Source organism: Micromonospora sp. CPCC 206061, from assembly GCF_036906915.1.
In the GTDB taxonomy this organism is placed as follows: domain Bacteria; phylum Actinomycetota; class Actinomycetes; order Mycobacteriales; family Micromonosporaceae; genus Phytohabitans.
Window position 1 is genome coordinate 1 of record NZ_JBAKHX010000069.1, and the last position, 43,820, is coordinate 43,820.

The 43,820-nt window shown below is 67.5% G+C and carries 34 protein-coding genes and 2 pseudogenes; 19 read left to right on the plus strand and 17 right to left on the minus strand.

The genetic code is table 11. From position 1 onward, the window contains the following. Positions 1-268: 268 nt before the first annotated feature. From V6V89_RS31800 to V6V89_RS31820, 5 genes and pseudogenes are all read left to right on the plus strand, one after another. Positions 269-643: pseudogene (locus tag V6V89_RS31800) on the plus strand (hypothetical protein); the annotation flags it as partial. A gap of 29 nt (positions 644-672) precedes the next feature. After that, entirely contained in the window at positions 673-2,793 is a 2,121-nt protein-coding gene (locus V6V89_RS31805; protein ID WP_334623241.1) for a family 43 glycosylhydrolase, read from the plus strand. A 32-nt stretch (positions 2,794-2,825) separates the two neighbouring features. Then, complete coding sequence (locus tag V6V89_RS31810; protein WP_334623242.1) at positions 2,826-4,112, plus strand: cellulose binding domain-containing protein; 1,287 nt, start codon at positions 2,826-2,828, stop codon at positions 4,110-4,112. A 383-nt stretch (positions 4,113-4,495) separates the two neighbouring features. Next, positions 4,496-6,310: an RICIN domain-containing protein gene (locus V6V89_RS31815; RefSeq protein WP_442935258.1), complete on the plus strand. Its 1,815-nt coding sequence runs from the start codon at positions 4,496-4,498 to the stop codon at positions 6,308-6,310. A 302-nt stretch (positions 6,311-6,612) separates the two neighbouring features. Beyond that, positions 6,613-6,864: pseudogene (locus tag V6V89_RS31820) on the plus strand (RICIN domain-containing protein); the annotation flags it as partial. A gap of 27 nt (positions 6,865-6,891) precedes the next feature. Here V6V89_RS31820 and V6V89_RS31825 read toward each other — a convergent pair. From V6V89_RS31825 to V6V89_RS31835, 3 genes are read right to left on the minus strand one after another with little or no spacing between them, the layout of a single operon-like run. Continuing rightward, a complete protein-coding gene (locus V6V89_RS31825; RefSeq protein WP_334623243.1) occupies positions 6,892-7,653 on the minus strand; it encodes an SDR family oxidoreductase in 762 nt (253 codons plus the stop codon). Then, the gene (locus V6V89_RS31830; protein ID WP_334623244.1) at positions 7,650-8,675 is read right to left on the minus strand and encodes a zinc-dependent alcohol dehydrogenase; all 1,026 of its coding nucleotides are present in this window, start codon (positions 8,673-8,675) and stop codon (positions 7,650-7,652) included. Before V6V89_RS31830 ends, V6V89_RS31825 begins: the two co-directional genes overlap by 4 nt. Positions 8,676-8,721: 46 nt before the next feature. Then, positions 8,722-9,426, minus strand: a complete 705-nt coding sequence (locus V6V89_RS31835; RefSeq protein WP_334623245.1) for a FadR/GntR family transcriptional regulator — start codon at positions 9,424-9,426, stop codon at positions 8,722-8,724. A gap of 271 nt (positions 9,427-9,697) precedes the next feature. Here V6V89_RS31835 and V6V89_RS31840 point away from each other — a divergent pair, with 271 nt between their 5' ends. From V6V89_RS31840 to V6V89_RS31855, 4 genes are all read left to right on the plus strand, one after another. Beyond that, the gene (locus V6V89_RS31840) at positions 9,698-10,999 is read left to right on the plus strand and encodes an enolase C-terminal domain-like protein (RefSeq protein WP_334623246.1); all 1,302 of its coding nucleotides are present in this window, start codon (positions 9,698-9,700) and stop codon (positions 10,997-10,999) included. A gap of 36 nt (positions 11,000-11,035) precedes the next feature. After that, positions 11,036-12,103, plus strand: a complete 1,068-nt coding sequence (locus V6V89_RS31845) for a sugar ABC transporter substrate-binding protein (protein ID WP_334623247.1) — start codon at positions 11,036-11,038, stop codon at positions 12,101-12,103. Positions 12,104-12,249: 146 nt separating this feature from the next. Next, positions 12,250-13,698 (plus strand): sugar ABC transporter ATP-binding protein, encoded by a 1,449-nt coding sequence (locus V6V89_RS31850; protein ID WP_442935260.1) that lies wholly within the window; start codon positions 12,250-12,252, stop codon positions 13,696-13,698. 4 nt (positions 13,699-13,702) lie between these two features. Beyond that, positions 13,703-14,737, plus strand: coding sequence for an ABC transporter permease (locus tag V6V89_RS31855; protein WP_334623249.1), 1,035 nt, complete (start codon positions 13,703-13,705; stop codon positions 14,735-14,737). A 114-nt stretch (positions 14,738-14,851) separates the two neighbouring features. On the opposite strand, the gene V6V89_RS31860 is transcribed toward V6V89_RS31855, so the two are convergent. From V6V89_RS31860 to V6V89_RS31880, 5 genes are all read right to left on the minus strand, one after another. Further along, positions 14,852-17,548: a ricin-type beta-trefoil lectin domain protein gene (locus V6V89_RS31860; RefSeq protein ID WP_334623250.1), complete on the minus strand. Its 2,697-nt coding sequence runs from the start codon at positions 17,546-17,548 to the stop codon at positions 14,852-14,854. A 365-nt stretch (positions 17,549-17,913) separates the two neighbouring features. Then, positions 17,914-19,020, minus strand: coding sequence for a glycoside hydrolase family 11 protein (locus V6V89_RS31865; protein ID WP_334623251.1), 1,107 nt, complete (start codon positions 19,018-19,020; stop codon positions 17,914-17,916). Between the two features lie 167 nt (positions 19,021-19,187). Beyond that, positions 19,188-20,057: a carbohydrate ABC transporter permease gene (locus V6V89_RS31870; RefSeq protein ID WP_334623252.1), complete on the minus strand. Its 870-nt coding sequence runs from the start codon at positions 20,055-20,057 to the stop codon at positions 19,188-19,190. Next, positions 20,054-21,025, minus strand: coding sequence for a carbohydrate ABC transporter permease (locus tag V6V89_RS31875; protein WP_442935259.1), 972 nt, complete (start codon positions 21,023-21,025; stop codon positions 20,054-20,056). Before V6V89_RS31875 ends, V6V89_RS31870 begins: the two co-directional genes overlap by 4 nt. A 54-nt stretch (positions 21,026-21,079) precedes the next feature. Then, positions 21,080-22,351 carry an ABC transporter substrate-binding protein gene (locus V6V89_RS31880; protein ID WP_334623254.1) on the minus strand — a complete coding sequence of 424 codons (1,272 nt, stop codon included), beginning with the start codon at positions 22,349-22,351 and terminating at the stop codon, positions 21,080-21,082. An 852-nt stretch (positions 22,352-23,203) separates the two neighbouring features. Here V6V89_RS31880 and V6V89_RS31885 point away from each other — a divergent pair. The 3 genes from V6V89_RS31885 to V6V89_RS31895 all read left to right on the plus strand — a co-directional run bounded on the left by V6V89_RS31885 (position 23,204) and on the right by V6V89_RS31895 (position 26,037). After that, positions 23,204-24,148, plus strand: a complete 945-nt coding sequence (locus V6V89_RS31885; RefSeq protein WP_334623255.1) for a glycoside hydrolase family 5 protein — start codon at positions 23,204-23,206, stop codon at positions 24,146-24,148. Positions 24,149-24,154: 6 nt separating this feature from the next. After that, positions 24,155-24,646, plus strand: a complete 492-nt coding sequence (locus V6V89_RS31890) for an RICIN domain-containing protein (protein ID WP_334623256.1) — start codon at positions 24,155-24,157, stop codon at positions 24,644-24,646. Positions 24,647-24,891: 245 nt separating this feature from the next. Continuing rightward, on the plus strand, positions 24,892-26,037 hold the full coding sequence (locus V6V89_RS31895) for an epoxide hydrolase family protein (RefSeq protein ID WP_334623257.1): 1,146 nt from the start codon (positions 24,892-24,894) through the stop codon (positions 26,035-26,037). Positions 26,038-26,158: 121 nt separating this feature from the next. Here V6V89_RS31895 and V6V89_RS31900 read toward each other — a convergent pair whose 3' ends face one another. Then, complete coding sequence (locus V6V89_RS31900; protein WP_334623258.1) at positions 26,159-26,866, minus strand: Pr6Pr family membrane protein; 708 nt, start codon at positions 26,864-26,866, stop codon at positions 26,159-26,161. A gap of 279 nt (positions 26,867-27,145) precedes the next feature. Here V6V89_RS31900 and V6V89_RS31905 point away from each other — a divergent pair, with 279 nt between their 5' ends. From V6V89_RS31905 to V6V89_RS31930, 6 genes are all read left to right on the plus strand, one after another. After that, positions 27,146-28,621, plus strand: a complete 1,476-nt coding sequence (locus tag V6V89_RS31905) for a hypothetical protein (protein WP_334623259.1) — start codon at positions 27,146-27,148, stop codon at positions 28,619-28,621. A gap of 82 nt (positions 28,622-28,703) precedes the next feature. Beyond that, entirely contained in the window at positions 28,704-29,621 is a 918-nt protein-coding gene (locus V6V89_RS31910) for an ornithine cyclodeaminase family protein (protein WP_334623260.1), read from the plus strand. A gap of 216 nt (positions 29,622-29,837) precedes the next feature. Next, entirely contained in the window at positions 29,838-30,650 is an 813-nt protein-coding gene (locus V6V89_RS31915) for a helix-turn-helix transcriptional regulator (RefSeq protein WP_334623261.1), read from the plus strand. Positions 30,651-30,731: 81 nt separating this feature from the next. Beyond that, entirely contained in the window at positions 30,732-32,162 is a 1,431-nt protein-coding gene (locus V6V89_RS31920) for an alpha/beta fold hydrolase (protein WP_334623262.1), read from the plus strand. Between the two features lie 158 nt (positions 32,163-32,320). Beyond that, positions 32,321-33,214 (plus strand): LysR family transcriptional regulator, encoded by an 894-nt coding sequence (locus tag V6V89_RS31925; protein WP_334623263.1) that lies wholly within the window; start codon positions 32,321-32,323, stop codon positions 33,212-33,214. 125 nt (positions 33,215-33,339) lie between these two features. After that, positions 33,340-34,863, plus strand: coding sequence for an alpha/beta fold hydrolase (locus tag V6V89_RS31930; RefSeq protein WP_334623264.1), 1,524 nt, complete (start codon positions 33,340-33,342; stop codon positions 34,861-34,863). A gap of 40 nt (positions 34,864-34,903) precedes the next feature. Here V6V89_RS31930 and V6V89_RS31935 read toward each other — a convergent pair whose 3' ends face one another. The 7 genes from V6V89_RS31935 to V6V89_RS31965 form a co-directional block, all read right to left on the minus strand. After that, positions 34,904-35,632: a response regulator transcription factor gene (locus tag V6V89_RS31935; RefSeq protein WP_334623265.1), complete on the minus strand. Its 729-nt coding sequence runs from the start codon at positions 35,630-35,632 to the stop codon at positions 34,904-34,906. Further along, entirely contained in the window at positions 35,613-36,809 is a 1,197-nt protein-coding gene (locus tag V6V89_RS31940; RefSeq protein WP_334623266.1) for a sensor histidine kinase, read from the minus strand. The genes V6V89_RS31935 and V6V89_RS31940 overlap by 20 nt, the downstream gene beginning before the upstream one ends. Before the next feature lie 67 nt (positions 36,810-36,876). After that, positions 36,877-37,221 carry an antibiotic biosynthesis monooxygenase family protein gene (locus V6V89_RS31945; protein WP_334623267.1) on the minus strand — a complete coding sequence of 115 codons (345 nt, stop codon included), beginning with the start codon at positions 37,219-37,221 and terminating at the stop codon, positions 36,877-36,879. A gap of 52 nt (positions 37,222-37,273) precedes the next feature. After that, the gene (locus V6V89_RS31950) at positions 37,274-38,032 is read right to left on the minus strand and encodes a hypothetical protein (RefSeq protein WP_334623268.1); all 759 of its coding nucleotides are present in this window, start codon (positions 38,030-38,032) and stop codon (positions 37,274-37,276) included. A gap of 146 nt (positions 38,033-38,178) precedes the next feature. Then, on the minus strand, positions 38,179-38,403 hold the full coding sequence (locus tag V6V89_RS31955; protein ID WP_334623269.1) for a hypothetical protein: 225 nt from the start codon (positions 38,401-38,403) through the stop codon (positions 38,179-38,181). Positions 38,404-38,740: 337 nt separating this feature from the next. After that, a complete protein-coding gene (locus V6V89_RS31960) occupies positions 38,741-39,238 on the minus strand; it encodes a GNAT family N-acetyltransferase (RefSeq protein ID WP_334623270.1) in 498 nt (165 codons plus the stop codon). Between the two features lie 65 nt (positions 39,239-39,303). Next, positions 39,304-40,254 (minus strand): helix-turn-helix transcriptional regulator, encoded by a 951-nt coding sequence (locus V6V89_RS31965; RefSeq protein ID WP_334623271.1) that lies wholly within the window; start codon positions 40,252-40,254, stop codon positions 39,304-39,306. 63 nt (positions 40,255-40,317) lie between these two features. Between V6V89_RS31965 and V6V89_RS31970 the strand changes: the two genes are divergently transcribed. Continuing rightward, positions 40,318-41,460, plus strand: a complete 1,143-nt coding sequence (locus V6V89_RS31970; protein WP_334623272.1) for an epoxide hydrolase family protein — start codon at positions 40,318-40,320, stop codon at positions 41,458-41,460. 344 nt (positions 41,461-41,804) lie between these two features. Here the strand turns inward: V6V89_RS31970 and V6V89_RS31975 are convergent, their stop codons facing one another. Beyond that, positions 41,805-43,370: a carboxylesterase/lipase family protein gene (locus V6V89_RS31975; RefSeq protein ID WP_334623273.1), complete on the minus strand. Its 1,566-nt coding sequence runs from the start codon at positions 43,368-43,370 to the stop codon at positions 41,805-41,807. Positions 43,371-43,820 lie beyond the last annotated feature (450 nt).

The following is a 43,820-nucleotide window of genomic DNA, read 5'->3' on the forward strand; positions in this document are numbered from 1 at the left end:
CACCGCCAACGGCTCCACGGTCATCGTGTGGAACTGCCACGGCGGCACCAACCAGCGCTGGGCCAGGGCCTGACAGCGAAGTTCGGCTTCCAGGTCACTTGGAACGGCAGCCTCATGACGCCGACGTGTACGGCTGCCCGGCGTGACCCTGGAGGGGCCGGTGCGGAGAAGGCACCTCCGCGCCGGCCCGGGTCGGCGACCGCGCTCAAGGCGGTCGCGAATCTTGGGAGGTAACGTGAAGTACGCAGTGTTCGGCGGCGCCGCGGGGATGTGGTCTTCGGCCGACATGGTGACCTGGACCGACCACGGCTCGCCGATGAGTCTGGCGACGTTCAGTTGGGCAAGTGCCGACGCGTGGGCGGGCCAAGCCATCCACCGCAACGAGTTCATCGCATACTCGACGGCGCCGGGGCCAACCGGTCCCTGGACCTACCGCGGCACGCTCATGCCGCGGCCGGGCAGTAGCTTCACGAACCATCCGGGCATCGTCGACTTCAACGGCGGCTCGTACTTCTTCTACCACAGCGGCGCCCTGCCGGGCGGTGGCGGCTACACGCGGTCCGTCGCGGTGGAGAAGTTCACGTACAACGGCAACGGGACCATCCCGACGATCAACATGACCACGACGGGCGCGCCGCAGATGGTGGCAGTTCAACAGAGCGGCGGGCTGACATGACCACAGCGATCCAGATCAATTGGCGTCGACGTTGGCGGGCGGGGCTCGCGGCCGCGGCGACGGCGGTCGTCGCCGGCGGCGGGCTGGTCGCGGTGGCCGCCACGTCAGCGTCGGCGGCCACCGTGGACTCCAGCGCCTCGTACGTGCTGGTGAACCGGAACAGCGGCAAGGCGCTGGACGTGTACAACCGGGCCACGAACGACGGAGCCAGGATCACCCAGTGGACGCGCAACGACGGCGCCTGGCAGCAGTGGCAGTTCGTGGATTCCGGTGGCGGCTATTACCGGCTGAAGTCCCGGCACTCGGGCAAGGTGCTGGACGTCTCCGGCCAGTCCACCGCGGACGGTGCCGCAGTCGTGCAATGGAGCGACCACAACGGTGCCAATCAACAGTTCCAGCTCTCGGACTCGGCGGGCGGCTACGTTCGGCTGATCAACCGGAACAGCGGCAAGGCGGTGGAGGTGCAGAACGCCTCGACCGCCGACGGGGCGAACGTGGTGCAGTACTCGGACTGGGGCGGAAACAACCAGCAATGGCAGCTCGTCCGCGTCGGCGACACCGCGACGCCATCGGCGACGCCAACCCCCACACCGACCGGTAACGGCTGGCCACCGTCGTCGACGTTCAACAACCCTGTGCTGTGGCAGGACTTCGCGGACATCGACATCATCCGGGTTGGCGACGCGTACTACTACTCGGCCTCCACCATGCACTACTCGCCGGGGGCGCCGATCCTGCGCTCCTACGACCTGGTGAACTGGGAGTTCGCCGGCCACTCCGTGCCCAGTCTGGACTTCGAGTCCAACAACTACAACCTGTCCGGTGGTCGGGCGTACGTGAAGGGCATCTGGGCGTCCACATTGAACTATCGCCCGAGCAACCAGACGTTCTACTGGATCGGGTGCGTGGAGTTCAACCGCACCTACGTGTACACCGCCACGTCGGTCGAGGGGCCGTGGCAGAAGCGGGCCCGAATCAACAACTGCTACTACGACGCCGGACTGTTGATCGACGATAACGACACCATGTACGTCGCCTACGGCAACGGCACGATCAGCGTCGCCCAACTCTCCAGCGACGGGCTGTCGCAGGTGCGGGCGCAGCAGGTGTTCCAGACCCCGTCGAGCGTGGGGACACTGGAGGGGGCCCGGTTCTACAAACGTAATGGCAGCTACTACATCTGGCTGACCCGTCCCGCGAACGGCCAGTATGTGCTGAAGGCGAACAACCCGTTCGGGCCGTACGAGATGCGGCAGGTGCTGCTCGACCTGCCCGGACCGATCTCCGGGGGCGGCGTCCCGCACCAGGGCGGCCTGGTCCAGACACAGAACGGCGACTGGTACTACCTGTCGTTCGTGGACGCCTATCCGGGCGGCAGGGTTCCCGCGCTGGCCCCGATCACCTGGACCGCCGACGGGTGGCCGGTGCTGCAGACCGTAAACGGCCGCTGGGGAGCCTCCTACCCGTACCCGAACGTCCCCCGCCCACCCCGGCAGGTCAAACCGATGGTCGGCACCGACACGTTCACCGGTACGACGCTGGGACCGCAGTGGGAGTGGAACCACAACCCCGACAACACCCGCTGGTCGGTCAATGACGGCCTGCGGTTGCAGACCGCGACCGTGACCAACGACCTCTACGCGGCGCGGAACACGCTGACCCACCGCGTTCAAGGGCCGACCTCCACGGCCACCATCGAACTGGACTACAGCGGCATGGCGGGCGGTGACCGAGCCGGGCTGGCGATGCTTCGGCAGTCCTCGGCGTGGATCGGGGTCAAACGCGACAACAACGCGACCCGCGTCGTGATGACCAGCGGGCTGACGATGGACGGCAACTGGAACACCACCGGCACCGGTAGCGAGCAGGCTTCCGCCGCCATCTCCGGCGGCCGGATCTGGCTACGGGTCAACGCCGACATCAGGCCGGGCAGCGGGCGGCAGGCCCGCTTCTCCTACAGCACCGACGGCACAACCTTCGTCTCGCTCGGACCCGCGTTCACCCTCAACAACGCCTGGCAGTTCTTCATGGGCTACCGATACGCCATCTTCAACCACGCCACCGGAAGCCTCGGGGGCGCGGTCACCGTCCGGCGTTTCGACCTCACCACGCCCTGAGCCCACCGCACCCTTCGATTTGGAGTCGCTTGATGGCAAGACACCGATCCCTCGTCGCGGTCACCTCGGTCGCGGCGCTGCTCGTCCTGGCCGCGGCCGGCACGACGCTGGCCAGCGGTCTGGCTGGGACCGCGTCGGCCGCGGATGTCGCCGTCACCGCGGCGACCGCTGGATGCGGCAAGGCACCGACCCTGCGAAGCGGCACGCACACGATCCAGAGCAATGGCAAGAGTCGTACCTTCATCCTGCGGATCCCCGCCAACTACAACAACAGCAACCCGTACCGGCTGATCTTCGCGTTCCACTGGCGGGGCGGCACCGCCAACGAGATCGACTCGGGTGGGACCAGCGGGCGTCCCTGGTCCTACTACGGCCAACTGGAGCAGTCGAACAACACCGCCATCCTCGTGGCGCCCCAGGGCCTCGGCAACGGCTGGGGCAACTCCGGCGGTGAGGACGTCACCTTCGTCGACGACATGATCCGTCTGATCGACGCGGACCTCTGCGTCGACACGACGCAGCGCTTCGCCACCGGCTTCAGCTGGGGCGGCGGCATGAGCTACGCGCTCGCCTGCGCCCGGGCGAACGTCTTCCGGGCCGTCGCCGTCATCGCTGGCGCGCAGATCAGCGGGTGCAGCGGTGGCAGCCAGCCCATCGCCTACTTCGGACTGCACGGCATCAGCGACAACGTGCTGAACATCTCGCAGGGGCGGTCGTTGCGCGACACGTTCGTCCGAAACAATGGCTGCGCCGCTCAGAGCCCACGCGAGCCGGCGGCGGGCAGCCGCACGCATATCACGACGACCTACTCCGGGTGCCGGACCGGGTATCCGGTGCAGTGGGCCGCGTTCGACAACGGTCACATGCCCGGCCCTGTCGACGGGACCTATGCCGAAAGCGGCGTCACGACCTGGACCAAGGGGGAGATTTGGAGGTTCTTCGCGCAGTTCCAGACCACCACGCCGCCGACCTCGCCTCCGCCTTCGACGCCTCCGCCTTCGACGCCTCCGCCTTCGACGCCTCCGCCGGGCGGCTGCTCGGCGTCGGTGTCGCTGAACTCGTGGACCGGTGGTTTCGTGGCCACAGTGCGCGTGACCGCTGGGTCCGCCGGCACGAATGGCTGGACCGTTAGCATGGCCCTTCCGGGCGGTGCGAGCGTGACCAACACCTGGAGTGCGACGGCCAGCGGCAGCACCGGCACCGTCCTGTTCACCAATGTCAGCTACAACGGCCGGCTGAATCCGGGCCAGGTCACGGAATTCGGGTTCCAGGGCAGCGGCAGCGGATCGGGGATGACTCCCACCTGCACCGCCAGTTGATCCGCGTGGCCCGGCCCGGAAGCAGGCCGGGCCGGGCCACGCCTTCCCTGCCGGTGGTTCAGCGGCCGGCCAGCGTCCTGGTGTGGCGGCAGCCGACCAAGAGCCAGCCCGATCACCGCGCCCAGGAGCACGTACGCATGGCGCCGGCCCGCCACGGCCGGTGCCTTTTGCATGACCCGACGGCCCGGCGGTGGGCGTGAGGCTGGCCCTGGCCTGGCGACGGCGGCTCGCGGTTGCGAGTGTTCCCAGGGCAGCGAATCGGTTCGCCCTGGCGGTCACCTGATCGGTAGCGCCCAGATCGGGCCTGTCCTGCGTTCCAAGCTGATAGACATACTCAAATCAATGACTGACTGGTAATCTCATCGAAACGATTCGCTCACCAAATGGCGTGCAGATCGACCCGAAGGGAGAAACAGTTGTCAATAGTGGACATAGCGCCACGTCGCGGCCCAAGGGGTCGCGGCCGGGTCGCCATCCTCGCGGCCGCCGTGCTGACCGTCGGGGCCATGGTCGGCGTGGCCCCGCCGGCGTACGCCGCCGACGAGTCCATCAGCGTCAACTTCTCGGTGGCTTCCGGGACGCCCACGTACCGCGCCTCCGGCTGGATCTACGGCATGACCGAGAACGCGTCCGGGCCGCCGGACAGCTACTTCCGCGACGTGAAGTTCCGTTACATGCGTGCCGGGGGCGCCCAGCTGGACAGTCCGGGCGGCTGGGTGTCGGGGCGGTACGACCGCCGGTGGAACGCCACCCGGGCGCAGTTGCTGCGCACCCGGTCGCTGGGCGGCGAGTTCATCATCCTGCCGCACGACCTGTGGGGCGCGGACGGCTACCCGATCTCCCGGTTCCCGGGCGACAACGGCAACTGGGCGGACTACGACGCCTTCCTGACCCGGCTCATCGACGACGTGCGGGCGACCGGCGCGTCCGTGCAGTGGGACATCTGGAACGAGCCGAACATCACCCTGTTCTGGAACCGGCCGCAGGCGCAGTACTTCGACCTGTGGCGGCGCACGTACCAGCGCATCCGGGCCGCGTTTCCAAGTCACCTGATCGTCGGTCCGAGTTGTGCGTGTGTGCCGTCGACCGGGGGCTGGTGGGTTCAGTATCTCGATTTCGTCCGTGCCAACAACGTCGTGCCAGACATCATCAGCTGGCACAGCCTGCCCGGCGATCCGGTGGCGAATGTGGCGGTGGCGAACTCCACATTGGATTCCAGAGGTATCCTGCATCCGCGCCCGTATCAGATCAACGAGTACGGCGCCTCCAACGAGCAGAATCCTGGCGATGGCTCGTGGTATATCGCGCGGTTGGAGCGTGCCGGGGCTGACGGGCTGCGCGCCAACTGGGCAGGTGGCGGAAATCTGCACAACGATCTGGGGAACCTGCTCACTCGCAACTCGGCCGGTCAACACCAGCCGAAGGGGGAGTGGTGGGTCTACCGCTTCTATGGCTCGCAGACCGGTCAGATCGCCTCGGTGACGCCTAGCGCCAACTATGACGGCTTCGCCACCAGGGACACCGGTGTGGCGAAGGTGCTCGTCGGTGGTGGCCGCACGACCGGCAACGTGGCGGTGAACCTGCAGCGACTCGACGCCACCACCGGTATCGTCCGCGACAGCCGGGTGCGGGTGGTTGTCGAGCGGATCCCGTACAACGGCGGCGGCGCGGTGGCTGGCCCGGTCACCGTGCAGGACTCCGTGGTGACGCTGTCGAACAACGGCACCACCGTCAACGTGCCGCACACCAACATCGACGAGACCTTCACCATCACGGTCCTGCCGCCGGGGGATGGGCCGCCGCCGGCAGGGCAGCAGATAGTGGGAGGTCAGTCCACACGTTGCGTGGATGTGCCGAACTCGACCACCACCAACGGCACGCAGGTGCAGCTATGGGACTGTGGCACCGCCACCGGCCAGCGCTGGACGTACACCGCCGGCCGGCAGTTGACCGCGTACGGCGGCGCCAAGTGCCTGGATGCCAGCGGTGCCGGCGCGAGCAACGGCACTCAGGTCATCATCTGGGACTGCAACGGTCAGCCCAACCAACAGTGGAACGTCAACTCCAACGGCACCATCACGGGCCAGCAGTCCGGGCTGTGCCTGGACGCCACCGGCGCCGGCACCAGCAACGGTACGAAGATCATTTTGTGGGCCTGCAACGGCCAAGCCAATCAGCGCTGGAGCCTGCGTAGTTGATGGCGGGCCCGGCGCGCCGGGAGCTAGGAACGGCAGGGCGGCTCATGGGGTGAGTGATGGCCCCCGGGCCGCCCTGCCTGGCGATAGCGACATCCCATGTCTAGGGTCGATCGCACACGACGCGGATCCCGAAGGGGCACCAAGAGCTCTTACCGCTAGCCTATTTTCCTGGCACTTCACGTCGCCCCTGGACAGGAGCAGTAGGGCAACGCTATAAATCCATCCCATGACAGGCGGTCGGGCATCTATGTGGCGCTCGCGATTCGTGCCGGTTGACCGCCGGTCAACAGGCGCGGGTCACCGTGGAGCTGCCCAACCGGGAGCTGCCCGCTGGCTACTACCGCCTGGTGAACCGCCGCAGCGGAAAGGCACTCGACATCTCCGGCGCCTCGACCGCCGACGGCGCCAAGGCCATCCAGTGGTCGTGGACCGGCGGCGCCAACCAGCAATGGCAGTTGGAGCCCAACCCCGACCAGTCGTTCAAACTGGTCAGCCGCGGCAGTGGCAAGGTGCTCGAAAGCCCGGGCGGCTCCACCGCGCAGGGCACCCAGCTCGACCAGTGGTCCGACACAGCCAGCGCCCTACCGCCCCAGCCAGCCGCCGTCGACGGCAATGGCGGCTCCGTGGACGTAGTCGGCCGCCGACGAGGCCAGGAACACCGCGGCGCCGGCGAGGTCTTCTGGCCGCCCCCAACGGCCGGCGGGGATGCGGTCGAGGATGGCGGTGTTGCGGCTCTGGTCGTCGCGGAGAGCCTGGGTGTTGTCGGTGCTGATGTAGCCGGGCACGATGGCGTTGACGTTGACGCCGCGGGGCGCCCATTCGTTGGCGAGCGCGCGAGTGAGCCCGATCAGGCCCGATTTCGCCGCGGTGTAGCCGGGCACGTTCACTCCACCTTGGAAGCTCAGCAGAGAGGCCGTGAAGATGATCTTCCCGTGGCCGCGGGCCACCATGGCCCGGCCGAGCTCCCGGCTCAGGACGAACTGGGCGGACAGGTTGACCGCTAGCACCTCGTCCCACATCTCGTCGGTGTGCTGGGCCGCTGGCGCGCGTTTGATCGTGCCCGCGTTGTTGACCAGGATGTCAACGCCCCGCTCGCCGTCTTCCAGCCGAGCGGCGAGGTTCGCGACGGCGGCGCGGTCGGTGAAGTCCACCCGGTGGCCGGAGAAGACGCGGCCATGGCCGCGGACGCGTTTCTCGACCTCGCTGCCGGTGGCTTCGAGCTGCGCGCTGACAGCGACGATGTCCGCGCCGGCGGCCGCCAGCGCGTCGGCGATGGCCAGGCCAATGCCCCGGCGCGCCCCGGTGACGACGGCGAGCTGGCCGGACAGGTCGAATGGGTTCACGACGTCTCCTGGCAGTTGATCAGTACCTTCATCACGTTGCCGCCGGCGCGTAGCAGGTCGAACGCCCCGGCCGCGTTGGTCAGTGGCTCCACGTGTGTGATCAGCCTTTCCGCGCCGACCCTGCCGGCGCGCAGCAGGTCGATGGCGGTGTCGTAGTCGTCGCGCTGGTAGACGCGGGCGCCGACCATGGTGAGCTCCCGCCAGAAGAAGCGGAAGACGTCGATCTGGCGTGGCTGGCTGTGGATGCCGACGACGACGAGACGGCCTCGCACCGCGAGCAGCTCGACGGCGGTGGTTAGGCCGGCGGCGGAGCCGGAGACCTCGAAGGCCACGGCTGCGCCGGCGCCGCCGGTCCACGCCGCTACGTCGCCGGCGAGGTCGTCGTGCGTGGCGTCGAGGGTCCGGATGCCGAGTTCGCTGGCGATCGCCCGCCGGTGCGGGTCGACCTCGGCGAGCAAGACGTCCGCGTCGACCGAGCGCGCTACCAAAGCGATCAGCACGCCGACGGGTCCGCCGCCGATCACGACCGCCTTGTCGCCCGCGCGCAGACCGGCGCGGCGAACGTCGTGCACGGCGACCGCGGTCGGCTCGACCAGGGCTGCGTGGGTAAGCGGGAGATCGGCGGGCAGCGGGACGACGACACTGGCTGGGACCGTCCAGCGCTGTTGCATGGCGCCGACCGAGTCGATGCCGATGAAGTCGAGCCGATGGCAGATGTGGTGGTGACCGGCCAGGCAAGCGGGACAGGTACCGCACCACCGCAGCGGCATGACGGTGACCGGTGTACCGATCGCGAGCCCGGTGACGTCTGTGCCAACGGCGGCGATACGACCGGACATCTCGTGGCCGATCGCCTGGGGGACGCGCACGCGATGGTCCATGCTGCCGTGCAGGATGTGTAGATCCGTGCCGCAGATGCCCGTGTAGGCGACATCGATCTGCACCTCGCCGGGGGCCGGCGGGACGGTGGGGCGATCCTCCACCACGATGGTCGAGTTCCCGGTGTACAACGCTGAACGCATCGGAACCTTCGGTTGGTTGGCAGGGGGGTCGAGGCCGGTCGAACGGTCAGGAGCGGGTCAGGCCGTCGGGGTTCTCGCGCAGGTGGGCGCGTAACCAGGTTTCGGTGGTGGTGATGTGCATCAGAGCGGCGGCCTGCGCCCGGATGGCGTCGCCCGCGGCAAGCGCCATGTAGATCGCCTCGTGTTCGCGCAGGGTCCGGTCGGCGGCGTCGGCGTCGACGAGACCTCGCCACACCCGTGCGCGCACGGTTCGGCTGGAGATTCCTTCCAGGACCGTCAGCAGCGTCTCGTTGCCGGTCGCGGCCACCACCGCGCGATGGAAGGCGGCGTCGTGCTGGTTGAGTAGCTCCACGTCGTCGGCCGCGGCGCGCATCGCCTCGAGGTGACCCCGGACCACGGACAGCTGCTGGCGCGATATGCGGGTCGCGGCCAAACCCGTGGCCGCGCTCTCGAACAGGCGGCGCACCTCCGTGAGCTCGAGCATGGTGTCGCCGCGTAGCAGCTCCACCGCGCCGCTGATGCCTTCCAACAGGATGCGTGGCTCAAGGCTGGTGACGAATGTGCCGTTTCCACGGCGGATCTCCAGGACCCTGGCCGCCACCAACGCACGCACGGCCTCGCGCATGATGTTTCGCCCAACGCCCAGGTCCGCGGCGAGCTGCTGCTCAGGGGGCAGCTTGGAACCCGGAGGAAGATCGCCGGACTGGATCATCTCGCGTAGGCGTGTCATCGCCTTGTCGGTCAGCGACATTCGTGGGTCCTTTGGGACTCGCCCCGCAGGTGCGCGGCCAGCGGGGTGGGGTGTGTTGCGCGGACCTTACCCTAGCAGGTGATCCCATGTCTCGGAACCTTCGGGCGCGCGTTGCCTATCGACCGACGAGGGCGATGAGCGTGAAAATGCGGCTAGACCGCCATATCTCCAAACCTGTGTCTAGACGGACGTCGGTCCGGCGGCTATAAAGACATCCCATGGCACAGGCCATATCGGCACGACCTGACAACAAGGCTCCGGAGAGGTCGAGATGTCCGAGGTGATCGCCGCGGTGGACGCGATCGACGTCCGCTTCCCCACCTCCCGCGAACTGGACGGGTCAGATGCGATGAACCCGGAGCCGGACTACTCGGCGGCGTACGTGACGATCCGCACCAGCGGTGGCGCGGAAGGCTTCGGGCTCGCCTTTACCGTCGGGCGCGGCAACGACGTCCAGGTCACCGCGATTCGTGCGCTGGCGCCGTTGGTGGTGGGGATGCCTGTCGCCGAGGTGCTGGGCGACCTGCGAGCGTTCTCCGAGCGACTGACCGGCGACAGCCAGTTGCGCTGGCTCGGCCCGCACAAGGGGGCCATCCACATGGCCGCTGGTGCGATCGTCAACGCGGCCTGGGACCTGTACGCACGCCGGGAGGGCAAGCCGTTGTGGCGGCTGCTGGCCGAGATGTCCCCGAAGCAACTGGTCAGCCTCGTCGACTTCCGGTACCTGCGCGACGCGCTCACCCCGGAGGAGGCGCTGGACATCCTGCGGCGGGCGCAACCCGGGCGGGAGCGGCGGCAGAAGGACCTGCTGGCGCGCGGCTACCCGGCATACACCACCACACCCGGCTGGTTGGGCTACACCGACGAGAAACTCGTCCGGCTGGCCAAGGAAGCGGTCGCCGACGGATTTGGCCTGATAAAGCTGAAAGTCGGCGCCGACAACAGCGCTGACGTGCGGCGAGTGGCCCTGGCCCGCGAGGCGGTGGGTGCCGATACCCGGATCGCGATCGACGCCAACCAGGCATGGGGCGTCGAGCAGGCGATCACCTGGCTGAAGTGGCTGGCACCGTACGACCCTTACTGGATCGAGGAACCGACCTCGCCCGACGACGTGCTCGGTCACGCCGCCATCCGCCAAGCCGTCACGCCGATCAAAGTCGCCACCGGCGAACACTGCCACAACCAGGTCATGTTCAAACAACTGCTACAGGCGAGGGCGATCGACGTACTGCAACTGGACGCCACCCGCGTGGCCGGGGTGAACGAGAACATCGCCATCCTGCTCTTGGCCGCCAAGTTCGGCGTACCGGTCTGCCCGCACGCGGGTGGCGTCGGGCTCTGCGAGATGGTGCAGCACCTGGCGATGTTCGATTACGTGGCGGTCAGCGGCAGCACCGAGGGGCGGGTCATCGAGTACGTCGACCACCTGCATCAGCACTTCGTCGATCCGGTGGCCATTCGAGACGGATGCTACGTCGCGCCCGAGAGACCGGGAATTGGCGCCCGTATGCACCCGGGATCGGTGGCCGCGTACACGTACCCAGACGGTCCACAGTGGAATCTTGAGAGCTGACCTTCACGTTCGGGCACCTTCCACACAGGAGTCGTGATGAACCTGAGAAGCATCGCCGCGACAGCGGCAGTCCTGATGTCCGCCGCCGCACTGCTGAGCGCGTGCGGCGGCGACGACTCAGCCTCCGGAACCGGCGGCACCAAGGCCCCGGTGGTCGGCGTCGACTACCCGCGGTCGGATACCGACTTCTGGAACTCCTACATCAAGTACACGCCCCAGTTCGCCAACGAGCTCGGGTTGGACCTGAAGACCACCAACTCCCAAAACGACGTGGCGAAGCTGACCTCGAACGTGCAGTCGTTCATCAGCCAAGGGGTCAAGGGCATCGCCATGGCACCGCAGGACACCGCCGCCATCGCCCCCACGCTGCAGACCCTGGCTACCAAGAAAATCCCGGTGGTAACGATCGACACGCGCCCCGATCAAGGCGAGGTGTTCATGGTCGTGCGCGCCGACAACCGCGCCTACGGCGAGAAGGCGTGCCAGTTCCTCGGCACCAAGCTCAAGGGAGCCGGCAAGGTGGTCATGCTGCAGGGTGACCTGGCCTCCATCAACGGCCGTGACCGCACTGAGGCGTTCAACGACTGCATGAAGAAGAACTACCCCGGCATCACGGTCTTCGGCGAGGCCACGAACTGGGACGGCGCGATCGCCTCGCAGAAACTACAGATCCGGCTGACCGAGCACCCGGACATCAAGGGCGTCTACATGCAGTCCAGCTTCGCGCTGGCCGGCACCCTGCAACTGCTGAAGCAGCGTGGCCTGCTCACCGCGCCGGATGATCCGAAGCATGTCTTCGTCGTCTCCAACGACGGCATCCCCAAGGAGTTGCAGGACATCGCGGCCGGCAACATCGACGCCACGGTGTCCCAGCCTGCGGATCTGTACGCCAAGTACGCGCTCTACTACGTCAAGGCCGCGATCGAAGGCAAGACGTTCCAGCCCGGACCGACCGACCACGACAGCACGATCATCCAGGTACGCGACGGAGTGCTCGAGGACCAGCTCTCCGCCCCGCTCGTCACCGCCGACGGCGGAAGCTACGGCGGCGTGGCGAGCCTCAAACCGGACGACAAGTCCCTGTGGGGCAACAACATCGGCTGACCGGCCACAGAGGAGAACACGGGCACATGAGCGGCAACGAGACGTCATCGATACGCTCTTCGCCGGCCCAGAACGGCGACGGGCGGGCCCTGTCGGGCCCGCCCGTGGCGGAGGCGATCGACATCACCAAGCGGTACGGCTCGACGATGGCACTCGACCGGGCCCACATCCGCGTCCTGCCGGGGGAGACCCACGCCCTCGTCGGCCGGAACGGCGCCGGCAAATCCACTCTCGTGTCGATCCTGACCGGACTGCAAGCACCCGACACGGGCCAGGTGCTGTTCGCCTGCGCGGCGGCGCCACGCCTGTCCGACCGGGACGCGTGGCGGCGACACGTGGCCTGCGTGTACCAGAAGTCCACCATCATCCCGCAGCTCACTGTGGCCGAGAACCTCCTGCTCAACCGGTACGACCGGGGCCGCGGTGGGCTAATTAGCTGGCGGTCGCTGCGGCAGCGTGCCCGAGACCTGCTGGCCGTCTGGTCCGTGGAGGTCGACGTCGACGCCAAGGCGAAGGACCTGAGCGTCGAGCAGCGCCAGTTCGTGGAGATCGCGCGGGCGCTGTCGTTCGGCGCCAGGTTCATCATCCTCGACGAACCGACCGCCCAGCTCGACGCCGGGGCGATCGCCAGGCTCTTCGACCACATCCGCGACCTGCAAACCCAGGGCGTCACCTTCCTGTTCATCAGCCACCACCTACAGGAGATCTACGAGATCTGCGACATGGTGACCGTCTTCCGCGATGCCCGCCACATCGTCACCGCGCCGGTCGCCGACCTTCCGCGCGGCGAGCTTGTCGCCGCCATGACCGGCGAGGCCACCGCCCTCGATGTCCCACGGTCGCGAACGGCGCCGACCGGCGACGTGGGCGAGGTTCTCGACGTCGCCGGGCTTCGCCTGGACGGAGTCTACGAGGACGTCACCTTCCAGGTCCGCGCCGGAGAAATAGTCGGTCTGGCCGGGGCCGGCGGTAGCGGCAAGACCGAGGTGGCAGAGACCATCGTCGGACTCCGTGCCCCTGACGCCGGAACGATCACTGTGGACGGCCGCACCCCGCGTGCCGGCAACGTCGGCGCCGCCCTCGCCTGCGGTGTCGGGTTCGTGCCCCAGGACCGCCATCGTCAGGGCCTGGTCGCCGGCATGTCGATCGCCGACAACGCCACCATGACGATCCCGGAGCGGCTCGGGACGGCCGGATTCCTCAGCACCCGGCGCCGTGACGTCATCGCCGGCACGCTGATCGACGCCCTGGCGATCAAGACCTCCGGATCGGACCTGCCGGTCGCCGGTCTCTCCGGCGGCAATCAGCAAAAGGTGGTCATGGCACGTGCCCTCGCCAACGACCCCAAGGTTCTCGTCCTCATCACGCCCACCGCGGGCGTGGACGTGCGGTCGAAAGAGTTCCTTCTGGACAAGGTCGACCAGGTCGCGGCCGCCGGCACGGGCGTGATCGTGGCCTCCGACGAGCTCGACGACCTGCGCGTCTGCGATCGCGTCCTGGTGATGTTCCAGGGCGGGATCGTCGGGGAGATGCCAAGCGGCTGGCGTGACCACGATCTTGTGGCGGCAATGGAAGGACTGACCGTCGATGCCTAAGACCATGACTGCCGGGACCGTGGCCGCTGACGGCTCCACCGTCGCGGCCGGGCCCCCACCTCGCCGGACGGTCGGAAAACTCGCCATCGCACGATTGCGGGACCTGGCCCTGGTCCCAGCGATCGCGCTCATCGCCGTCGTCGGGCAGATCATCAACCCGGTCTTCCTGCAGCCGGACAATCTCATCAACATCGGGCAGACGATGTCCGAGATCGCCCTGCTCGTCCTGGCCCAGACCATCGTGCTCGTCGCGGGCAAGATGGACCTATCACTGGAATCCACCTTCGGCCTTGCCCCGGGCGTCGCCGCGTGGATGACGGTCGCGGTCGGCGCCGGCCATGGTACCGGTCTGCTGTCCGGCGCCTGGGCGATACCGATCACGCTGGCCGTCGGCGCGCTTGTCGGCATCGCCAACGCGGCGCTGATCGTGCGGTTCGGGCTGCACGGGTTCATCGTGACCCTGGGCATGCTCATTGTCCTACGTGGACTGTTGACCGGCGTCTCCGGAGGCCAGACCTTCTTCAACCTGCCCGAGTCGATGATGTACCTCGGCACCGCCGTCTGGCTCGGCATCCCCGCCTCGATATGGATCTGTGTCGCACTCTTCGCGGCCGGCATCGTCCTGCTCGGCTACACGGGGTTCGGGCGATCCCTGTACGCGATCGGCGGCAACGTCGACGCGGCCAGAGCAGCCGGCATCCGCACCGACCGGGTGCTGTGGATCGCCTTGATCGCTGCCAGCGTCCTCGCTGCGCTCGGCGGCCTGTTGCTCTCCGGCCGGCTGGCGTCCGTCGCGGCGTCGCAGGGCAACGGAGCCATCTTCACCGTCTTCGCCGCCGCGGTCATCGGGGGCGTCAGCCTCAACGGCGGCAGGGGGACGATGTTCGGCGCCTTCACCGGGATCCTGTTGCTCTTCATGATCCAGAATGTGTTGACGCTCGCTGGCGTACCGGCGCAATGGATCGGCGCCCTCAACGGCGCGATCATCCTCATCGCGCTCGTCGTTTCCCGCATCACCGGCGGCAAGGCCCAGGAATAGCGCCCGCGGCGCCTACGGTCGAAGGCGAGCCGGCCCTCCACGGCTGGGCGTGCCGTGGAGGGCCGGCTGGCTGGGGGACCGGGCAGGGGGCGACCGGGCCCAGGGCGTGGCTGGTCAGTTGCGCAGGCTCCATTGCTGGTTCGCGCCGCCGTTGCACGACCAAAGGATGATCTTCGTGCCGTTGGCGGTAGCGGCGCCATTCGCGTCCACGCACAGTCCGGATTGGACGCTGGTGATGGTGCCGTTGGCGTTGACGTTCCACTGCTGGTTGAGGCCGCTGTGGCAGTCCCATATAGCGACCACGGTGCCGTTGCTCGTGCCCGCGCCATACGCGTCCAAGCACTTGTTGCCGTACACGGTCAGCTGCTTGCTGGCGGTGTAGGTCCACCGCTGGTTCGTGCCGCCGGAGCAGTCGCGCAGCTGCACCTGAGTGCCGTTGGTGGTCGTGGAGTTGGGCACCTCGACACAGCGGCCGGACTGGCCGCCCACGATCTGGCCGTTCTGCTGACCGCCGCCGCTTTGCTGCCTGACGAGCGACCTGGACTCGGCTGACCGATTGCCTTGAGCGTCGACGATGTAGAGCCGATAGTCGCCCCGCGCCGTCGGAACAGCTATGGACGTGGCGGTGCCGTCCGCCCTGGTCATCGTCGCGCCGGCGGCGAAGGCGGTGGTGCCGGTGGGGGCCAGCCAGATCGTCTTGGTCGCGTCGCCGGTGCCTCGGACCGGAATCGACGCGCTCTGGCTGCCGACGAACGTGCTTGCCGGTAGCACATAGTCGGGCAGGGAGAGCTTGCTCTGCGGGATGATGTCCCGATATGCGTCCTCAAGCCCCGAGTTCACGGCGATACCGTATGCCGCCGCCGGCCAAACATAGTCGGAGGAGACGAGAATATCGTGTATGGTGCTGTTCGGCAGGTTCTTGTTGGAGACCTTGTTGATAGGGCCGTAGATTTGCGTGATGCTCAGATCATGCTTGCGCCCGAAGTCGTCGGAGTTGATGAGCCACGTGACATCCTTGTCCACGCTCAGGACGTTGTCGCGGAAGGTCATGTATGCGGAGCCTTCGTCCGGGTGAAGTCCGTACTTGTGGCCGGCCGGGACGCCCTGGAGATAGTTGTCGTGGATTGTGGTGCCCGGCTGGCTGCCCAACGTGTAGATGGGCGCCGTGTCGCTGAGCCGCTGCACCGTGTCGATGATGTGGTTGTAGCTGATGTTGTTGTTTCGCGCCGTCGTAGTCGGCCTGTTGGGCGCGATCGAGCCCGATGACCCGTCGAAGTTCCACCAACCCCATCCGAGCGTGATTCCCGACCACGGGGTCTTCTCGATCCGATTTCGTTGAATCGTGACGGTGTCGGCGAAGTATGCCGAGATTGGACTGTGTCCGTTGAATAGCACGGCACTGTCGTAGAGGTAGTTGTTCTTGATCGTGATGTTTTTGGGCAGCCCCTCGACCTGAGCGGGGTACTTCTCCCGATTGGTCGACGTGTGGTCGCCGATATAGACGTGCTGCGGATGTCCGACGGTGATTGCGGATCCGGCGATATCGTTGGTGTAGTTACCGATCAACTGCGTGCTCTGCACGTCGTTGACCATGTTGATCCCGTCGGCGCCGGTGTGCTGGATCCGGTTACGCTGCAGGATTATCCCATCGGCGTTTTCGATCTGGATTATGCCGGGAGTGACGTCGACATTGCGATAGTAGTATACGTGGAAGTTGCCCTTCGCGTATGCCTGGGCGCCCAGGTTGCCCTGCTGGGCCTGCTTGAACGCGGAGCCGGCCACATTGAACAGGTTCCAGTCGGAGTGCTGCACGGTGAGGCCGGAGATCGTGATGTTACGGGCGTGGCCGCTGGTCGAGGTGCCCGCGATCCGCAGCACGGTAGACACGTTGTTCGGCGCGAGGACCGTTGCGGTCGTCATGTTCTCCGAGTTGGCCTTGTAGTAGTACAACGTCCGGCTGGTCTTGTCGAAGAAGAACTCGCCCGCCGTGTCCAGGAACTCGTAGGCGTTCATGACCTTGTGGCTTCCGCCGACCTGAGCGTTGCCGTTGTACGCGCCCTGGGCGATAGCGGCGCCCGGTTGCTGGAACAGCGCGACGCGGTTCGCGCCATCGGCTGTTGTGGTCACCTGGCGGACTCCCACGATGGCGGTGGTCCAGGTGGTCGCCGTTTCGATCTCGATGTCATCCTGGTTGCGCGCGATGGCGGGAAAGTCGGACAGGCTGTATCTGGCGCCTTCGCATTGTGAGCCTGACTCCCAGGCCCACGCGGCCTGCCCCGCTGTGATGTTGTAGGTGCCGTGGCATCCCGCCGAGTTGATCGTTTTCGTGGCCATGTACGCCCGCTTGTCGTTGACATAGAGGGCACGCAGCTTGTTGGCGCGGTCGAGCGGGGCTTTCCAGATGTTGCCGCTGTGCTGGGTCCAACCGGTCACCTGAACGCCGCCTTCGAGGACTGGCGTCTCATTGGCGTGTGCGGCATATATGACTCGGTAACCGTTCGTGCCAGAATCGCTCGAGCCGAGTTCGATCGTGCTGCTTACCGGATAGCTTCCACCCCGAAGATATACGTAGATGTCGCCTGTCATGTTCGCGTTGATCGTGCGAACGACGTCCCGCGCGCGTTGCAGGGTTCTAAACGGGGAGGTGATCGTTCCAGGGTTGGCGTCGTTGCCGTCGGGAGCGACATAGTAGGTCGCCTGGGTCGCGGCTCTAGCCGGTATTTGACTTGTCAATGTGGCTGTCAGTGCGGCGGCGGCGAACACCGCGGCTGCGAGCAGCGACCTTCCAGCGGTGGAAGCGACTGACTTCACGTACTGTTCCTTTCAGTTTGCTGCCGTGCAATCGTCACACTGCGCGCAACGCGAGTGAAGGCATGTGGCAGCTCATCTGTCAATGATGGCTGTCGATAAATCTTCGAGAATGCAGAAGCGCCTAAGGTCACAATGTCACTGCTTCATGGCTGCTCACTCTCGAATCAGAGACGGTGATCGGCATTCCGATGCTGACCAAGATGGGGCTGGCCGCTGTCGCGGCCGTGGTGGTTGCCGTCCTGGTCGCGCTGACCCTGGTGCCGGCGGACTTGTCGTCCTGGCCTACAAGAACGGCCTGGTGTCGTTGGAGCCCGGCAGCACCTGAATGGGGGCCAGGCCCATCAGTGCCTGGCCCCCGAGGCTTGTCAGTTGCGGAGGCTCCACTGCTGGTTTGATCCGTTCCAGCAGCCATACAGTTGGATCTTCGTTCCGTTACCGGAACCACCGGCGTCGAGGCACAGCCCTGACTGCACTCCCGTGATCGAGCCGTTGGAGTTGACGTTCCATTGCTGGTTGGGCTGCCCGCTGCAGTCCCAGATGATCACTGCCGTGCCGTTGCTCGTGCCCTGACCCGAGGCGTCCAGGCACTTGTTTCCGGACACCATCAACTGTTTGCTCGATGTGTAGGTGAACCGCTGGTTCGAGCCGCCCCAGCAGTCGTACAACTGCACCTGGGTGCCGTTGGTCGTGCTCGAGTTGGGTACGTCGATACACCGACCGGAGCCGCTGCCCACGATCATCTGGCCGCTACCGCCGCCGGGGTTGGTGGTGGGGCCTGGGTTGGAGCCGCCCACGGTGATGTTGGAGCTGCCGCTGCTCTGGTAACCCTCGGTCGCCATGATCTGGTAGTCGTGGCTGCCCAGGTTCATGCCCCTGCTGGCCCAGGCGTCGAAGTGAGTGCCGGCGTTGATGGTGCCGCCCACCCTCTTGGACTGCCGCACGCTCCAGTACTGGTAGAACGTTCGGGTGCCCTCGATGGAGGGCTGGTTGACGCGCTGCGTGCGGTAGATGTCGTAGGTGCCGCCGTCGCTGGTGACCGTGCCCATGTGGCCGGAGCCGGGTGGCCGCCAGCTGCCCCAACTGTCGACGATGTAGTACTCGACGAGCGGGTTCCTCGTCCACCCGTAGAGGGTCAGGTACGAGTTGCCGTTCGGGTTGAAGGTGCCGGAGTAGGTTACGGTCCGGCGGCCGCCCGGGTTCCAGCCCTTGCCGGCGACGAAGTTGTTGACGTTGCTCCACTGGGTGCTGTACTGGCCGCCGTTACCCATGGTCATGGAGACGTTGCCGCTGTCTTTCCAGAACGAGTAGAAGTAGCCGTTGTGGGTGCCGGTCGAGTTCGTGGTCACGGGTTGGGCGTGGGCGGTGCCCGTAATGACCACTCCGGCGAGGACCAGCGCCAGGGCACAGGCGCCGCCGAGGAGCATGGTGCGGCCGCGTCTGCGGCTCCTGCGGTGGGCGGGGGCGTCGTTCATGCGTGCTTCTCCTTATGAGGGACCGGTTGGAGCAGACGAATGTCGGGGACCAGAAGCCGTGTCGGTTGCCCAGGCCGGCGAATACTGCTGACACCTGACGTCACACGTCATACAATGATGCTAGTCTATGTCGACTGTGGGGTGCGTTGGGGAACCCGGGGAGTTCGTCAACCCTTGAACGCACCTTCCATGATTCCCTGCACCAGGCGCCGCCCGACGAAGACGAACAACACGAGCAGCGGCAGCGTGGCCAGGAACGAACCGGACATAGCCAGGCCCAGATCGATGTCCCGGCTGTTCTGCAGCGCCTTGATGGCGATCTGGACCGTGTACCGTTCCGGGGACTTCAGCACGATGAACGGCCACAGGAAGTCGTTCCAGGCGTTGACGAACCCGAACAGTCCCAGGACGAGTGCCGCCGGACGGACCAGGGGAAAGGCGATACGCCAGAAGATCTGCCAGGTGGTCGCGCCGTCCACGCGGGCGGCGTGCATCAGCTCGTCGTCGATGGTGCTGCTGATGTGCTGACGCATCCAGAAGATGCCGAAGGCAGTCACCAGCCCGGGGACGATCACCGCCTGAAGCGTGTCCACCCAACCCAGCTTCGACATGATCAGGTACTGCGGGATGACGGCCAGCTGCGCCGGTACGGTCATGGTCAGCACGACGATGAGGAACAGCGTGTTGCGGCCTGGGAAGGACAGCTTGGCGAAGGCGAAGCCGGCCAACGCGCACAGCCCCGCCTGGCCTACGCCGATCACGGTGGCGATGATGAGGCTGTTGAGGAGCGCCTGCACGAACGGCACGATGTCGAAGACCAGGCCGGCCAGGCGCAGGAAGTTGCCGCCGGGCACGACGCGCGGTGGGAGGCTGAACGCGGTGGCCGAGTCCGTCGTGGACACCACGAACATCCAGTAGAGCGGGAAGACGCTGACAAACACCATGACGCCGAGCAGCGCGTACACCCAGAACGGGAGCCGGTTGACGCTGCGCCGGCCGCGGGTCGCCCGCCCGGTGGTCGAAGGTGTGGGGTTCATGGGCGCTCCGAGCGGATGCGGGTGACCAGCAGGTAGTTGATCGCGGCGACGATCACGACGATGACGAAGAGCGCGACGCCGACGGCTGCGCCGTAGCCGAAGCTGAAGCGGCCGAAGCCCTGCTCGTACAGGAAGAGGGTGAGGGTCTGGCACTGCCGTGCCGCCCCGCACGTCAGTCCGCCCACGGGATTGGCCAGCAGCGGCTCGGTGAAGATCTGCAGTCCGCCGATCGTCGACGTGATGACGGTGAACACGATGATCGGCCGCAGGGCGGGGATGGTGATGTGGCGAAACTGCTTCCAGCCGTTGGCGCCGTCCACGGCGGCGGCCTCGTACAGATCGCGGGGCACTGATTGAAGCGAGGCGAGATACAGCAAGGTGTTGTATCCCGTCCACCGCCAGGCGACCATCGTGGCGATCATGATGTGGCTGCCCCACACCGACGCCGTGAAGTCGATGTGCTCGAAACCGAGCAACCCGATGAACCAGTTGAGCATGCCGTAGTCGCGGTCGAAGAGCTGGGCGAAGACGATGGTCGTCGCCGCCACGGAGGTGACGTAGGGGACGAGCACCGACATCCGGAACAATGTGGCCGCCCGCAGCCGTACGTGGTTGAGCACGTGCGCCATGCCGAGCGCGAGCAGCAACTGCGGCACCGTCGACAGCAGCCAGATGCTGAACGTGTTGCGTAGCGCGCCCCAGAACCGCGGGTCATCGACGAGCTCGGAAAAGTTGGCCAGACCCACGTAGTGGCGCTCACCGATGGGGTCCCAGTCGAACAGCGCGACGTAGAACGTGAACAGCAGCGGGAAGAGGCCAAAGATGAAGAAGAGCAGGAAGAACGGCGCGATGTACGCGTAGGGCGCCAGTCGCTCGCGCACGCCCAGCTGAATGCGGCGTTGCCGGGTTGGCTGCCCGGTGGCCTTAGCGGCCGTGGCCGGTCTCAACACGGTGGTCACAGCGGTCACCTTCTCGCCGCGCGGCGGCCGGGCCAGCCCAGCCGCCGCGCGTCAGTCGTCCGTTCAGCCACGTAGGGCGTTCTTGACGTTGGTCAGCGCGGTGCTCCACGCCTGGTCCGGTGCGACCTTGCCCTGTTCGACACTGGTGAGGGCGTTGAGCAGCTCGATGCCGATGGTGGGGTCATCCGGACCGATGTAGAACGGCTTGATACCCACCACGGAGTCGGTGTAGATCTTGCCGATCGGCGCGTTGGAGAAGAACGGGTCGGTCTTCGCGAGGAGCTGCGGGTCCGAGTAGACCGACGGCGTCGTCGGCAACGACCCCTGCTGCAGGAAGTGCGCGAGCTGGCCGGCCGGAGACTGCATCTCGGCGATGTAGTCCCAGGCTGCCTTCGCGTTCTTCGCGCGCTTGGGGATGGCGAGGTAGCTGCCGCCCCAGTTTCCCGAGCCACCGGGGATCGTGGCGACGTCCCACTTGCCGGCCGTACCGGGGGCGTTGGTCTTGATCGCGTGGAGCATCCACGACGGCGCGGACACGGCCGCGAAGTCACCCTTTCCCATGCCCGCGGTCCAGCCGGTCGACCACGAGGCCTGCTTGGCGGTGATACCCGCCGCGTGGACCTTCAGCGCCAGGTCGAACGCGGCTTTGACCTGTGGGTTCTTGTCGTACGACAGCTTGCGGTCCGGGCCGTAGTAGCGCTCCGACCCCTGGTTGACCGCCTGGAAGAAGACGCTCGTCGGGACGTTGTCCAGGAATGGCTTGCCGGTCGCCTGGACGTACCTTCTGCCGACATCCAGGAGCGCGTCCCAGGTAGGCCACAGCTTGGACACCTGCTCCCGATCGGTGGGCAGACCGGCGGCCTTGAACAGGTCCGTGCGGTACACCATCGCCATGCCGCCGACATCCGTCGGGATCCCAATGATCTTGCCGTCCTCGGTCATCGACTGTTTCATCACCCAGTCGAGGTAGTCGCCCTTCTTCTGGTCGGCACCCAGCGTGGCCAGGTCGACGAAGTTCTCCGGTGACTGCATGAACTTCGGCAGGTCGTCACCCTGGATCAGCACGAGGTCGGGCACCTTGCCGCCGGCCAGTGCGGTGGTGAGCGCCTGGGCCGTCTCGCTGGTGCTGCCCACCTCGGTGAGCTTGACACGCACGTCGGGATGCGCCTTGGTGTAGGTGTCGACGGCGGCCTTCTGGTTGATCCCGGTGAATGACCAGAACTCGAAGGTCTTCGAGTCGGATGATCCGGAGTCGCTGTTCGATCCCGGCGTACAGCCGGCGACCAACAGCACAGCTGTGGCGAGGATGGCTGCGGGGGTGATGACGCGCTTCACTCGGCCCTCCAGGCGGTGCGGCGGTCGGGAGCGATCGCGGCGAATGGATGTCGATCCAAGGCCGGGCCGTCACCGGCGTGGCGGCGGTGATGACTTCTCCACGTGGAGCCAGGCGGAGGCTTGGCCCCGTCGAGATCGCCTTCACCCCTGCCAAGCGGGTTCCGGAAAACTATCGATACCGATCCAGTCGTGTGACGTATGACCATACTCAGTGCCGTATTGCCCGTCAACGACTGCGCGCTACGGAGGACTGCGGACGGATCAAGAGATCGGAGCCTCGGCCTTGGGCCCGAAACTTTCGGCCCCTGCGGCCGCCCGAGCCGTGGGTCGACCTGCCGCTCCCGCGGTGACCGCCGTAAGCAGCCACAGGTCTTCGGCCGCCGCGGGGTACTGGCGTCGGCGCGCGGCGTCCAGGCCATGTGGGCCACTCCCCGTCGCCGTCATATTCAGCCGGGCGCTGTTGGGTTAGAGGAAACGCGACCAAATCGCACCAGGTGACATAACACAAATCCACAAGACAATGCGCCGCTCGGGCCGTCGATTGCCATTGCGGCTTTGAGCGAAAGCGCGGCCGCTTCGGATAGAAGTATGGACACGCAGGGCCGAATTCCCTTACTCTCGTCGCAGACCATCAGGGTTGTCGATGTGAATCCGACGGCGCGGCAGCCATCGGCTCCCACTTGTTCCTAGCTTGTTGCCCGGCTCGGCAGTAGCGGCCTGCCGGAATGGCATCCAGCCAGCAGATCCGGTTACGGCATCGGCGCGTCGGCGCGCGCGCCCTTAGCGGATTCAGCATGCCCCCGTGCATCGCCAGCTGGTTTGGACGGGCGAACCACGAAAGGACTTTTCATCATGTCCCACTCCCGCCCTGGACGCTACCTGGCCCGAGCACTCGTCTGTGCTATGGCCGCTCTCGGCGTGGTGCCGGTCGCCATGCTCGGAGGCGCCTCGCCGGCCGCCGCGGACACCACCCAGTTCCGCGGTGTCAACTGGGGCCGGCTGGGCGACAACTTCCATCGCGGACCCCTGGTCCTGCACGGATTGGACAGCTCCGACAGCTACGCGACGGTCCTGGCCAAAGCCGACGCGGTCTACACCGGCTTTCAGAACAACCTGGGCGCCAACACCGTCCGGCTCCCGATCAACACTTACACCGTCGGTACGAACTGGTGGAACGCCTACACCGGCGCCATCGACGCGGCCACAGCGAAGGGTTTCAAGGTCGTCCTCTCCTACTGGGACGACGGCGTGGCCGCCAGCGGCGGCCGGATCGTCAATACGACCGCCTTCAACAACATGTGGAATACCGTGCTCGCCCGGTACGGCACCAACGGCCTGGTCTACTTCGAGCCGATGAACGAGCCTGGCGGGCATAGCGCCAGCGACTGGGCGAACGTGGTCAGCACGTGGATCAGCAGCCGACCGTCGATCCCGCGGAACCGCATTTTCGTCAGCGGTGCCGGCCTCAATACCGACATCAAGTCGATGTGCGCCGACCGGCGCCTTGACGGGACGTTCCTGTCCCTTCACCACTACACCTTCTTCAGCGGCGCGAAGAACTACGACCAGTGGGTGGCGTACCTGCGGGACGCGATCGGCTCCTGCGCCGAGCGCACGGTCATGGACGAGTTCGGCGCGCCGATGGACACCGGACTCAACTACCACGACGCCGCCAGCTCGGACAACTTCGTGCGCTACTTCCGCGCGACCACGACGGTGCTCCGGGAGCTGCGGATCGGCTCGATCTACTGGCCGGGCCTGGGTGGCAAGATCACCGCCGGCCAGAGCGACGACTAGTACTCCATGCAGAAGTTGCACGGCACTGGCACCAACCTCACCCTGAGCACACCCAACGCCAGCGGTCTCGACCGCCTCAGGTACGGCTGGGGTTTGGGGGAGGGCACCAGCCCAGGCTCGACCAGCTTGTTGCGTAGCGTCGGCACCGGACGCTGCCTGGACATCCCGGGCGCCACGACGGCCAACGTCCAAGTCCAGGTGTACGCCTGCACCAACACGGCCGCCCAGCGGTGGACCTCGACGGCTGGTGGACAGCTCACCGCCCTCGCGGGCCAGAAATGCCTCGACGCATACAACGCGGGAACCACGAACGGCACCGTGGCCGGCACTTACACGTGCAACGGCGGCGCCAACCAGCGGTGGACGATCGGCGCCGACGGCACCATACGCGGCGCCCAGTCGGGCCTCTGCCTGGACGTGAACACCAGCACCCTCAAGGCGCAGCTCTGGAACTGTTGGGGCGGCGACAACCAGAAATGGCAGGTACTCAACCCCTGACCCACGATGCGGCCGCGAGCAGGCGGTCGAACGAGCCGCGTAATAGGCGACGAAGGTGACCGGCCGATGACGGAGCCACCTGGCGGACGGCGCCCATTCTCCGGTTCGGCAAGCAGCGGCTGGGGCTACGTGTCGCGACGCTGTCGTACTTCGCCACCACCCGTGGACGTGAGCGATCCGAAAGTGCCGTGAAAGCGCGGCCCTCTAGCGTCGGACCGCTGGCTGGTTCACGAAAGGCGAACGCCATGAGCAATTCCGAGATCACCCCGTTCCGCGTCGCGGTGCCGCAAGAGGACCTCGAGGATCTGAGTCGCCGGCTCGACAATACTCGTTGGCCCGACGCGCTCCCGGGCGACGATTGGTCGACCGGCGTACCGACCGCGTGGCTGCGTGATCTGGTCCACTACTGGCGCACCGGCTACGACTGGCGCGCTGCCGAGGCGCAGCTGAACCAGTACCCGCAGTTCACCACCATCATCGACGGCCAGCGTATCCACTTTCTCCATGTACGGTCGCCACACGCCGACGCCTTCCCGCTGGTGCTCACGCACGGCTGGCCGGGGTCGGTGGTGGAGTTCCTCGATCTGATCGGGCCCTTGACCGACCCCGACGATCCTGCCGACGCCTTCCATGTGGTCATACCGTCGCTGCCCGGGTTCGGTTTCTCCGGGCCAACGGCGGAGGCCGGTTGGGACACGGCGCGGATCGCCCGTGCGTGGGCGGAGTTGATGCGCCGGCTCGGGTACGAGCGGTACGGCGCGCAGGGCGGCGACATCGGGGCGGTGGTGAGCCCGCAGCTAGGCCGCGTGGCGCCGGATCGGGTCGCCGGCGTTCACGTCAACGGCGGCCCGGGCATGCTCCCGCCGCTGCCGCTGTCCGAGGAGGAGTTGGCCAGCCTGTCCGACGTCGAGCGCGACCGGGTCCGACGGGTGGAGGCGTTCATGCGGGAGGAGTCTGGTTACATCGCGATCCAGTCCACCCGGCCGCAGACCCTGGCGTACGGGCTGGCCGACTCTCCGGTCGGGCAGCTGGCTTGGATCATGGACAAGTTCCGGGAGTGGACCCACCCGCGCGACGTGCTCCCCGACAAGGTCATCGACCGGGATCGGCTGATCACCAACGTCATGATCTACTGGCTGACCGGCACGGCCGGCTCGGCGGGATACGTCGGTTACGCGCAGGAGTTCGCCTGGGGCCAGTCGAAGGCGAACTCGGGGGTGCCCACGGCGGCGATCGTCTTCGCCCACGACGTCGGCATCCGCCGGTACGCCGAAGCAGAGAACACCATCGTGCGCTGGGTCGACGTGGATCGGGGCGGCCACTTCGCCGCGCTCGAGGAGCCTGAGACGTTGACGGCTGACATCCGCGCCTTCTTCCGCGATCTGCGCTGACGCGACTCCGTTCCCGACAGCGCAGGATTCGAACGCGGAGCGTAGCCGTTGTACGGGGAGGTCCGTCCGGGCCGCGTTGGCGCCCTGACGTCGTGCACCCCGTTGCGCCGCGCAGCGTCCGTCAAGGCTCAGAGGTCGCTCGCGCGGGCTGGACGGGCGTCGGCGGCTCGGCCGCGTCTGATGCCGAGTCGCCGCGCCGGGCACGTTGGCCAAGTCTGGCGGCGAGCCGGTCAAGCCCGAGCAACATCATCCCAAGCGCGACGAATTCGGCGGTCAGGATGCCGAACTGGCCAAATACCCAGGCATAGCCGCGCTCGGTCGGGTCCAGGAAGTAGTACGGGTACGGGGTGGCGAACTGTGGATAGACCGCCGCCCGGCCCAGCGCCAACAGGGCGTATCCCAGCGGATACAGCAGCCACAGGGGCAGGTCGGCGTAGGGCACCACACGGTGCGGCGGAAAGATCAGCCAGTCCAGCAGGACCATGCCGGGCACGAGGTAGTGCAGGGCGAAGGTGGCCCAGTTCGCGAACAGATCTCCGCCCCCGATCAGGCCGGGCAACGGGTTCGCACCGTGGTTGAGCAGGATGTGCGCCACCAGGCCGGTGATCATGATCCATAGGGTCACCGCGCCGCGCAAGCGGGGAGCCGCTGGCGCGGGATCACCACGGCGGATCATCCAGTAGACGGTCCCACCGAAGTAGCCCATCACGATCAGGTTGCTCTGGATGGTGAAGTAGACCAGTGAACTGGAGTTGAAAGACAGGCCGAAGCACGCGGCCAACACGATGCCCACCCGCCACCAGAGTGCCGGCCGCATCCAGATCGACATGTCGCACCATCCGCCGTCACCCTCGCTGAGCCTCCGTACCGTACCCGGCGCCCTCTCACCTCCTTCATACGCCGAAAGCACCCTGGTGCAGCCTGGGTGCCGGCGGGGGACGAGGAACGTCAGATGGCTCGGTCGAAGACAACCATGTCCTTGCCGGGGCCGTTGTAGCCAGCTCCAACCGCATAAGCTTGATCATGGCCACGGTCGGCTCGTCTTGTCGAGCGCCTGGCGAGAGCTGCTTTGGAATCGTCAGAGACCGTGCTCGTAGACTCCCGGTTCGTGACTACATCCCCCACGCCGATCGAGGTGGCCTTCGCGCTGTTGCGGGAGGGCCGTTTGGTCGATGCCGAGAACCTCATGACACACGAGTTGCAGACCGTCACGGCGAAGCATGGTCGCGGCAGCTCGGCCTGGGCCTCGGCGCAATGCGACCTCGGCAACGTGCTGCTCAATGGCGACCAGCTCGACCGCGCGATCGAGTGCTACCGCCACGCCGCCTCCGCACCGGCGCAGGACTACGAGTCCCGCAAGGACCGGTTGACCTACCGGCTCAACCTCGGCATGGCGCTGCGGATGGCCGGGCGACTCGACGAGGCCGAGGCGGAGCTGCGCCAGGGCGCCCAGGAGCGGCTCGCCTTCTACGGCCGCGAGCACGCCGGGTACGCGTTTGGTCTCGAACCGTTGGCGGACCTGCTGTTGCAGCGCGGCGATGTGCGGCAGGCCCGGCACGTCGTCGACGAGGCGGTGGACAACCTGTGGCGCAACGGGCACGAGCGGGTCGCCGCCGCGCTGGCGCTGCGAGCGGCGATCGTGCAGGCCGGCGGCACTGCCGAGCCGCTGTTCCTGGACCTGCGCCAGCTGCCCGACGAGGTCGTCGAGCAGGTCGCGGGCTCTGTGATCCAACGGCTCGATCACAGTGATCCAGCGTCCAAGCACCTGCTCACCGCCCTGGTTGCCGCCCTGGAGGCGCGGCTTGGCCTCGACCACCAAGCGACGCTCAACGCGCTGTCCGTCCTGGCGAACCTCGGCCGGGACCTTGGCGATCAGTCCGGGCGGATCGAGGCGATCGAGCGTGTGCTGGCATCGTACGACCGCCAGGGCCGCGCCGAGCAGGCGCTGATGGCGTCGCTTGGCCTGGCGATGGCACAGAGCGAGGCCGATGATGCCGAGGCGGCGCTGCTCACCTACGCGTCGGCGTACGCCAGGGCGGAGCGCATCGGTCGTCCGGAGCTGCAAAGTCAGGTGCTGCGTAACTGGGGATTGGCCCTGCAGGAGGCCGGCCAGACGGGCCCGGCGGAGCAGCGGCTGGCCGAGGCGGTGGCCCAGGCGCGCCGCGGCGCTGATTACGAGACTGTGGGTCGGGCGGGCGTCGCCCTCGGCCTGTTCCTCCAGCACGAGGGGCGACTGCCGGAGGCTCGCACGGTCCTGGAGGAGGGCCTGGCAGTCCTGGACCCTGTGCACCCGGACGCGATCGTCGGCCGCAGCCACCTCGGCGCGGTCATTGACGGCCGCACCTGCGGGTGCGGCGACCTGCAGGACACGATCGCCGACGCGTTCCGGGAGTTCGTCATCACCAGGCTGCCCGCAGACCTGCTCGCACGCCTCGACGTGAGGATCGCGGACGACGACTTCCAGGTCAACGTCGAGCTGCGGCGGGAGCCGACCGAGGCCGAGATCGAGCGCCTCAACGGCGTATTCCAGTCCGCCCACGCCGAGTTCCGTCGCCGGCTCAGCGAGCCTCAATACGCCGGATGACCGTTCGCAGATCACGACCTTGGGTAGTCCAGAAGCCGGCCTCGTCACACCACCGTCTCCTCGAACTTGAAAGACTGGGCCGGTGACTGTTCTCCTGCCCCGCTCGCGTGTGGACAGCCTCATCGATGTGGGTCAGGTGCTTGAGATCCTTCGTGAGGGGTTCCGCGTCGTGGCGCCGGAGGAGCCTCCACTACGGATTCGTACGGACCTTCCCGGTCCGGGTGCCGCAACCTGTCTGATGCCGGGCCTGCTGCCTGGCATTCCGGCGTACACCGTGAAGGTGAATGCCAAGTTTCCAAACGCCACGCCAGCGTTACGCGGCGTGGTGTGCCTGCACGATATCCAGTCCGGTGAGTTGCTGGCGCTGGCCGACTCGGCCTCCGTCACGTCGTGGCGAACCGGCCTGTCCGCCGCGCTAGGGACGCACGTGCTCGCCGATGCGGGCGCCGACGTACTCGGCTTCGTCGGGACCGGCGCGCAGGCCAGCAGGGCATTGGCAGGTCTGCGCCGGCTGCGTTCATGGCGCCGTATCGTCGCCTGTGACATCGACCCGACACGCGCGGCCGAGTTCACCACAAGGGTCGTGGCGGATGCCGCCGCCGTCGCGGCCGAGGCCGATGTCGTCCTGCTCGCTACCTGGTCCCGTCAACCATTGCTGTACGCCAGTGACGTGCGACTCGGACAACATCTCACAACGCTCGGCGCGGACGAACCGGGCAAGATGGAATTGTCTGCCGACCTGCTGAGGGCGGCACGCGTGGTGGTCGACGATGTCGACCTGGCGGTCACCTCGGGCGCGCTCGGCAACGCCCGCCTCGACGCCAGCGCCGCCGCCGGGACACTGGGTGACGTCCTTCGAGGTGACCTTCAAGCCCACAGTGTCAAGGCGGTCAGCGTCTACGCGCCCGTTGGGCTGCCCTGGCAAGACCTCGCGCTGACCTGGTGGCTCTATCAGCGCGCCATGAACTCTGACGCCCTGATCATCGATCTGCTCGCGTGACCGCCGCCTACGTCGACCGCGAGTGACCAGGCTGGCGCTATCGCGCCCTGCTGACCCAGGAACCCTGAGCCTTCGTCACGGCAAGTCCGCGTCCGCGCCAACTCGAAAGCGCACGACAGGCGTCTGGGAAGTATGGGGACGAGGGGCGCCGCGGGTGGGCTGTGTGAGAAGTGTTCTGCCAGGTATGCCGGCCTACCGGGCTCGGGACGGTGCCTGGTGCACGCCGCTGGTCTGGACGTGTTCGAGGGGCGGTGCGGTCTTGACAGGACGGGCTTCACCCCGCCGTCGTACGAGTCCGTGCACCGGCTGACGCTGATCCGTTCCGGCGCTTTTCTTGTCCGGGTCAACGGTCAGGAGTCGTTTGTGGACTGTGGCGCGGCGGTGTTCACGCACCCAGGGGACGAGCTGCGGTTGGCCCATCCGTTGGGCTGCGGTGACACTTTCACCACGGTGGAGTTCGCCTCGCAGGTGCTGGCCGGGCGCGAGGGCGAGTGGGGGTTGTCCGTCCACCGCCTGCCGCTGGACGACGATCTGGATCTGTTGCACCGGACCCTGGTCGCCGCGTCTCGCCGAGGTGTGGACGCGTTCGCCGTTGTGGATCAGATGCATGGTCTGCTTGACCGGCTGCTGACCGCACCTGGGTCCCGTGCGGTGGGTGTGTACGGCGCGTGGACGCCGCGCCGTCGGGAGACCTTGGTGGCGCACCGGCGGCTGGCTGACCGTGCCCGTGAGGCGCTGGCGGCCGGTCAGTACACCGTCGGGCTGGATGAGCTCGCTGCGCTGGTGAGCACCTCCCCACATCACCTGAGCCGGGTGTTCCGGCAGGTCACCGGCGAAACCCTGACCGCATACCGCAACCGCCTGCGGGTCCGCGCGGTGCTCTCTGACCTGCAGGACGGGGCGGGTAACCTGCGCACGCTCGCCGCCCGGCACGGTTTTGCCGACCAGGCGCACCTGACCCGGGTGGTGCGGCGGCAACTCGGCCACCTGCCCAGTGAGGTGCGGCGCATGTTGGCCGCGCCGGGCTGAATCGCGCATCAATGTTCAACGCGGCCGTGGTCGGGCGGGTGCAGCATGACTTGCGAATTCGTCGATCAGGAGGAGCGTCAGATGCGAGCACCTCGCGCAAGACACTGGGCCGGAATCGTCTTGATCGGCGTTGTCTGCGCCATGCTCGGCCCGGCCTCGCAGCCCGCATCGGCCGAGATGGCCTTCGCCGAGGCGACCGCGGGGTCGGTGACGGCGACGCCAGCCGGCTCCGGACCGCAGCTCACCGACTCGCGTCCCTGTGCCGGCGTCGCAAGCTTCACCTGTTCATACCTCACCGTTCCGCGGGACCGCACCGGACGCACGCCGGGAACGCTGCGGCTGCCGGTCGCGGTGGCGGACAACGCGGCCGCACCGCGCGGCACGCTGCTGATGCTCAGCGGCGGTCCGGGGCAGCCAGGCGTCGGCCTCCTCCCGCGGATCAGCCAGCGCGTTTCCTATCTGTTGAACGACTACCGAATGGTCATGATCGACCAGCGGGGCACCGGCGAGGGTGCGATCGACTGCGAGCGCCTGCAGGCTGAGGTGGGCTCGTCCGACATCACCCCACCCTCACCCGAGGCCGTACGCGAGTGCGCGCGCCAGCTCGGAGGGAACCGGCACCATTACACGACCGCCGACACCGTCGCCGATCTTGAGGATCTGCGCCAGGCACTCAACGTCTCGCGGTGGACGCTCGACGGGGTGTCGTATGGCACGTTCGTAGCCCAACACTACGGACTGACATTCCCCGGGCGGGTAAGCCGGATGGTGCTCGACTCGGTGGTCCCGCTGGACATCGACCCGCTGTACGTCGCCGGCCTGCATCGCACCGGATGGATGCTGCGCCAGGCATGCCGGGAACAGAACTGTGGATTCGACCCGGCGGCGGCGCTCGCCGACGTCGTGCGTCGATACGACAACGGCGTCGGCGTCTTCGACCTGATCGTGATCGCAAGCATCATCGATCCCAAGCTGACCGGCGAGGGGTACTTTCCCGTGCTGACACTCCTGCGCCTGGCCGCCCAAGGGGAACCGGAGCCGCTCAACCAGGCCATCGCGGCGATACAGGGCGGGGAGGAAACGTCGCCCGCCCAGTACAGTGCGGGACTGCATGTGGCGACGCTCTGCGCTGACCTCGTCCGCGCGCCGTGGGGGAACTCGATGGCGCCGCTGTGGCGACGAGACGCCGCCCTCGCCGCGGCGGAGCAGAATCTGTCCGCCAAGCAGGTGTGGCCGTTCGAGCCACGGACAGCCGTCGGCAACGGCGTCGTTCAGGGCTGCCGGCACTGGCCGCCGGCGCGCGTGAACCCACAGCCGCCGCACGACCGGCTGACCATGCCGGTGCTGCTGATCAACGGGGACCGGGATCTGTCCACGCCGCTGGAGTGGGCGGTGGAGCGAGCGGCCCGGATGCCGCGTGGCAAATTAGTGATCATCCCTGGCATGGGTCACTCGATACAGGGCCGCAATGCCGCCGGCGACCAGGCCGTACGGCAGTTCCTCCTGCACTGAGGACACGGCGCCGGGCGGTGCGGTCCCGTCTGGACGGTGCCATCGCTTCCGAGAACGCGGCCTGAAGTTCGAGGTCATCGACGAAGGATCTTCGCCGGCACATCAATAAAAACGATTGCTTTCGACCAAGATGATCGCTGATTGCTATTATGTGACGCATGGCTGACGTCGAGCTGCGCCACCTGAGGACCATGGCTGCCATCGCCGAGGAAGGAACGTTCGGGCGAGCGGCGGGTCGGCTCGGCTACACCCAATCGTCGGTGAGCCAGCAGATCGCCGCGCTGGAGAAGGCCGTCGGTGGCGCCGTCTTCGACCGACCCGGAGGTCCTAGACCGGTACGGATCACGCCCCTAGGCGAGGTGGTCTTGGCCCATGGGCGCGATCTGCTCACGAAGGCGGAAGCGCTGGGCGACGCCGTCGATCGCTTCAGGGCGGGTAGCGGCCGGATCGACATCGGCACCTTCCCGGGCGCGACCAGGCTGATCCTGCCGACCGTCGTACGCCGGTTGCTAGACGAGCACCCCGGATGCGACATCAGGCTGTCCGAGATCGAACCGCAGGATCCGCAGATCGGAGATCTCGACCTGTTGTTCCACTACGGCTGGATCGAAGGCGACGTCGAGCACGTCAAGCTGTTCGACGAGCAGTATGTCCTGGTGGCTGGCGTCGACGCGTTCCCCGATGGTCCAGTACGGGTAAAGCTGCTCGACGATGCACCGATGGTCGCCTGGCCTCCCAACCATCACCAAAAATGGTTGGAGCGGGCGCTCGCCAGCAACGGCGCGCGGCCACGGATCGTGTTCCGAACCGCCGGCCATGAAACCATCGTGTCAATGGTGCGGGCAGGCATAGGCTCGGCGGTGCTGCCGTGGGTCGCCCTCTACGGATCCGATGCCTGGACCGACGACCGGCTCAGCATCCACCAACTGCGACCATCGCCCGCCTCGACGTGGTACCTCTACTGGCCGGCCGGACGCACCCAATCGCCGCTCGCGACCCGAGCCATCGACATCGCAGTCGAAGGCGCCAAAGAGCTGGCCAGCCAGATGTGACATCGGCCTGACGCCGCCGTAGTGTGGGCCGGTCGTGTGCCCGCCCGAGGCCGCAACGGAAGTTGCGCGCCGGGTCGTCGCGCAGGCCGATTCGGATCGGTTCGATCGCTCCTAGCGTCGATGTCATGCAGTCAAGCGTCTTCTCCAACGAAGTCCGGATCGGCCGGCGAATCTTGGCCGCCGTCACAATCCTGGTCGCCTTGCTCGCCTTGCCTGCCGCGGTCGGAATCCCGTTCGCTTCTGGTGACGTCGCGCGTTTCGCGTCTCGGCCGGTGATGTGGACCGACTGTCCCGCTGAGGACCTGCGGGCAGCCGGCGCGCGGTGCGCGGAGATATCCGTCCCCCTCGACTACAGCGTGCCGCACGGAGCGACGATCACGATCGCCGTCTCCCGAATCGAGGCTCGCGACACGGCACGGCGGCGTGGGATTCTGCTGTTCAATCCAGGCGGGCCGGGCGGCCCTGGCTTGAGCTACCCGGCGGAGCTGCGGCCGGTGCTCGGGGAGGTAGCCGACCAGTACGATCTGATCGGGTTCGATCCACGCTTCGTCGGCCTGAGCACACCGATCAGCTGTGGCGGGATCGGCGAGTACGTCCGCGCGGCCGGTCTGAGCTGGCGGGACTACGCAGAGAGCGTTGAGTACGCCCGCGACGTCGCCCGGCGGTGCTGGCGGGCAGCCGCCCATTACATCCCGTACGCGTCGACGCGGAACACCGCCCGGGACATGGACGTCATCCGGGCGGTGCTCGGCGAACCGCGACTGTCCTATGTGGGCGTCTCCTATGGCACGTACCTCGGCGCGGTGTACACACAGATGTTTCCGGAGCGCGCTGACCGGATCGTGCTGGACAGCGCGGTCGATCCCGACGGATACCCGGTACACGCCGACTGGTCCACCGGCTCCGCCACGGAGTCAGCTTTCGACGAGTGGGCCGCATGGGCAGCGAGGCACCATAAGCGGTTCGGCTTCGGCACGACGGGCGTACGGGTCCGGGCCACCGTGCGCGGCCTTCTGGAGCGAGCCGCCCGCGTGCCCATCCGGGTGGGCGAGTACACGGTGGACGAACAGGTGATTCCGCTGCTGATCACGTTCTACTTGGCTGATGCGGGCAGCGACGAGCCGCTGGCTGAGGTCGTCGGACAGTTGCGCGCCGCCGCCCGCGGTCGGCCGGCCGCCGACCCGCATCTGCTGGCGAACCTCGCGGCGCTCTACGGCAAGGATGGATCCGACGACGGTGCCGCCTTGTCCATCACGTGCGGCGACGGTGAGTTTCCCCGCGATCCTCTGTGGTACTGGCGCAACATCGAACAGGTCCGAGGCGGTCAACCCTTCTTCGGGCCGCTGGCACGCAACATCTCACCGTGCGCATTCTGGCGTTCCCGGCCGCTGGAGAGACCGACGGTGGTACGCAATGACTCCCCGGCCTTGATCGTGCACGCCACCGGCGATGTATGGACCCCGTACGCGGACGCTCTGGCCCTGCACGAGCGCCTGACTGGCTCTCGGCTTGTCACCCTCGCCGGCGTCCGCACCCACGGTGTGTTCGGCGGAGTGCCGAACGCCTGCGTCGAGCGCCACGTCAAGACCTACCTACACACCGGTGTCCTACCGGCCGCGGATGTCACGTGCCGCCCGGAGAGGCAGTGAGAGTGCCGGGGGAGGGCGGCCACGCCGATCGGGATGCCGGTTACGGCAGTGGCAGCAGGCCATGGGAGTAGGCGACGATGGCCGCTTGGACCCGGTTGTCCAGACCGAGCCGGGTGAGGATGCGGTTGACTCGGCTCTTCACGTTGGCTTCGGTCACACCAAGGCGGTCGGCGATTTGGGCGTTGGACAGCCCGGTGGCGACCAGCCTGAGCACGTCCAGCTCACGAGCGGTCAGGGTGTCGAGCCCAGCCTGGTCGGGCGCGGTCGCGGGCGTCGGCGCCGGTGCGATGCGGGCGAACGCGTGGACCAGCCGCTGCGTGACGCTGGGGGCAAGCATCGCCTCGCCCGCGGCGACCACGCTGATGGCGTCGATGAGCTGCCCGGGTGTGCAGTTCTTGAGCAGGAAGCCGCTGGCGCCGGCGCGTAGAGCGGCGTAGACGTACTCGTCGAGGTCGAACGTGGTCAGGATGATGACTCGGGGCTTTGGCAGGTGAGAGGTCCATTGGCGGAGGATGCGGCGGGTCGCCTCGACGCCATCCACGCCGGGCATTCGTACGTCCATGAGGACCACGTCCGGGTGTTGGTCCTGAGCGGCGGCAACGGCGGCCTCGCCGTCGGCGGCCTCGGCGACCACCCGCATACCGGGCCGGCGGTCGATCATGAGACGCAGCCCGGATCGGACCATCTCCTGGTCGTCTGCCACGACAACGCGGACCGTCGGCCGACCCGACGCGCGTGGCTTGTGCTGGTCAGTCGAGCCTGGATCCATTGTCCGTCCCGATCGGTAGTGTGGCGGCGACCCGCCAGCCCCCGTCATCCCGTCGTCCGGTCCGCAGGCTGCCGCCGAACACGGCGACTCGCTCGCGCATCCCGACGATTCCCATCCCGGACCCGCCGACCAGCCGATGCCGCGGGGCGGGTGGGCCGTTCTCGACGGTCACCACCAGGCCGCCGGCCTCGCACCGCAGATCCACGTCCACCGTGGTCCCGCCGGCGTGTTTGACCACGTTGGTCAGCGCTTCCTGGACGATGCGGTAGGCGCAGATCTGCAACGAGCCGGGTGCCGCCGTCACGGCTGGTTCGACGTTGACCCTCAGCTGGCAGCCGGCCGCCTCGGCGACGCGGCCGAGTCGGTCGAGGTGGGCCAGCGAAGGCTCATCCGGTGCGGCCGACCGATCCCACGGGTCGGCCAGGAGACCGAGCATGCGCCGCATCTCCACCAATGCCGCGTCGGCGGTCACCGCGATCCTGCCGACCCGGGCGTGGCTTCCGTCGGGGCTTTCGTCGCCGTCGGCGAGCAGCTCGGCGGTGGCGTTCGCCTGTACCGCTATCGCGCTGACGTGGTGAGCCACGATGTCATGCAGGTCGGCGGCGATACGGGCCCGTTCGGCGCGGACCGCCCGGCGTTCGCTGATTTCCCGCTCGGTACGCAGCTGAGCGGCGAGCCGGCGTAGCTGCCGCGCGTCGCTCACGATACGGCGGCGCCCGCTACCCAACAGCCAGGCTACGCCGACGACACACAACACGACCGCCGGAAGCACCAGTACGACAACCGGATCCGGTGGCCCAGAACCGCCACCGTCCAGATCGGACAGAAGGAGCGAGGCCACGACAGCGATCGCGCCGACTGGCAGGGCGCGCAGGCTCCGCGGGGCGGAGGTGTAGCAGGCGACGCCGTAGACCGCGACCGCGACGAACAGCGGTCCTTGGCTGATCGTGTCGCCTCTTTCGACCACACCGCAGCCGACCTGGGCGCCGGCCACGGCCAGTAGCACCGGCCACGGTCGGGTCCGTAGCCAGATCAGTGGCAGGACCGTGGCCAGGCGCAGCGCCAGAGCAGCGACCGCCTCCACCTCGACGGCACGGTAGTCCTCGTACCACAAGCCGGCCGTGGCCAGCGCCAGCCCACCGACCACGACGGCATCGACGCGCCGTGGTGCACGCACACCTGGCTCACCAACCACCCGCCGATCGTCGCACAATGGCTCGGCAGCGGGCCCATCGATAGTTGCGTCAGGATGGGGCGAGACGATCGATCGGGGCTACCGGCCATGGAAGGTCGACGGCGACCTCGTGGTGACTGACGCGTTCGTCCCAGCGTGTCAAAGCGCGGCGTGCCGCCTCCGCCACCACGGCCCTCTCGTGATCTTCGCCGGCGAAGGCGCGTATGTCGTCAACGCTCGTGAAGTACGTGATCGAAGTGAACATCACCTCGTCGCCGGCGTTGTGGCGCAGGAGCCGCGCGCCACAGAAACCCGGTACGTGCTGTAGGTGCTCGGCGACATCGGTTTCGTAATGGTGCCGGTAGTCGTCGGCTGCCGCAGTCGAAGTCCATCCTCGCCACATTCGCGCGATCATCTGCGCCGCTGCCTCCCCGCGGTGGCGAGCGGTCCAGGTCGTGCTCAGAGGCTCAGGATGGGCCGGGGAGGCGGGCGCAGAGCTCACGGGGGAATTGCGGTTCGGCCGTCGCGATCGTGCCGCAGCCGGACCGCGTCGACGTGGCGATCGTGCTCCAGCCGTTGCGCTCGACCCATCGCATGAAGTACCGGCGCACGCTCACCGCGGGTACGCAGCCGGACCGGGCCTCGACGCCGCACGGCGCCGGGTCGTCCGGAACGGTCATTACCAGCCAAGAACCGTCACACCCCTCGACGTGCCCTGTGGAATGTCGGGACACATCGAGGCCGTCGACCGCCACGTGGATCCAGGCCGGGTCGCAATGGTTGGCTGGCATCGGGTCGCAGCCGAAGGTCTTGTCGCAACGCTCATACGATGCGCCTGCGGGCTTCCAGATTTCCTCGTTGAGCACCACACGCCGCCCGTTGATCGGCTCTGGCGAGGTCAGCTTGACCACCGCGGTGGCGTGCGTGGGGCAGCCGCCGACTGTGGCGGCGAGCCGCGAGTCCTGCACGACGCTGGCATAGATGAGGTTGTTCTCCTCGGTGAGGTAGCCAATGCGTGGGTCGCGCGAACACCCGTCGGCGCCGGCCAGCACCGCCACGTCGAGCAGCAGCGAACGCGGATCGTCACCGCTCCGTACCCCAGTGACGTCGGCCTGGTAGGTGGGCCAGTCGCCGCCGTCTACCGGCGTGTCCGCGCCGGCCTGCCCAGCGCATCCGGCAAGCACGGCGGCGACAACGGCCCAAGCGGCCGGAGCGATCCGATACATGTCAATGATCCTCGTCCAGGGCTGGACGCGCAGCATCCGTACAGATACTCACCAGGCGTCAGGTGTGGGCGAGAGGCGACGCACGCAGGGCGGGCGTGGCGCCGCCGGGCAGCTCCCGAGCCTAGTGATCCGGATGGTGCGGAGGGCTACCAGCAGGGCGAACTCCAGGAGGCGTACGCGGTGCCGTACGCGTTGGTCACAGCCACTCCTGCCCAGGACTCGGTGCCGAAGACGCACGTGTTGGACATTGAGGTCTGGTCGTCGAACGCGGGCAGCGGACCGTACTGGCCGTCCCATCGGATCTGCGTGGCGCCCGACGAGGAGTAGCTCAGCAAACAGCCGTACCAGCCCGAGTACTGGGAACATTGCAAGGAAGTGATGATCGGCGCGCTGGAGGCGGCGGCCCCTCCAGGTACCAGTTCTCGCTGTATCGACTGTGCCCCGGTCTTGCCCGGCGCGGCCGATGCTGGCGACGCGACCACCGCACTGGCAGCGGCAAGAGCAAGAACGACACCTAGATGTGCTATCGGCCGCCAGGCTTGCGCTCGGGTCATCACGCCTCCCAAAATTGAAACCTTTGAATGCTGGCGCTCGGATCGTATAGCTCAACGTTGTCGTCGCCGTACTGGATGTGCAGCATGTGAGACGCCCGCCGGGCGGTTGGTAACCGTTCAGGGCCCTTGTTCGAGGTCGGTGCAGGTCCGTATTTCACAGGTCGCGGACCATGCGGATCTCCCGCACACCGTCCTCGACCTGGGCCGTTCCGTCGGCCACGAAGCCGTGCTTGCGGTAGAACGCCTGCGCGCGAGGGTTGGGATCGGCGACCCACAGCGCCGCCGACTCCGTGGGGTCGATGACAGCCTCCAACAACGCTCGCCCAGCACCAGTGCCGTGGTCGGCCGCATACACATAGAGCACATACAGTTGCCTCGTCCACGCCGCCGCAGCGTCCAGGGGCGGGCCCGACATGGCGATCCCGATCAACTCGCCATCCCGCTCGGCGACAGCCGCCCGGTTCTCGCGATACCGCTCGTCGGTCAAAGCGGCGGTCCAGAACCGCTCCCGAGCAGCCAGGAAGCCCGGATCATCGAGAACCGCATCCGACATCAGCCCTCGATACGTCTCCTGCCAGCACCGCACATTTACACGCGCCATCTGCGCAACGTCCTCGACCCGGGCCGAGCGAACAGTCACCGAGGAACCCACCGCCGAATCGTAGGCCGCGACCAGCTGTCGTACGCGCGCCGCCCGGTGTGCAGCCTGTCGCACACCTACGCGATGGCGTCGGTTAGTCGGGCGGTGAGGTCGCGGATGTGGGCGATCAGTTCGGGTGGCTCGTGTACCCGGAAGCGGAAACCGAACAGTGCGACATGGATGGCGATCTCGTCCAAGGAATTGGATCCGGTGTGCAGCAGGCACGTGTTGTCGTCGATGGCCTCGATGACGCCGACGGTAGGGGGGATCCGTTCGACGGCAACGTGAGCCGGGACGTACAGGGTGACCGTGGCCTGGTGCCGGTACGGCGCGGTGGAGACGCCGCGGGTGAGATAGCTGGCGAGGTCGGCGTCGGGCGCCGGTCGGGGCGTGAACCGAGGGCCAGTCGGGATGCGGGGACGCATGCGGTCGACCCGGTACGTGCGCCAGTCACGCCGGTCGGTGTCCCAGCCGATCAGGTACCAGCGTCGTCCAGTGTGGACGAGCCGGTGCGGTTCGGTGTCGCGCAGTGAGCCCGCGCCGTCGTGCCGCTCGTAGTCGAAGCGAAGGCGGTGGTGTTCGCGGCAGGCCGCCGCAACTGAGGTGAGCACATCTGGGTCGACGGTGGGGCCGGCCGCGGGTACGGCGATGGTGACCGAGTGCAGCAGTGCGACCCGCTGCCTGATCCGGGACGGGAGGACCTGTTCCAGCTTGGCCAGCGCGCGCAGCGACGTCTCCTCGATGCCGGTGACCGAGCCGCTGGCGGCGGTGCGCAGTCCGACGGCGACGGCGGTCGCCTCCTCGTCGTCCAGTAGCAGCGGTGGCAGCTTGGTGCCGGCGCCGAGCCGGTAGCCGGCCGCGCCAGCGGTGGCGTGCACCGGATATCCGAGGTCGCGCAGCTTCTGGATGTCGCGGCGCACGGTGCGCACGTCGACGTCGAGGCGCTGCGCGAGTTCGCCCCCGGCCCATTCGCGCGGGGTTTGCAGTAGGGCGAGCAGACGCAGCAGCCGGGCCGAGGGTTCCGCCATGTGTGAAAGTTTGCCATCAACCTAGGGCGGAATCTGTCCTAGGCTCCTTCTAGGCTCGTGTTCATGAGTCAAGAGATCACCCCGTTTCGGATCGACGTCCCGCAGGACCGCCTCGACGACCTGCACCGCCGCCTCGACGCCACCCGCTGGCCGGCCGCTCTGCCTGGCGAAGACTGGTCGACCGGCGTACCGACCGGGTGGCTGCGCGACCTGGTCGACTACTGGCGTACGAGTTACGACTGGCGAGCTGCCGAGGCGCGCCTGAACGCCTTCCCGCAGTTCACCACCGTCATCGACGGGCAGCAGATCCATTTCCTGCACGTTCGCTCCCCGCACCCAGACGCGTTCCCGCTGGTGCTCACCCACGGCTGGCCCGGCTCGATCGCCGAATTCCTCGACCTGATCGGCCCCCTGACCCAGCCCGACGACCCGGCCGAGGCCTTCCATCTGGTCATCCCGTCGCTTCCGGGCTTCGGGTTCTCCGGCCCAACCACCGACGCGGGCTGGGACACCGACCGGATCGCCCGCGCCTGGGCAGAACTGATGCACCGGCTCGGATACGAGCGGTACGGCGCGCACGGCGGCGATATCGGCGCCGCGATCAGCCCTCAACTCGGTCGAGTCGCGCCTGACCAGGTCGCCGGCGTCCACGTCAACGGCGGGCCAGGCCCACTGCCGCCGCTGCCGCTCGGCGACGAGGATCTGGTCAGCCTGTCGGACCTGGAACGCGACCGGATCGCCCGGATCGAGGCGTTCATGAACGAGGAATTCGGCTACATCGCCATCCAGTCCACCCGCCCCCAGACACTGGCGTACGGGCTGACCGACTCACCGGTCGGCCAACTCGCCTGGCTCATGGACAAATTCCGGGAGTGGACCCACCCACGCGAAACACTGCCAGAAGAGATCATCAGTCGGGACTGGCTGCTCACCAACGCCATGATCTACTGGCTCACCGGCACCGCTGGAACAGCCGCGTACGTCGGCTACGCCCAGGAATCCGCCTGGGGTGCCCCCAAACCCAACTCCGGCGTGCCCACGGCCGCCATCGTCTTCGCACACGACGTCGGCATCCGCCGCTACGCCGAAACCGAGAACACCATCACCCGCTGGACCGACGTCGAGCGCGGCGGCCACTTCGCCGCGCTCGAAGAACCCGAAACGCTGACTGCTGACATCCGCGACTTCTTCCGAGACCTCCGCTAGCGGCGCCGCACCACCGAATCCGTGCTGGCCCGGCGCCAGCCAGGCGAACGTAGCGCCGCATCCGGCCGGCCCTGGAGCCGTCAGCGCGCGGCCGGTCCCGTAGCCGTTCGCGGAGGCATCCGGTCGGCAGGACGCCCCGAACGGGCGAAGATGGGGGTGTGAACCGTCCGGCCGTACCGCCCGTCCGCGTACCGGTGCCGCGACGGCCACGCCCCGACCAAGACCGGCCAGACCCCAGCACCCGCGGAACAGCCCGCGAATGTGTGACCTTCCGCGACGAGACCGCCGGGCCACTTTCGAATGGCCTGGCGGTCTCCCTCGTTCACCGGACGGCCCATCCGTGGTCAGTCCACCGTCTGCCAAAGGTCACAATGGTGGGTGGTGGCCAGGTCCACGGGTGCGGTCCGCGCGATGGAGAGCGACAGTGCCTCCGATGTGCCACGGCGGTACGCCGGCCACTGCGGACCTGGATCGCCGGTCCTGGCGAAGCTCGTCCAATAACCGATCAGCCGCTTCGCGAAGGTCTGCTCCTCCGGCGTGAACGGCGTGGGCGGTGGGCCGCCCTGGCGTTCGGTGTCCAGGAAGTACCTGAGGTCGGCGCCGTGGGGGGCACCGAGCGGGAAGCCGCCGATGTCACCTGACGGCTGGGCGTACTCGTAGGCGTACACGGGCGCGCGCCGCGCCGCCGCTTCGATGGCCGGCAGTTGCGTGCACGTGCCGGTCGCGCCGCCGTAGTCGCTGTACAGGGTCGCCAGCGCCACCGTTGGGCTGATGAAGTCGGCCGTGGGGTAGACGGCGAGGACTCGCTGCGCAGCCTTCGACCCGAACAGGTTCGTCACGATCGTCGGGTACTCGGCCTCGGTCACCGGTTTCTCCTGGAAGTCGTACTGCTGCGCCACGCGGACACGCATCTCGTCTTTGGTGCCACCGTGGATCAGCGGAACGTTCGCGGCGATCCCTAGCCGCATCGCGGTCAGCGGCTGAAGGGGCAGCGCCGGCGTTCCCGCGACGGGGAACCACCAGACGTCCGCCCGGTGCCGGCGCAACTCGCCGGCGAAGAGCCCGTCGCGGTCGGACGGCCGTACCAGCTCGCGGATCGGCTTGTCACGCAGGCACTGCTCGGCTGTCGCCTGATCGGTGCAGCCCAGGTCGGCCGCGAGGTCGAGCCCACGCCGGTCCGCCGTCCGCTCGGTCATCATCGGATTCCCGCACGGCGCGCTCTGCACGATCGCCTTGTCGAACAGGCCGCGCGCTGCCGGCGCGGCCAGCTGGGCGCACACGCTGTACCCGCCCGCTGACTGGCCCCACAACGTCACGTTTCGGTCGTCGCCGCCGAACGCCGCGATGTTCTGCCGCACCCAGCGCAGCGCCGCCTGTTGGTCGCCGAGCCCGAAGTTCCCCGCATACGGGTCACGCAGCGCGGGATGGCGCAGGAACCCCAGCGCGCCAAGCCGGTAGTTGAACGTGACCACGATCGCACCCTGGTCGACGATCCGCTTCGGGTCGTTGGCAGCGCCGGACCCGTTGATCAGCCCGCCGCCGTATACGAAGACGAGCACGGGCAGCTTCCCCGTCGCGGCACGCGGCGTCGTCACGTTCACGTAGAGGCAGTCCTCGCTGCCGGCGGGCTCCGCCGACCCGGCGAGTTGTGGACACGGCGGCCCTGGCCGGGTCGCGTCGCGTACACCGTCCCAGGCGCTCGCGGCCTGCGGTGCCCGCCAACGTAGCCCACCGACCGGCGCGGCGGCGTAGGGGATACCGAGGTACCGGCGATGCTCCTGCGTCAGCTCGCCCTCCACCCAACCCCCGGTGGTGCGCACCCGAGCCGCCGAGCCACTGTCCTCAGCGGCCGCCGTCGTTGCCGGGAGACCGGCGCCGGTCACCGCCGCGGCCAGAATCGCAACAAGCACAAGCCATCGTTTCGACATGCGTCCACGATCGACGAGCCTCGGCGGTCGGTCGTCCCTCGACCCGCGTAGCCACACGTACGTCGCCTGACGTAGCTGACGGCGCGGGGCACAGCCGTCAGCTGGGCGGATGGTTCGCCGGTGTGGTTCAGACGGTCGTTGGCGCTGGAAGCCGTCTACCGCGGCGAACCCTCGCTTTCGAGGGGGTTCTTCAGGTTCTGGTAGCTGGTGGGCGCTGCCTCAGCCTGTCCCAACTCGTCGTACCTATGACGGACAGCGAACGGGAAAGGTCACACCATGCACGACGCGTTCCAGTCGCACAGGCAGTGCACTCGCCTTCTCCTACCGGGCCCAGCACGCCCACATCGGCATCATCGCCGACCCCGCCGGCTAGGAGACCGCTGAATAATGGCGGCGTGCCGGTCCACCGGTTTTGATCGGGTTTGGTCGATA

Coding starts and splice junctions, on each gene's coding strand:
- V6V89_RS31920 (WP_334623262.1), top strand. CDS start 30,732: ATGCGAGCACCTCGCGCAAGACACTGGGCCGGAATCGTCTTGATCGGC.
- V6V89_RS31945 (WP_334623267.1), bottom strand. CDS start 37,221: ATGATCGCGCGAATGTGGCGAGGATGGACTTCGACTGCGGCAGCCGAC.
- V6V89_RS31845 (WP_334623247.1), top strand. CDS start 11,036: ATGAACCTGAGAAGCATCGCCGCGACAGCGGCAGTCCTGATGTCCGCC.
- V6V89_RS31965 (WP_334623271.1), bottom strand. CDS start 40,254: ATGGCGGAACCCTCGGCCCGGCTGCTGCGTCTGCTCGCCCTACTGCAA.
- V6V89_RS31900 (WP_334623258.1), bottom strand. CDS start 26,866: ATGTCGATCTGGATGCGGCCGGCACTCTGGTGGCGGGTGGGCATCGTG.
- V6V89_RS31935 (WP_334623265.1), bottom strand. CDS start 35,632: ATGGATCCAGGCTCGACTGACCAGCACAAGCCACGCGCGTCGGGTCGG.
- V6V89_RS31970 (WP_334623272.1), top strand. CDS start 40,318: ATGAGTCAAGAGATCACCCCGTTTCGGATCGACGTCCCGCAGGACCGC.
- V6V89_RS31870 (WP_334623252.1), bottom strand. CDS start 20,057: ATGAACCCCACACCTTCGACCACCGGGCGGGCGACCCGCGGCCGGCGC.
- V6V89_RS31835 (WP_334623245.1), bottom strand. CDS start 9,426: ATGTCGCTGACCGACAAGGCGATGACACGCCTACGCGAGATGATCCAG.
- V6V89_RS31805 (WP_334623241.1), top strand. CDS start 673: ATGACCACAGCGATCCAGATCAATTGGCGTCGACGTTGGCGGGCGGGG.
- V6V89_RS31810 (WP_334623242.1), top strand. CDS start 2,826: ATGGCAAGACACCGATCCCTCGTCGCGGTCACCTCGGTCGCGGCGCTG.
- V6V89_RS31840 (WP_334623246.1), top strand. CDS start 9,698: ATGTCCGAGGTGATCGCCGCGGTGGACGCGATCGACGTCCGCTTCCCC.
- V6V89_RS31950 (WP_334623268.1), bottom strand. CDS start 38,032: ATGTATCGGATCGCTCCGGCCGCTTGGGCCGTTGTCGCCGCCGTGCTT.
- V6V89_RS31815 (WP_442935258.1), top strand. CDS start 4,496: ATGGCGTGCAGATCGACCCGAAGGGAGAAACAGTTGTCAATAGTGGAC.
- V6V89_RS31850 (WP_442935260.1), top strand. CDS start 12,250: ATGGCACTCGACCGGGCCCACATCCGCGTCCTGCCGGGGGAGACCCAC.
- V6V89_RS31855 (WP_334623249.1), top strand. CDS start 13,703: ATGACTGCCGGGACCGTGGCCGCTGACGGCTCCACCGTCGCGGCCGGG.
- V6V89_RS31925 (WP_334623263.1), top strand. CDS start 32,321: ATGGCTGACGTCGAGCTGCGCCACCTGAGGACCATGGCTGCCATCGCC.
- V6V89_RS31930 (WP_334623264.1), top strand. CDS start 33,340: ATGCAGTCAAGCGTCTTCTCCAACGAAGTCCGGATCGGCCGGCGAATC.
- V6V89_RS31830 (WP_334623244.1), bottom strand. CDS start 8,675: ATGCGTTCAGCGTTGTACACCGGGAACTCGACCATCGTGGTGGAGGAT.
- V6V89_RS31895 (WP_334623257.1), top strand. CDS start 24,892: ATGAGCAATTCCGAGATCACCCCGTTCCGCGTCGCGGTGCCGCAAGAG.
- V6V89_RS31885 (WP_334623255.1), top strand. CDS start 23,204: ATGTCCCACTCCCGCCCTGGACGCTACCTGGCCCGAGCACTCGTCTGT.
- V6V89_RS31890 (WP_334623256.1), top strand. CDS start 24,155: ATGCAGAAGTTGCACGGCACTGGCACCAACCTCACCCTGAGCACACCC.
- V6V89_RS31865 (WP_334623251.1), bottom strand. CDS start 19,020: ATGAACGACGCCCCCGCCCACCGCAGGAGCCGCAGACGCGGCCGCACC.